Source organism: Brevibacillus dissolubilis, from assembly GCF_006170445.1.
GTDB classification, from domain to species: domain Bacteria; phylum Bacillota; class Bacilli; order Brevibacillales; family Brevibacillaceae; genus Brevibacillus_B; species Brevibacillus_B dissolubilis.
Genome location: NZ_VCNA01000004.1, coordinates 227,216 through 284,886, shown reverse-complemented (window position 1 = coordinate 284,886; position 57,671 = coordinate 227,216). Strand labels below are relative to the sequence as shown.

The 57,671-nt window shown below is 47.5% G+C and carries 49 protein-coding genes and 1 riboswitch (2 of these 50 running past the window's edge); of the genes, 37 read left to right on the top strand and 12 right to left on the bottom strand.

Going from position 1 to position 57,671, the window contains the following annotated elements; translation table 11 throughout:
* The 3 genes from FGI41_RS10435 to FGI41_RS10425 form a co-directional block, all read left to right on the top strand.
* On the top strand, positions 1-4,998 hold the 3' portion of the coding sequence (locus tag FGI41_RS10435; protein WP_139490061.1) for an RHS repeat domain-containing protein. Its footprint begins 288 nt before the window's first position; 4,998 of the gene's 5,286 nt are visible here — the last part of the coding sequence; its start codon lies beyond the left edge, outside the window; the stop codon is at positions 4,996-4,998.
* Between the two features lie 80 nt (positions 4,999-5,078).
* Complete coding sequence (locus tag FGI41_RS10430) at positions 5,079-5,834, top strand: hypothetical protein (RefSeq protein WP_255298417.1); 756 nt, start codon at positions 5,079-5,081, stop codon at positions 5,832-5,834.
* Between the two features lie 26 nt (positions 5,835-5,860).
* Positions 5,861-6,580 (top strand): DUF4261 domain-containing protein, encoded by a 720-nt coding sequence (locus FGI41_RS10425; protein WP_139490060.1) that lies wholly within the window; start codon positions 5,861-5,863, stop codon positions 6,578-6,580.
* Between the two features lie 960 nt (positions 6,581-7,540).
* Here FGI41_RS10425 and FGI41_RS10420 read toward each other — a convergent pair.
* Positions 7,541-8,476 carry a bacteriophage abortive infection AbiH family protein gene (locus FGI41_RS10420; RefSeq protein ID WP_139490059.1) on the bottom strand — a complete coding sequence of 312 codons (936 nt, stop codon included), beginning with the start codon at positions 8,474-8,476 and terminating at the stop codon, positions 7,541-7,543.
* Positions 8,477-9,082: 606 nt separating this feature from the next.
* Between FGI41_RS10420 and FGI41_RS10415 the strand changes: the two genes are divergently transcribed.
* The 18 genes from FGI41_RS10415 (at position 9,083) to FGI41_RS10330 (ending at position 30,974) form a co-directional block, all read left to right on the top strand.
* Positions 9,083-10,369 carry a helix-turn-helix domain-containing protein gene (locus tag FGI41_RS10415; protein WP_139490058.1) on the top strand — a complete coding sequence of 429 codons (1,287 nt, stop codon included), beginning with the start codon at positions 9,083-9,085 and terminating at the stop codon, positions 10,367-10,369.
* Positions 10,369-11,250 carry a helix-turn-helix domain-containing protein gene (locus FGI41_RS10410; RefSeq protein WP_139490057.1) on the top strand — a complete coding sequence of 294 codons (882 nt, stop codon included), beginning with the start codon at positions 10,369-10,371 and terminating at the stop codon, positions 11,248-11,250. The genes FGI41_RS10415 and FGI41_RS10410 overlap by 1 nt, the downstream gene beginning before the upstream one ends.
* A gap of 767 nt (positions 11,251-12,017) precedes the next feature.
* Positions 12,018-12,686 carry a JAB domain-containing protein gene (locus FGI41_RS10405; protein WP_139490056.1) on the top strand — a complete coding sequence of 223 codons (669 nt, stop codon included), beginning with the start codon at positions 12,018-12,020 and terminating at the stop codon, positions 12,684-12,686.
* Positions 12,676-12,927: a hypothetical protein gene (locus FGI41_RS10400; protein ID WP_139490055.1), complete on the top strand. Its 252-nt coding sequence runs from the start codon at positions 12,676-12,678 to the stop codon at positions 12,925-12,927. Before FGI41_RS10405 ends, FGI41_RS10400 begins: the two co-directional genes overlap by 11 nt.
* Positions 12,928-13,060: 133 nt before the next feature.
* Positions 13,061-14,092, top strand: a complete 1,032-nt coding sequence (locus tag FGI41_RS10395; RefSeq protein ID WP_139490054.1) for a DUF6094 domain-containing protein — start codon at positions 13,061-13,063, stop codon at positions 14,090-14,092.
* A 94-nt stretch (positions 14,093-14,186) separates the two neighbouring features.
* Entirely contained in the window at positions 14,187-17,456 is a 3,270-nt protein-coding gene (locus tag FGI41_RS10390) for a helicase-related protein (protein ID WP_176560211.1), read from the top strand.
* Positions 17,457-17,541: 85 nt separating this feature from the next.
* A complete protein-coding gene (locus FGI41_RS10385) occupies positions 17,542-17,925 on the top strand; it encodes a DUF6573 family protein (RefSeq protein WP_139490052.1) in 384 nt (127 codons plus the stop codon).
* A gap of 51 nt (positions 17,926-17,976) precedes the next feature.
* Positions 17,977-19,188: a hypothetical protein gene (locus FGI41_RS10380; RefSeq protein ID WP_139490051.1), complete on the top strand. Its 1,212-nt coding sequence runs from the start codon at positions 17,977-17,979 to the stop codon at positions 19,186-19,188.
* A 92-nt stretch (positions 19,189-19,280) separates the two neighbouring features.
* On the top strand, positions 19,281-19,943 hold the full coding sequence (locus tag FGI41_RS10375; protein WP_139490050.1) for a hypothetical protein: 663 nt from the start codon (positions 19,281-19,283) through the stop codon (positions 19,941-19,943).
* Positions 19,901-20,644, top strand: coding sequence for a PD-(D/E)XK nuclease family protein (locus FGI41_RS10370; protein WP_139490049.1), 744 nt, complete (start codon positions 19,901-19,903; stop codon positions 20,642-20,644). Before FGI41_RS10375 ends, FGI41_RS10370 begins: the two co-directional genes overlap by 43 nt.
* Before the next feature lie 3 nt (positions 20,645-20,647).
* On the top strand, positions 20,648-21,019 hold the full coding sequence (locus FGI41_RS10365) for a hypothetical protein (protein ID WP_139490048.1): 372 nt from the start codon (positions 20,648-20,650) through the stop codon (positions 21,017-21,019).
* 196 nt (positions 21,020-21,215) lie between these two features.
* Entirely contained in the window at positions 21,216-21,518 is a 303-nt protein-coding gene (locus FGI41_RS10360; RefSeq protein ID WP_255298416.1) for a DNA-entry nuclease, read from the top strand.
* A gap of 569 nt (positions 21,519-22,087) precedes the next feature.
* Entirely contained in the window at positions 22,088-22,714 is a 627-nt protein-coding gene (locus FGI41_RS10355) for a hypothetical protein (RefSeq protein ID WP_139490047.1), read from the top strand.
* 405 nt (positions 22,715-23,119) lie between these two features.
* A complete protein-coding gene (locus tag FGI41_RS25785) occupies positions 23,120-23,476 on the top strand; it encodes a DUF6979 family protein (protein ID WP_139490195.1) in 357 nt (118 codons plus the stop codon).
* A 267-nt stretch (positions 23,477-23,743) separates the two neighbouring features.
* A complete protein-coding gene (locus FGI41_RS10345) occupies positions 23,744-25,429 on the top strand; it encodes a methyl-accepting chemotaxis protein (protein WP_139490046.1) in 1,686 nt (561 codons plus the stop codon).
* A gap of 177 nt (positions 25,430-25,606) precedes the next feature.
* Positions 25,607-27,499, top strand: coding sequence for a TerB N-terminal domain-containing protein (locus tag FGI41_RS10340; protein ID WP_176560210.1), 1,893 nt, complete (start codon positions 25,607-25,609; stop codon positions 27,497-27,499).
* Positions 27,496-28,827: an ATP-binding protein gene (locus FGI41_RS10335; protein WP_139490044.1), complete on the top strand. Its 1,332-nt coding sequence runs from the start codon at positions 27,496-27,498 to the stop codon at positions 28,825-28,827. Before FGI41_RS10340 ends, FGI41_RS10335 begins: the two co-directional genes overlap by 4 nt.
* 14 nt (positions 28,828-28,841) lie before the next feature.
* Positions 28,842-30,974 carry a DEAD/DEAH box helicase gene (locus FGI41_RS10330; protein WP_139490043.1) on the top strand — a complete coding sequence of 711 codons (2,133 nt, stop codon included), beginning with the start codon at positions 28,842-28,844 and terminating at the stop codon, positions 30,972-30,974.
* A 52-nt stretch (positions 30,975-31,026) separates the two neighbouring features.
* On the opposite strand, the gene FGI41_RS10325 is transcribed toward FGI41_RS10330, so the two are convergent.
* Together FGI41_RS10325 and FGI41_RS10320 are read right to left on the bottom strand one after the other, a co-directional pair.
* Entirely contained in the window at positions 31,027-31,779 is a 753-nt protein-coding gene (locus FGI41_RS10325; RefSeq protein ID WP_139490042.1) for an ABC transporter permease, read from the bottom strand.
* Positions 31,770-32,528 (bottom strand): phosphate ABC transporter ATP-binding protein, encoded by a 759-nt coding sequence (locus FGI41_RS10320; RefSeq protein ID WP_218015225.1) that lies wholly within the window; start codon positions 32,526-32,528, stop codon positions 31,770-31,772. Before FGI41_RS10320 ends, FGI41_RS10325 begins: the two co-directional genes overlap by 10 nt.
* A 251-nt stretch (positions 32,529-32,779) precedes the next feature.
* On the opposite strand from FGI41_RS10320, the gene FGI41_RS10315 reads away from it, so the two are divergent.
* Positions 32,780-33,712, top strand: a complete 933-nt coding sequence (locus FGI41_RS10315) for a manganese-dependent inorganic pyrophosphatase (RefSeq protein WP_139490041.1) — start codon at positions 32,780-32,782, stop codon at positions 33,710-33,712.
* A gap of 148 nt (positions 33,713-33,860) precedes the next feature.
* Here FGI41_RS10315 and FGI41_RS10310 read toward each other — a convergent pair whose 3' ends face one another.
* The 4 genes from FGI41_RS10310 to FGI41_RS10295 form a co-directional block, all read right to left on the bottom strand.
* A complete protein-coding gene (locus tag FGI41_RS10310) occupies positions 33,861-34,082 on the bottom strand; it encodes a hypothetical protein (RefSeq protein WP_139490040.1) in 222 nt (73 codons plus the stop codon).
* 179 nt (positions 34,083-34,261) lie between these two features.
* Entirely contained in the window at positions 34,262-35,614 is a 1,353-nt protein-coding gene (locus FGI41_RS10305) for a helix-turn-helix domain-containing protein (RefSeq protein ID WP_176560209.1), read from the bottom strand.
* A gap of 341 nt (positions 35,615-35,955) precedes the next feature.
* Positions 35,956-37,257 carry a hypothetical protein gene (locus FGI41_RS10300; RefSeq protein ID WP_139490038.1) on the bottom strand — a complete coding sequence of 434 codons (1,302 nt, stop codon included), beginning with the start codon at positions 37,255-37,257 and terminating at the stop codon, positions 35,956-35,958.
* A gap of 557 nt (positions 37,258-37,814) precedes the next feature.
* Positions 37,815-38,987, bottom strand: coding sequence for a sensor histidine kinase (locus FGI41_RS10295; protein ID WP_176560208.1), 1,173 nt, complete (start codon positions 38,985-38,987; stop codon positions 37,815-37,817).
* 182 nt (positions 38,988-39,169) lie between these two features.
* Here FGI41_RS10295 and FGI41_RS10290 point away from each other — a divergent pair, with 182 nt between their 5' ends.
* The 4 genes from FGI41_RS10290 to FGI41_RS10275 all read left to right on the top strand — a co-directional run bounded on the left by FGI41_RS10290 (position 39,170) and on the right by FGI41_RS10275 (position 42,733).
* The gene (locus FGI41_RS10290; protein WP_139490036.1) at positions 39,170-39,769 is read left to right on the top strand and encodes a hypothetical protein; all 600 of its coding nucleotides are present in this window, start codon (positions 39,170-39,172) and stop codon (positions 39,767-39,769) included.
* A 106-nt stretch (positions 39,770-39,875) separates the two neighbouring features.
* Positions 39,876-40,478 (top strand): hypothetical protein, encoded by a 603-nt coding sequence (locus FGI41_RS10285; protein WP_139490035.1) that lies wholly within the window; start codon positions 39,876-39,878, stop codon positions 40,476-40,478.
* A 143-nt stretch (positions 40,479-40,621) separates the two neighbouring features.
* Positions 40,622-41,722, top strand: coding sequence for an alpha-xenorhabdolysin family binary toxin subunit A (locus FGI41_RS10280; RefSeq protein WP_139490034.1), 1,101 nt, complete (start codon positions 40,622-40,624; stop codon positions 41,720-41,722).
* A gap of 99 nt (positions 41,723-41,821) precedes the next feature.
* Complete coding sequence (locus FGI41_RS10275; RefSeq protein ID WP_139490033.1) at positions 41,822-42,733, top strand: hypothetical protein; 912 nt, start codon at positions 41,822-41,824, stop codon at positions 42,731-42,733.
* A 106-nt stretch (positions 42,734-42,839) separates the two neighbouring features.
* Here FGI41_RS10275 and FGI41_RS10270 read toward each other — a convergent pair whose 3' ends face one another.
* From FGI41_RS10270 to FGI41_RS10260, 3 genes are all read right to left on the bottom strand, one after another.
* A complete protein-coding gene (locus tag FGI41_RS10270) occupies positions 42,840-43,094 on the bottom strand; it encodes an AbrB/MazE/SpoVT family DNA-binding domain-containing protein (RefSeq protein WP_139490032.1) in 255 nt (84 codons plus the stop codon).
* Between the two features lie 192 nt (positions 43,095-43,286).
* Positions 43,287-45,908 carry a PAS domain S-box protein gene (locus FGI41_RS10265; protein WP_176560207.1) on the bottom strand — a complete coding sequence of 874 codons (2,622 nt, stop codon included), beginning with the start codon at positions 45,906-45,908 and terminating at the stop codon, positions 43,287-43,289.
* A gap of 173 nt (positions 45,909-46,081) precedes the next feature.
* On the bottom strand, positions 46,082-46,747 hold the full coding sequence (locus FGI41_RS10260; protein ID WP_139490030.1) for a Crp/Fnr family transcriptional regulator: 666 nt from the start codon (positions 46,745-46,747) through the stop codon (positions 46,082-46,084).
* 179 nt (positions 46,748-46,926) lie between these two features.
* Here FGI41_RS10260 and FGI41_RS10255 point away from each other — a divergent pair, with 179 nt between their 5' ends.
* The 5 genes from FGI41_RS10255 to FGI41_RS10240 all read left to right on the top strand — a co-directional run bounded on the left by FGI41_RS10255 (position 46,927) and on the right by FGI41_RS10240 (position 49,851).
* Positions 46,927-48,015, top strand: coding sequence for a WG repeat-containing protein (locus FGI41_RS10255; RefSeq protein ID WP_139490029.1), 1,089 nt, complete (start codon positions 46,927-46,929; stop codon positions 48,013-48,015).
* Positions 48,016-48,174: 159 nt separating this feature from the next.
* The gene (locus FGI41_RS10250) at positions 48,175-48,840 is read left to right on the top strand and encodes a helix-turn-helix domain-containing protein (protein ID WP_139490028.1); all 666 of its coding nucleotides are present in this window, start codon (positions 48,175-48,177) and stop codon (positions 48,838-48,840) included.
* Between the two features lie 5 nt (positions 48,841-48,845).
* The gene (locus FGI41_RS10245) at positions 48,846-49,238 is read left to right on the top strand and encodes a toxin-antitoxin system TumE family protein (RefSeq protein WP_139490027.1); all 393 of its coding nucleotides are present in this window, start codon (positions 48,846-48,848) and stop codon (positions 49,236-49,238) included.
* A gap of 92 nt (positions 49,239-49,330) precedes the next feature.
* Positions 49,331-49,492 carry a hypothetical protein gene (locus FGI41_RS24880; RefSeq protein WP_176560206.1) on the top strand — a complete coding sequence of 54 codons (162 nt, stop codon included), beginning with the start codon at positions 49,331-49,333 and terminating at the stop codon, positions 49,490-49,492.
* Between the two features lie 95 nt (positions 49,493-49,587).
* Complete coding sequence (locus FGI41_RS10240; protein WP_139490026.1) at positions 49,588-49,851, top strand: hypothetical protein; 264 nt, start codon at positions 49,588-49,590, stop codon at positions 49,849-49,851.
* A gap of 85 nt (positions 49,852-49,936) precedes the next feature.
* On the opposite strand, the gene FGI41_RS10235 is transcribed toward FGI41_RS10240, so the two are convergent.
* Entirely contained in the window at positions 49,937-51,136 is a 1,200-nt protein-coding gene (locus FGI41_RS10235; protein WP_139490025.1) for an ornithine--oxo-acid transaminase, read from the bottom strand.
* Positions 51,137-51,397: 261 nt separating this feature from the next.
* On the opposite strand from FGI41_RS10235, the gene FGI41_RS10230 reads away from it, so the two are divergent.
* The 6 genes from FGI41_RS10230 (at position 51,398) to FGI41_RS10205 (ending at position 57,257) form a co-directional block, all read left to right on the top strand.
* Entirely contained in the window at positions 51,398-51,886 is a 489-nt protein-coding gene (locus tag FGI41_RS10230) for a cysteine hydrolase family protein (RefSeq protein WP_139490024.1), read from the top strand.
* A gap of 505 nt (positions 51,887-52,391) precedes the next feature.
* Positions 52,392-52,573: riboswitch (Lysine riboswitch) on the top strand.
* A 130-nt stretch (positions 52,574-52,703) separates the two neighbouring features.
* Positions 52,704-53,414, top strand: coding sequence for a 2,3,4,5-tetrahydropyridine-2,6-dicarboxylate N-acetyltransferase (dapD, locus tag FGI41_RS10225; protein WP_139490023.1), 711 nt, complete (start codon positions 52,704-52,706; stop codon positions 53,412-53,414).
* 53 nt (positions 53,415-53,467) lie between these two features.
* On the top strand, positions 53,468-54,652 hold the full coding sequence (locus FGI41_RS10220; RefSeq protein WP_139490193.1) for an aspartate aminotransferase family protein: 1,185 nt from the start codon (positions 53,468-53,470) through the stop codon (positions 54,650-54,652).
* Positions 54,653-54,655: 3 nt separating this feature from the next.
* Complete coding sequence (locus FGI41_RS10215; protein WP_139490022.1) at positions 54,656-55,813, top strand: N-acetyldiaminopimelate deacetylase; 1,158 nt, start codon at positions 54,656-54,658, stop codon at positions 55,811-55,813.
* 379 nt (positions 55,814-56,192) lie between these two features.
* The gene (locus FGI41_RS10210; protein WP_139490021.1) at positions 56,193-56,780 is read left to right on the top strand and encodes a hypothetical protein; all 588 of its coding nucleotides are present in this window, start codon (positions 56,193-56,195) and stop codon (positions 56,778-56,780) included.
* A 114-nt stretch (positions 56,781-56,894) separates the two neighbouring features.
* Complete coding sequence (locus tag FGI41_RS10205) at positions 56,895-57,257, top strand: DUF4912 domain-containing protein (RefSeq protein ID WP_139490020.1); 363 nt, start codon at positions 56,895-56,897, stop codon at positions 57,255-57,257.
* 88 nt (positions 57,258-57,345) lie between these two features.
* On the opposite strand, the gene FGI41_RS10200 is transcribed toward FGI41_RS10205, so the two are convergent.
* On the bottom strand, positions 57,346-57,671 hold the 3' portion of the coding sequence (locus tag FGI41_RS10200) for a DUF1885 family protein (RefSeq protein ID WP_139490019.1). Its footprint extends 103 nt past the window's final position; only the last 326 of its 429 coding nucleotides appear in the window; its start codon lies beyond the right edge, outside the window; the stop codon is at positions 57,346-57,348.

The window sequence follows — 57,671 nt, the reverse complement described above, 5'->3', positions numbered from 1 at the left end:
AGCTTACAGATTGCCTCTTATTTTTACAGCAATCTGAACAAATTACTTACAGAAGATGAATTCAACGAGATGCTTCAGTGGGATGATGAAGATGTCCTTCAGCAGATGGAAGCACTGAAACCGTCCCAGATCCAGCTTCTAACCAAACACATCCCGTTAATCCCAAACACCCATAAGAAATGGAAAAAGGAGAAAGAAGAGCGGGACAAAAAGAAAAAGGAAACCAGTCCAACCCTGGCTCCAAAAGAAGCACAAAGCATCACCACGAATGCGGTTACCGCAGACAACCCCTCAACCACGACAACCAAAAATCTGGATGGCAACCTCCGCTACAAAGAGATTGACCGTCCCTACCTGTACGCCAGACAGAACACGACCGATCCGGTAAGCGATCAATTCCGGGATGCGAATATCGTGGAAAATGATCTGGTGTTAGAGGGGCCGCGTGATATGGACCTCGTGATCACGCGCCGTTATAACTCATCCCAAGCGAAACCGAAAGAATTGGGATATTATGAGTCGAAAACCAGTCCAGGAACCTTCTACAATGACACCCGCAAAAGGCGCTTTGCCAACGAATGGATTCCATTCTCAGTCGGCTGGACGCTCAACCTGCCATATTTTGAGTATACGGATAATGTAATCAGTATCGATCCGAATGGCTCCTCCTTCCGCCAATACCCTACTCATCACGAGCGCTGGGTCATTACTCTCGATGACGGAACAAGCCTGACCTACGAGAATGGCAGCTTCAAAGACTATCCATATCCAGGCGAACTTTCTTTCCAACTCGTGGATTATAACAAATACCATTTCCGAGTGGGAAAGGGTGGCTATGTCTACGAGTTCAGAACCTACAATGATGGTCTGTCGCTCGAAGTAACCAAAACCAATCCTTATGGTGACCGCATCCAGTACAATATGCATAAAGACGGGTCGGATATTACGATAAAAGATGCACTGAACCGCTATATTGTGCTCGATAACAGCACCAGTTACGGAATTGAGAGTCTCGCGGTTTACGAGAATTCATCCTCCACCTATTCGCCGTCCAAAATGGTACGCTATGTGACCGAAAATGTAGGCGGCACCCTGTATGCTCCTGATTACCTGAAATTGACCAGCGTCAGAGATGGAGTCAGCGGGAAAAACCTTTCCGAATACAGCTACAGTATATTTGAACGTCTGGCCGAGTTTAACTATAAGGTTACGTATAACAAGACGGCGGTCACTGATTTTGAAGACAGCATGTACACGTATGAAGACCAGCGGGATATGTACACGACAGACTTTGTCTTGCTGAGTAATGTAAAGTATCCACAAGAAGGCTATACCATGAAGTATTACTATACCTTCTACGATAACAGCAAGAGAATGGACCAACGCGGCCTGGTTCGTCTCTATCAGGACGATCACGCCCTATCTTACATGAGTTATCATCCAGTTACAGACGTATATATCACCTACACCCCTTATGGGGAAGAATCTGAAACGAATATCATTAGAAGATACCTGTTGTCCGATGAAACGGGCAGACGATTCTGGGAAGTATGGAAAAAGCCAAAATCAGTAAATGCACGGCTTTCATACACGACGCAACGGTTTGGTGACGAGATTTTTTCTTATGAGACCGTGCCGTCCATTTATGCCAACACTCCAGATGTTACAACTCATCTCAAAAAGTTCCGTGTCAATACGCAGGGGAACAACCGACTTCAGTATGTACGTTCACAAAACAAAAAAAACGGTACGTTAACGGCAAGCAACGGGACAGAAAACTTTACCTACAACCCGATTTCCTATGTCAGCTATGCTTACGACGGCAACAACACCGAACCAACCTATGAGTTTTCATTCTTAGAGTTGCCAGCCACCGCCGCAGCTACGTTCAACTATCTGAAAAACCCAACCGTAGTAGATTACACGGACGCTGTGAAGAACTACGCTGTCGTAACCAAATCTACGTATAATTCACTTGGAGATATCATCGAAGAGATCGATGCCAAAGGAAACACCACCCAATATCTCTATAAAAAATGGTCTGATTCTCTGACAGAGTTTCGCAAAGTGTCCTCTATAACGAAGACAAGCAAAGACACCACCCGTAAACATATCGAGACCTTTGTTTACGATGATATCAGCAAGCTGTTGTTATCAGAAACAACCACTGACACGTATCCGAACCAAATCGGCTATGACAAGGTCGAAAAAACTTACGTGTATCCAGCAGACCGCAGAGTACCTACTCAGGTCACAGAGACGTTCTACGGCAATACCAACAAAACCTTAGTCAAAAATTTCACCTACGATTCGAAGGATATGTATGTGACTTCGGAGGCCTTCACAACCGATCTGGGGGATGGTCTGGGAACCACTCTTCGTGTAAACTATCAGTACGATATGCTGGGACGCCTGCTGTCTCAGTCCTATCCAGACGGCAGCAACATCACTTACAAGTACGACAGTCTCAACCGAGTCACGGACGAGACCTTCAGCAGCCAAGGTTTGACACGTCTGGTCCGCTATACTTATGACGAGACCACCCGCAAAGTAACCAAGCACTTCCCGGATAACAGCCGGATCGAGACTTATTACAATCCATTTGGCAAAATTGAGCTTAAGCAAGAGATTGCCAATAACCAGACACGCACATTAGAAAAAAACACCTACACCATTGACGGAACTAACTTAGAAACAAGTATTCCGTTTGGGATGGACAATCTTAAGACACAGTATTTTTATAACCCGGATGGTTCCCTTTCTTCAGAGGTCAATGGTGTAGGCCACTGGACGAACTATACGTATGCGAATGCGGCGGAGAAGATGAGTGGCGGGACTTATCTCCCGAAATCAGCAACTCGTGTTCAAAACCCAAGAGGTCTTGATACTCTGGAGATCAAAGACCAAACAGGACTGGTCACTGATCTTGTAGAAAAAACAGGGGACACGACTCAGCAGAGGACAACCCTCTTCACCTATAACGATTTTGGCCACCAGACAGGAAAAACCGTCTCCAACAAAGCCAATATCGCCAGAAGCTGGACGTACAACTACGACAATGAAGGGAATCTTCTCTCAATTAGAGACCCGGAGTTGAATCAATATCAGTTTGAATACGACTCCGACGGCAATCTTGAGGCCGTGGTGGAGAACTCCAAACGTACGACAGAATACACCTACAACAACCTTTCCTGGAAATTGACCGAGACGAACCCGTTGACAAGAACGGTTGAGAGTTTTGTCTACACGCCAACAGGGGAAGTCCGCCAGTACAAGGACAAAAGTCAAAACACCTACGAGTATACGTACACCCCGCTCTATGAAGAAGATGTAACCAGCATCAAAGATACAAGTGGCGTGACGGTCTACACAGAGGACAAAGACTATGACCCTCTCAGCCGAGATCTTATAAGCGAACGGAACAACAATCACACGATCACCTATGAATATGACCCGTTTAACCGCCGAACCGCCCAGACCGTATTTTCACGCAAATACCAGATCGGATACACCGACGCGGATGACCGGATTGACACGTTTACCTATCCAAATGGGCCGACTGTCTCCTACAGATACGACAACCTCGGTCGTATGACTCAACTGTCCAGTACAGCGCTTGGCACCACACCTGTTGAATATACGTATACCACAACGCCACAGGATGAGACGGTCGCCATCAAATACCCGAATAACACTGGTATTACTAAGCTGTACAATTCGTTTGGCGAAATGAAGGAGTTGTCTCACACCCAAGGAACAACCTCCGTTTGGAAAGAAACGAACACCTACGACGGCTTCGGCAACCTCAGCCAACAAACATGCAATGCGGAAACCAGAACATACCGCTACGACAAGATCGACCGGATCATCGACGAGAAAACTCCGAAAGAAACCCGTACCTACACCTACGACACCCGGGGCAACCGTCAGGGAATGACCACCAATGCGGTATTGGATGAGTCAGCAGCGACATACACCTACGACAAACTGAACCGCCTGGCCACCTCCACGATGGAAGGGATCACCAGCAGTTACACCTATTATCCAGGCGAACTCCGAGCCACCAAAACAACCGGAACCAACACCACCAAGTACGTCTATCTCGACGACAAAGTGATCGAGGAACTGGATGCCTCCAATCAGGTGAAAGCCCGCAACTTCTGGGGCGAAGAGCTGGTGTTCCGACAAGACATGAGCGGAACCGTAACGAAGGAAGGCTTCTACTACCCAAACAGCCACGGTGATATCGTGTATGTCAAGGACAAGAGCGGCGTCACTCTCAATGAGTACCAGTATGATGTCTGGGGCAATATCACTAGCCAAAGGGAAAGCATGTCCAATCCGTTCAAATACAGCGGTGAGTTCTATGATCCTGAGACGAAGCTATACTATCTGAAGGCTAGATACTACGACCCAAACGTGGGACGGTTTATCACGGAGGATACGTACAAGGGGCAGGTTAGTAATCCGCATAGCTTGAACTTGTATACGTATGGATGGAATAATCCGCTGAAGTATAATGATCCAGATGGGCATAATCCCGCTTTGATTTTCCTTATTGGGGTCATTGTACGTGTAGCAGCCCCGGTAGTAGTAAAACAAGTAACTAAAAATGCTGGCAAGATAACAAAAATGTTAGCTAATAATAGTAGTAAGAGTGGCACCAAGAAAACGATAAACGGCGGAAAATTTGGTGATGTTGACAAAGTTAAAGGTCCAAACGAAGTTGGACACCATATCCCACAGAATGCCTATAATAAAACTCAAGGTGTTTCTAGAAACAATGGACCAGCCGTGAAAATGACAAAAGTTGATCATGCTCAAACCAGAACATTTGCAGGTAAAGGTAAGAAAACAATGAAAGAAGATGCTGGTTTGAATGCAAGGCAAAGGCTGGCGAAAGATGTTTGGGATGTTAAAGATTTATATGGGAAGAAATATAATGAGGGTTTAAAAGAAGCCGTCCAATATGGAAAAAAGCTTTATCCGAAGAAGTAGTAAAGTAGCGTAAATACATATACCCTACGTATGCTTAAACGGCTACGTAGGGTATGTTTATATTCAAGGAAATTTTTGCTATGATGAATACGACGTTATCAAGGAGGATGATTGATATTTCATTATTAGGACCATTTACAGGTGATTTTACCAAGCCTTACAGTTTTCAAGTAGGGCCACACTGGAAGGACTTTATTGGGTTTAGAGTAGTGGAGGGAACAGATCACTCTAGACATTTTTTCGGTGGACAAACGTGGGAGTTACCGATTTGTCCGAATTGTAAAGAGAGTTTACATCAGATTTTTACTTTTGATTTATCCGATCCGAGATTGGCGATAGTGAGAATAGATAATCTGAAAGAACTTCCGTTAATTTCTTGTTTGAATTGTTCTTATTATTGGGAACCACAAACATTCAAACTTGATCCGATAAAGAATCAGATAACTATTCTCCATCAAAACAATACTCAAAACTGGGAAATGGATGCTGAAGATAAAATTCCTTCACCATTGCCAAGAATGGATATGAAATTAATGAATATGTTTAAAGGTGATATACCAGTGGATGATGAAAGCTATGAATCAGCATTTGAATCTTTTGGTGATGAGTATATATGTCGATTGCTTGGTGCACCATTGTATGCGAGTGGTCCAATAGACCGTGAATGCCCATGTTGCTCGAAAGAAATGATATATGTGTCTACGATCACAGGGGAAACTTACGGGAATGAGAGAAATGCAATATCTACAGTGGATTTTGTAATCGGGGAATCATTAATTTACTTCTTATTTTGTAAAGATTGTTTATTACTAAAAACTGAAGTTCAAAGTACATGAAATATTAAGTAAGAGGGTGGAGAGAGTTGCATTCTGTAATCGAAACGATTGTTGGGGTACCAGGTCGATGGAAAAACAAGAGTGAGATCGTTACAGCGGTAGCATCAAAAAGTGATGGGTATATACTTGCTGGAGAACATTTGATTAACAGTAAAACAAAAGATACATATACTGTTGAAATATATGAACGTGACGAAAATCTATCTCAAAGTTTTATGCATGCAGGCAACTTTACAGATGAGCAACTGAAGGAAATAGATGACCATAATTTAACGATCTATTTAATAGGTGAATCGGGTGACTTACGCTCGCTTACCAATATAAATTATGCAGTAAGTGGTCTGCTTAAAGCAGGGGGATTAGCTGTTAAAATAGAGTCATCAGGCGTAGCTCATACTTCTGAAAGATGGTTAGAGTTTACAAAGTCTGAAGATATCGTAGAAATATTCCATGGATATGTGACCCTTTTAGCGGATGATCATACGTATTATTCCTGTGGGATGCATAATTTAGGATACCCAGATGCTATTATTACAACGGACATGTCTGCAGAAGATGCAGGTTATCTATTGACAACATTTCTCATTTATTTATTAACAGAGAATAATATTCTCCAACAGGGTGATACATTTCAATTAAGTCCGAGTTCGTCTGTTTATTCATTAAAACATGAAGAATGCGGAATGTACTCACAAGACGATTTGTTTTATAACCCATTTGGTTATTGGCGATTAAATTTAACTTAAAAATTTTGTTTTAAAATTATTTTGGAGTGTAAGATTGAATCAGAATTAGTAGTGTATGTTGTTAGACCTGCCAATAATGGCGGGTTTTTATTTTTGACGTTATTTATTAGATTTCCTTTCTCCAGAGTGGCGGATTAGATTTAATAATGCATACACATACATTTGGCTACATTGATAAAGGAAACTGATGAGTCATCAAAGCAAAAGTCGTAACAGAACTTACTTTCTGTTACGGGTTTTTGCTTTGATGAAAAATACACCCCGCGTCAGATCAACCTTTTGAAAACTGGTGCATCCAAAATGAGAGCCAAAAACTCATAACAGAAAATTTTGAGGGTAAGTGGAGCAGAAGATATGAGTGAGGTTCCTTTTAGAAGCTGGGTTCTTCGGCAGTTTTAATGCTAGAGCACTCGCACTTTGGAGAATGGCTTGCCTAACGAGCTTCAGGCGAGAGCTTCTAACCGGAGTAAATGACGAGAACCGGCGTTGGAGGTTTATTATGAAGGAACTTGTGGACACGAAGTACAGCATCAGTCACGGAACCAGTTAAAATCTGTGGTGACAAGTTATCCGAATAGCTGATTGAGAAAGAATAGATGGGCAAAAATCTGGTAAGCGGAGTGGAAATACCGCACAACCGCTGACAGGGCAATTAACTCGTGAAGCAGTTCCTGGAGCATAACAAATAACGCCACTAGCAACAATAGCGGCGTTATTTGTTATTATGGTACGATTTTAGATTTTTTAATTTTAGGACTTATTACAAAGGAGACTACTGCCAATCCACCAATATTCTATCGTTAGAATTTAACAAGGGAGATCATTTGTATGATCGTTTGGCAGGGTGACGTTAAATACTTAGAGTATCTTAATCAAATAAAAACAAAAGCAAAAGCATGGTAATAGTGCTTCCTTACAAAATTCATAATATAAAGATGAAACAATTTACAAAGGCAACTTTCACGAAATATGATATGTACTAAAATGACCTTTAAACCCGCATGACCGTATTACGTCTTTGTACTGCTCACGTTGATCAATATTATCAAAATCATTTAAATACCAAATCACATCAGTGGTTTTCAGTCTCTTGCAAATCTCAATAATGTATATTTGATCGACCTTGGAAAAGGAAAATCCGTATGAGTATATTTTGTCAACATCAGATGAAAGATTGTCAAAAAAGTCCTGATGTTTTTTAATTGCTCCAGCAGTATTTTTTCTTAATGAATCTTGAATTTCTTGGAGTGCGTTTTCTGATCCGGTATACCTGCCCATGTTTTCCTCAGAGTTGTCGGTATCATTACCATGCCCAAGCAATAGGCTGCCGCCCTGTTTACCGTGTATATGGCAAACATTTTTCGCTCCATACAGTATTTCTAATGTATTTGTATAATTAAAGGTCAAAAATAGGTCGCTTTCTTTATTAATTAAGGATGCAAAATCATCTTTCCGAGTTGCTTCATTAATCTCAATTGTATTAATCCAATCCGAAAAAAAACCTGTAATCCTTTGTGTAGGTATAACGAGATTCGATGCCACATCTTCGGTATTGTACATGTTTTTCCAAAAATCTAGGTCTCCGTCTTCATCCAGAATATCTGGAATACTATCAAAGTATTCATCAAAGTTTAAATAACCTAATGAATTCTCAAGATCACTCCATTTATCTCCATTTGGTTCTGCATTAGAGATTAGACGCAATAGAAAGGATACAACCACATCATCATCATATATTACATCGCCATCTGGCATCATTATGGGTTCGGGCATTGTGAATTCATCGCCGCTGGCATCAGGGTATTCCGTTTGAAGATATTGATGGAAATCTTCATAAGTTGTTCTGAGCCTGTGCGACAAGTCAAATCCATTTCCAATAATAAATAAACTTTTCAATATGATAACCTCTTTTCACTATATAATTAATTTTTTGTGCTAAGAGAGCTAATTATGAAATCTGATGTTTTGTATGTTTTTTTATTTATATAAAATATTTATATTATTGTGAAAAAATACTAGTCTACATCTTAAAGGCCATGTATCCTTGTGTTACCATAATTGTTTATATAATACTTAATGTTTTATTTTTTGTATAGGAAAATCTGACCTATCCAATGGAAGCGCCAAGATTTCTCGTGTTATCCTCAGAAATTTAAAAACAAGAGAAGATTCAGTTTTACGAGGGTTTAGCTAGACCTTTGGAAAAGGGGTAATAAAATCCGTGAGGCAAACGAGTTACTAACATACTGGATACTGGTACAGCATGTTTATTAATCCCAAAACCCACCATATAATATACATTATGGAGAGTTTGTATATCTCATTTGACAAGGAACGTTCTTTGGATCGTTCCTTATTTGTGATCTTCCTTGGTATCTTTCTTTTTTGTGACCGTTCCACACTACTTTTTTGAGAGAAATTTGGTAAACAAATTTTACAATAATAAGTAGTAAAGAGAAAATCCAAAAAAGAATATCTTTTATACCAAGGAGGGTCATTTCTATGATTGCCACGTTCGATCCACAGATGATCCGAATGGAGCTGCGTCAAGAACTCCAACAACGCATCAAACAAAAAAACTGGAAGCGAAAAGAGCTAGCCGAAGCGGTCGGTCTTGAACCGGTGACGATCAGCAATCTTCTTAACAACAAGCAGCTTTTCATGTTGTATCAATTGGATGCTGTCACGAAGGCACTGGATCTACCAGAAGGATATTACTATTCCTACTTCAAAGCAGAGTGCTGCAACAATGATGGTCGGCTTCGCCCCTCTAAGTGCGGCAGCTTCATCCTCAGATGCATTGAACTTGGATTAAAAGACAAAGAAACGGAATTCATGGAACTTGTCATGGAAGAAAGGGACAACTATAAACGTAACGATATCCTAATGGAGATCGCGGAGATGGTCTTCCATTCACCGTTACGAGCACAGTCGCTCCAATACTACCAGCAACTGATTGAATCAGAGCAACGGCTGACTGAACGCCTTGCTATTGCTTATTATCGGCGTTTCCTCATTCTGCGCGAAAAAGGGTACGGTAAAAAGGGAATGGAGGCTCTCCACCAATTGGTCGGATACCTCCACCGTCTGCCAGATTCTTACCCCGATTATGGAAGTGCTGATACAGCGGCGAGAGTCAATCTGAAAGCAGAAGCATACTGTCAAGTTCTTCATTCCTGCAGCTTGAGGGAAGAGTGGGACGAACTCTTACAATATGCAACAGAACTGGAACAACTAGCTTCCGAAACGTCCGATGAAGCCAATCTTGGGGAAGCCTTACGGTACCAGGCTGTTGCATTGCAAGGAAAAGGGAGTCCAGCGGAAGCGATGAAGATCACGGAGCGGCTCTCGACGATCAATGAGCATTATTCTAAGATTGCGGTCCAAATCGAGGCGGGGCTAAACATTGAAATGGGGAAGACAGAACAGATCTTAGATTCATTGAGCCAAGCTACCACAAGAGAGGAATTGTATTCGCTGCTTCCACTATCAGTCGAAGCTTATCTGAATAAAGGGATGGTAAAAGAAGCAGGAGACACGCTTGATCGTTACAAGGAAGAAGTGGCCGATATGTGCAAACTCCCCGCCCACGATCCACTTATCCGTTTCGCCATTCAACTGCGAAGTGTGAGGGCAAACTACTTCCAGCAGACAGGAGAGAGCGGACAGATGAATCTCGAAGTAGCGGCCCTCTTCAACCTGGCAGAGCAGACTGGAAGCTTGAATCTCTATAAAAGATGCCATCTTCGCTACTGGAACCTCCCTAACGTAAGAGGTGCATCCGCTTGATGAAAGATCCTGATCCCAATTTAATCCGATTGCATTTAAGACAGGAACTAAAGAGACTCATACTAGAGAAATTTGAAGGACAGAGTCATTTTGCTGAAGTCTGTCAGTTGCCCGAACCCAAACTGTCCAAAATATTGAACGGGAAGCAATTCATCAGCCTTGATGAATTGGATACCATGACAGAGGCACTTGGTTTACCAAAAGGATACTTCTACCAACTTTTTATAGGAGAGTGTTTCCGGCAAACGGATGGAAGGCTGTACCCGGAAAAATGTGCTCAGTTCATTCGGAAGTGTTTGGAGCAGGGAAAAGATGGTCTTGCCCATGAGCTTTTTGCACTTACACTGGAAAGTAAATCAAAGTCGGGATATTCTTTGTTTATCCAGGCCGAAGAGTTTTACCATTCGTTTTCAGAGGCGGATTTGCTTCCTTACTATGAGGAGATTATTGAGGTGGAGGGGCGGATTACTGACTTGATGGTGATCGCTTACTACAGGCGTTTCCTGCTTCAGTTTCAAAAGGGGATTGGATGGAGAGTGGCAGGAGCTTTGTATAACTTGCTTCCCTACATCAATTTATTGCCGGAGCAATATACAGAGATCACTGGTAAGACCGTAAATCTTAAGCTGGATGCCTATCGGCAGGTGCTGCACTACTTTCAACAGGTGGAAGAGTGGGATGAGTTGCTTCACTATGCGAAGGAAATGGAAAGATGGTCCATTCAAGCAGAGAATGACCAAGCTTATTGTGAGGCAATGCATTATCAATTCCAAGCGAAAAATAAGCTTGAGAACATGGAACAGGAAGCAATACGATCTGGGCAAAGTGAGCGTGGGAACACTGGAACTCCACGGATGACCCCGCAGGATGTAGCTGTATGAACCAAGCATTCCAACTAAAACATGATCTGTTACGAAGAATTGTCCAAAGAATGAATAGATCTGACACTGCTTTCCAACATCAAAAAATGCTCCCCAGCAACTGTCAAGTTGATCAGGGAGCATTTTTTGATATTCCGGCACGCTGATTCGCAACGTGTATAGTAAAAGAAAGACTGCCCTGGTCTGGAAAAGAGCAGGTTATTGCACAAGTAAAGAATAAGAATTTTTTAGGAGACGTAAGTTAAAAAGCTCTTGAAATATTCTCAAATCCTATCCTATAATGTCAGTAAAATGATAAGTCCTTGTATTCAAGGCTACGAACCTTGCCAGATCGGCGGCAAGACGTAAGGATATGAACCGAACAGATTCCCGCATCCCCGATAGTGATGTGAGCAGAATTTGTTCCAGCTCATGGATATGCAAATCAGTATTCCCCGCAACAACTTCCATCTGCAATAAGCAGATGAGCCAAGTACATGAGGGGTGACCGTATCGGAAACGGCGGCAGATACCGCAAAGCTACTGCTAGGTAGCGGTTTGGCTTGTGGCGACATTTCTATTTCAAATTAAAGCCTTTTTATGCCCATTTCGGGTGTAGAAGGGCTTTTTTGCATCTTTAGAATCTTTCGCGATTCAGTCGGCGCAAGTCTCATGGATCAGCGGAAGTTCAACATAAAAATACCAAAATCCGCCTTCCACAAGGCGTAAAACATGTGGCTCGAACGTTTGAGCCACATGGCTTTGCGTTCGTGTGCAAGGAGGTACATATGAATTTTTATCAGAAAGTGAGAAGAGAGTTGAGCTATCATGGAGTAGCTGAACTCGACACACAAAGGCTGTTCGCGCTCCTCTTGGGGGCGCAGGCCACGCCGGAGACGTGCGGCAAGCTGGCCAGTTTCGAATATCAACAGTTGGCTAACTTGCGGCCAGAGGAAATCGCTCAAGAGACGGGCATCAACCTGTCTGCCTCGGAGCGGGTGATAGCAGCTATTACACTTGTGATCCGACTGCTGTCCCAGCCAATGAAGCCTGCTCCCTCCCTTATGAATCCAGGTAGGGTTATGGAGATCATGAAACCAGAAATGGCACATCTGCAGCAAGAACACTTTGTCTGCCTATACCTCAATACCAAAAACCGGTTAATTGGCAAAAAGACGTTGTTTGTAGGATGTTTGGATGCTACAGTGGTTCACGTACGAGAGGTGTTCGGAGAAGCAATGAAGCGCGGCGCTTACTCCGTTGTTTGCGTACATAATCATCCGAGCGGGGACCCGTCACCGAGTAAAGAAGATATCGAAGTCACTCGACTCCTGTACATGACAGGTGAGATCATGGGAATCCCATTACTGGATCATGTAATCATCTGCCAAGATTCTTTCTACAGCATGAAAAAAGCTGGCTATCTGGACGAGGAAGGGAAGAAGGATGATGCGTGATAGTTGGTCTCTGCAGGAGAGTAAGGAGATTAAGGCGAGGTTACGGAGCATACTGAAGGCCGGACAGCTCAAAGACGAACAAGCTCAGGCGTTCCGCCAACTGATCAGGCATGGACGTTGCTTCGTTGAGGACGAACGGGAGAAAGCTGGTGCAGTGATCCGTAAGCTGGCACAAGCAAAAATCCCGTTTTTTATGAGAAAGCAATACGCTAGTAAAATGCAGATCGAGATTGCGGTGTGAAACTAAGTCTGTTTGGCACCATCTCAAGGAATAGTTTCATGTGACAACATCCATATAGGAAAGGGAGGGAAGCCTTCCGCACGAACATGCGGAGGGGTTTCTCTCCCACGGTTCTTAGCGGATAGGCGTATAAATGGCTCGTATATCTTCGGAAAGCAAGGGCAGCTATTATGCCACCCCGGAAAAGGAGATTCGACTCATCGCAAAGAGATTGCGGGTCGAAGGAGAAGGATTTGTTTCGATCCTCGATCCGTGCTGCGGGAAAGGAATCGCACTCAAGCATATCGCGGATGAACTGAACAGCCAGCAGACAAGCTGTTTTAGCTATGGGGTGGAACTGGAAAGCGAACGGGCGAATGCGGCTCGGATGCTGCTGGATCATGTCATCCATGACGGCTATGAGAATATGCGGACGGAAGCGAAGTTCTCGCTCCTGTGGCTCAATCCACCCTACACAGACGGATTTGGAGAACGAACCGAGAGTATTTTTCTGCGGCGGTTAACCAATGCATCCACGAACGTGCTGATCAGAGACGGATTGCTTGCTTTCTGCATTCCACAGTACGTGTTGGCAGATAGCGCTGCGTTGCTCGCAAGCCGTTTTTCCAACATCGAAGTCTATCGTTTTACGGATGACCACTACCCTCAGTTCAAGCAGGTTGTTGTCTTTGGTACCTTCGGAAAAATGAAGGGGGAGGAACAAAAGGCGACTGCCAAGTATTTAAAAGAACTTGCAGCGGGTGGACCTGAACTCTTGCCGCCATTGGATGAACCGGATGATGTCAGGTTTCATGTTCCGGTTTGTACTGAACCTGTACAGATCTTTCGGGCAGGCAGGCTCCACGTGGAAGAGGTAGCAAGGGACTTGCTGGAGTCACCATTGTTTACTCAGGCGGAAGGGATGTTCGAACCGGATCAATCCCGCAAGCTGGAACTAAAAAACCCCATGTTGCCACTAAAACCTACACATTTTGCAACAGCGATTGCAGCTGGAGTAGTCGGTGGGAATTTGGGAACGCATTTGTTGGTGGGAATCACCAAACAGATTATAGAAACATCCAGTCAATTTGATGAGCAAGGCAAGCAAACCGGAGAGATCGTTACGAAACACTACAAGTCGATGGTGCGTGTGTTTACGCCAGGTGGTGTGTTTGATCTCTCTTGATTGAGACCACATAAACTGCATGAGAAAGGGGGAGCGCCCCGAAGGTATATTCTTCGGGGTGAGTACCCCGTTGATGTCCTTCGGGGCCATTACTATGAAGATTTATTTGGCCGCTAGTGACAGGTACTTTGAAGCGACATTGCATTTTGCTGTGGTAGAGACGGACGACCACAATAGGAAGCAACTAGTTGGAGCGTCTTATGTCGGCTTGGATACAAGCGTGAAGGCGATCAGCGCAGCTTTTCTTGAAGGTCGTGAACTGCATGTAGAAGGCCATGGACGATACCAGCGTTCGTTGCTTGATAAATATCGCCGCTTAGAAAAGCCGATTGGGTTAGGCGATGTGACGCATGGAATGATAGTCAACACCCGAGCTACCATAAACGGACTTTTGGAAGTTAAGAATGACAAAGACGCCTACATCTTTGCTATCGACGGGGATATGCGTAGAGCAATTGGTAAGCACGTGGCCCATCGTTTCGGGCTTCCGTCTGAATGGAGCTGGCGTTATGCCGATCTTTTACGTGGTTGTATGAAAAGGCTCCAGGTGATACGTAACCCAAGCTTTTCTATGTGGGAGCACCTTGAGGTTGTCAAGTTGACAGTCAACGAGAACGAGATGCTAGATATCGTGGAAACAGCAATCCGAAAAGGCGGACTTCCCATACCAGCATCCAAGGTCGAGGGTATGTATGTGCAAGGCATGAGCATGAACGAGTACCTTCGCACCAATGCAACCATTCTGGCCCAGAAGCTCAACGAAAAGCAACCACGCCATAGTCCAGACCAGCCGCTTGATCCGTCTATTGCAACGATGAAGCGTGTTCCTTTTCCCGCGCAGGCGCACATGATTCAAGGATTGGTCAATACGCTGACCTATGAATCCAGCGTGATCTGCTCAGGGGATATGGGAACAGGTAAAAGTATGATTGCCATCGGTGTCAGCAAGGTGATCCATGACCAGCGCCAACGGAACGGAGCGAAGCGGGGAACCGCTGTCTTGTTGTCTGCGCCAAGCATTACATTGCAGAAGTGGCGGAACAAGGAAATCCGCGGAACGGTGGACGCAGAAGTGGAGATTATTCGTACAACGGAAGACGCATTGGCTCTGCTACGTAGGGTACGGGCAGGTTATAAACCAGAGAGCCTTTCTTTTTGGCTCGTTGGAATTGATCGGGCCAAGCTGGAATCCGAACCGTACTTCGGGGGCAACTGGAAGCGGATCGCTGGCACTACCACATACGCTTGGCATTGCCCAGATTGTGGACGAGTACTGATGCGTTATGATAAAGACGCCGAGGAACATGTTCCCTTGGAATGGTCGGACTGTGCGGAAGGAATGCCGCCAAGTATGGAAGAGATCTGGCAGGCGTGCCGTGACCATCAGCTTTTGCCAAACGGACTACCCAAAGGGTTTGCAGTGAAGTGGAAACGAAGCAACCGGATTATGGTCTGCACGAATAACAAGCAGGTTATACCAACTATTGCAGAAAATGATCAGTGCTACAGTCAACTCTGGCGTCCAGCGCTCCGTTCCCGCAATGAGACCCGTAACAGACCGCGTGCCAACATCGCACGGATTTTTAAAAAGATGAAAAAGTTTTTCGACCTTGCCATCGTAGATGAGGTACATCAATGCAAAGCAGAAGGCTCTGGCCGGGGAGATGCGTTTCACCAGATTGTCCGCTCCGCTAAGAAAAACCTCCTGCTGACTGGAACACTGGTCAATGGCAAGTCCACCAGCGTCAAAGAAATCCTCTGGCGTACCGACCCCAAAGCATTGCTGGAACAAGGATTTAACCACACATCCGGTATGGTGTCCTGGGCCGAACGCTTCGGAAAGCTCAAACAAGTGATCACCTTCCGAGAAGAGGTAAACGACGTAGGGTGGGTTACCCGCCAAAGACGTGTTCCCCAACAACCTCGTGAACAGGCAGGAATCGCCCCGCAATTAACCGCCCAATTTTTACTCCACAAGGCAGGTTTCCTCGAATTGCCCGACTTAGGGCTTCCCCTTGTCTCCTTAAAAGAAATCCCTGTATTTATCGACTTTGACCCCGAACACGGCCTGAAATACGCCGGTTTTCATGAAGAATTAAAACAAGAGTGTAAAAGACGTTCCGTGCTTGGCAGTCAAGGAGCATGGTCACGCTTTATTCCAGCCACGACCAATTATGCGGATCGTCCCGATTTAGGTGCGAAGGTAGTGTTTGGAGCACCGAATGCGCCAGAAAAGGATGGTGTCGTGATCTCAGCTCCAGCTTTTCCTGCTGAACGGTTTCACGCAAAGGAACGGCAGCTTGTTCAGATCGTTAAAAAGGAATTGGCAGAAGGCAGAGGGGTTGTCATTTACAATTCCTACACTGATTGCTATGGGATGAATGAGCGAACCCGTGATGTACTACAGGCACATGGCATAGAAGCGACGATCTTGGATGAGCCGTCTCCAGAAAAACGGCAACAGCGTCTTGAAACGATGGCAGAACAGGGTGTAAAGGTGATCGTATGCAACATGAAACTGGTAGAGGTCGGATTGGACTTATTACCATGGCCGACGACCATCTACAATCAGCTGTCGTATGAAGTATCCACTGTTCGTCAAGCTGCCCGCCGCGCATGGCGCATTGGCCAGGAACGGGAATGCCGGGTCTATTATCTGGTCTATAACGGCAGCCAACAGATGGCTCAGTTCCTCACCATCATGTCCGCCCGTGGCCATGCCTTACTGGTTGAGGGAAGGCTGGATCGCAGCGAACTTGCCAAGTACGCCCGCGATTCTCAATCCGCTCTCGCGTCCGATCTGGCCGAATGTTTTGCTGACTCTGAAGTGGCTGACGCTTGGACGAAGTTGGCCGAAAAAGAGTTGGAAGATGTGGAGACGGTGGAAGAGGCTGACTTTAAGCAGGTGCTTCATACCAGGATCAAAGCTCTTGCCAATGAAACACGGAGACTATGTGGCTTGCCGCCGATGGTAGAGACGGAGGAGACGAGATCGGCTGTAACGGAAACATTCGCGGAAACAGCTTCGGAGCAGGTAATCGGGCTCGCAACCGTCAAGCCGTCTGGAGAAACGTCTTTGGAACGAACCGCAGTATCTCACAATGCCGTCAAAGCTGTTGGTGTTGGCACTCTTGGAAATGTGGAAACTGGCAAAGTCGTATACTTGCCGCAGCCTACCCGTACAGGAAAGGAAATGGAACGAGACCATCCTCATCGTGGAGCCGTCCACACAGCTTCCGGTAGCTCAACTTCCGAGAAACCAAAAACATACACCATCGACGTGTGGAAGGCAGAGGGGCAATCGAAGCGCAGAAAACAACGACAATTAGCCGAAGGTCAGCTTTCCTTCAATTTCGGCCTTTAGAAATCACAAGAGAGTTTCCAGAATTACAAGGAAGCTCTCTTTCTCATTTCTCTTAAAAACAACAAAAAGAAAGGCGGAATCCACAATGGATATCATTTTCCAATACACGCGTAAACAAGCAATTGAAGACGGAGTTCTGGTTGACGTAACCGAAATGGCAAAAGAGGCAGGTATCTCAGTTCCAACAGCCGTTACCAGCACGGTTTGGCACGATATCATCGTTCCAAGCCACAGCGACCGAGAGAATGGTCAGTCCGAAGATGGACGACTGTGGGATGTTCTCTGGATGCTTCATGTTGCCATTGCAATGGGAATCAATCGGGAGGCAGGTTGCACGTCATCTACGATCTATTATTCTCTCCTCGTACATCGCAACGGGGTAGAAGGTAAGGTTATCTTAAAAGCCCAATGCCATCCGGGAGATAACTTGGAACCAGTGATTACGATCATGATGCCAAATGAAGACTAAACCACCCGTAAAAAAATCCCTTTAAAACATAAGCAGAGAGGAGCGATCCTTATGAACACCCTTATGACCCGAGATCAAGCTGTTCTCATGGAAAAAGTAATCGTCACAGGTGATCTGTCAGGACTCTCAGCCGAAGAGCGAATCCGCTACTACAAAGCCGTATGTGACGGCATCGGCCTTAATCCGCTGACCAAACCTTTTGACTACATCCGCCTTGATGGTAAGTTGGTACTCTATGCGAAACGGGATGCGACCGACCAGTTGCGCCGTCTGCATGGAATCAGCATCACGATCATTGGACGGGAGCGCTTGGGCGACATCTACGCCGTTACGGCCCGGGCCATCAGCAAAGACGGACGAACCGACGAAGCCGTTGGAGCCGTGGCGATCAGCACACTCAAAGGAAAAGATCTCGCCAACGCCCTCATGAAAGCCGAAACCAAAGCCAAGCGCCGTGTCACACTATCCATCGCCGGACTTGGATTGCTGGATGAAACCGAGATTGAAGACATAGACGACAGACGAAAAGTCATGGGAGAAGCAACCGTATCCCGCCCAGATAACGTCGTCCCGCTTCATCTCGTTCCACAAACTCCGCAGGAAGCCACGTATAAAACCCCACCGAAATCGGACAAGTCGGTACATCAAACCGACCAAGCTCCGCTTCAAACTTCCCTCAATTGTATCCAAAACCATTCACACCCATCCAACCCCCAATCACTAACGACAACTGTAGAGCAACCATCCCAATCCTATAGCGAACATTGGATTGAAGGAACTGTCATTCACGTAGAAGGAGCGCCGTTTATGGTCAACAACCAAGCCTGCTTCGTTATGATGCTCGATTCAGGCGAAAGAGTATTGTTTCCCGACACGCATCCTGTTATTGAATACCTGGACCGTATGGAAGGGAAAGCCTTTCAGTTTTTGGTTCGGGATTATAACGAATACAAAGCACTCTGCGGCTCGATCAGCGCGGTACGCAGCGTAAAAGTGTCACCGGAAAAAGAAGACGTATCCAGTGATCATAAAGCTGAAACGGAAAAACCATATCTCCTTCAATCCTATGAGGAAGGAGAACGCCCGAACGGTGAACCTTGGGCCAAGATCACTGTGCTAAACCGAAGTACTCAGCAAACTTCCGTGGTTTTAGCAGTGGGTGACATTCAAATGAGAGAGGCAAGAAAAATCAAAAAGGGTGTTCCATTCCAGATGGAGACGGAAGAGGAGAACTTCTTTACCTTCCTGACATCCGTATCCTGATCTCGTCTAAGCCTAATCTAACACATTCAAACAGCCGTCTGCTCCTGCATGGGGCAGGCGGTTTTCATTAAACAAATAAGGGAGGGTGTTCTATGCTTCCTGATATTATCCAACTCGCTGAGAAGAATCAGCTTGTGTTCGCCCCACGTCAAACTGGAAAAGAAGTCCGATGCAAATGCCCATTTTGCCGAAGCGACGAAGGGAGAAAGGATAAGTATTTTCTCTCCATCAACCCGCAGAAGCAGGTCTTTAAATGCTGGTTTTGCCATGAATCGGGCGGTGTTTGTCGTCTGGAAGCGTTACTTACAGGAGTACCAGAGTCACAAGTGATAGATAAATACAAAACTCGAAGCATAACCGAACGTCGTCTCTATCATCCCGCTGAAAAGTTGACAGCAAGACAACTGGCTCAGATTGGTTTTGTCTCTAAGACTCCGCTTTTCCTCTTGAAACAAAGAGACCGTGGCTACTATCAACGTACATGTCAATGGATTTGGCAGGAATGGCAGGAGTACATTGAGTCACAGCGATATCAAGCCTTTCGCACATACCTGGTGGGGGTGTACAGCGGGAAGCTACAAAAGGCGGTGGCACACATTAGGGAACAAGAACGCAAGGTCGGTGTGGAACTCTTGAGAAATGTGCTACGCATCTACGCTTCCCCGACATGGCCAGCTTGGGCAAAAGAAGCGCAGCACTTCGCTCTTGAACTATGTCGCTCCACCATCACGCCACCATTGCCGATGAACGCATGATCCACTCCTACACCAGCCTGAGCATCTATGCGTCTTGCCCGTACCGCTACTATCTGAGGTACTACCTGCGTAAAAAGGAGCCGATCACGCAACCACTTGCCCTGGGCAAAGCTGTGCATAAGGCAATTCAAACGATGATTGAAACAGACAGCACATTAGAAGAAGCGATCCACGCTGGATTGATCGAAGCAGATTTTTACCCGCTAAACCGTATGGAGATAGAGTGGCTGGTGCTCAACGCTTCTGCTCAGCCAGGCATGGGCGAGACGGAAGTTTATTTCTGCCTGCTGCTAAGTGATAAACCAGACAGCCCGCAGTTACAGGGGTACATCGACCTTGTTGGAGACGGCTGGTTGATTGATTGGAAAACAAACCGCGATCCGTCTACCGCAATCAACACGATGCAAATGCCATTGTACGCATGGGCTCTGTTACAGATGAAGCCGCTGATCGCAATCCAAGCCACACTGTACTTTCTCCGCTACAAGTATGCTGCCTCCAAGACCTACACCAAGGCTTCGGTAGAACCAGCACGCATATGGGCATACAACACCGCACTGACCATAGAAAAGAAATTCTGCTTACTGGATAAACAGATCGAAAAGTCACACATTCTCTTCCCGGCGAAACCCTCCGCTACCTGCAAGCACTGTGGATTCGCCTGGGAATGTTATCGAAACCATCAGATGAAGGGGGCATAACCAATGGCTGTTGCGATTCAAGAATTGAAAAAGAAACAAGCCGAACAACTAGCCAAAGAAATCTGGCGAGCCGAAGCGGCACTCAAACAAATGAAGGAACAGATGAAAGCCTATGTCCGGGAACTAGGTCCCATTGAGGTAGACAGCCATGTGTGGGATTTTTACCCGCGAACGGAGTGGCAGTTCACCCCGGACAACCTGCATCAATTGGCGATGGATGCTTTTTTAGAAGTAGGGGTAACGCCCTGGGCGATCCTCAAACCATCTACATCGGATTTGAAAAAGCTCACCAACTGGAGTGAAGATAAGCTGGCTCTTTACGGGGAGAAAGTGGAGACGAGCAAAGTCTTCGATGGGAGAAAGAAGAAGGCATGAAAAGGAGGCTGAGAAGATGAACGGAAAGCAGCGTTTTTTAATCAGGCTCGTGAAGAAGGGGGGTTATTGCACCCTTGTTGGTATTTTGCTGTTGGGAGCGGAGAGATTTGGAAAGCTGGAACTTCTCAAGCTGTACACACATGATCATCTTCGTAGACTAATCGCGGTAGCAGGGGCGTTAGGGAGGTGATTCCATATGGAGATGAATCCAAATGAAATCGTTCATGGGGAAGAAGCTTTTGTGGAGATCGAACATGACGAGGGAATTGAGTATGATGAACAGGGGAGAATGAAATACCATCCTGAGTTTCACCCCAACCACGGTAAGCGTTTCTCCATAGAAGAGTTGGAATATATGTGTAAGTTTTATGAGTATGATTCCGTTCGGACGATGGCTCTTGCTCTGGGAAGGACCGAGGCTACCATTGCATCAAAAGTTCGGGAGTTACGTCAGGCAGGTAAGTTTGAGTATTATAAGAATTTGAATATGTTTTGGTGAGATTTAGGATCGGGGCATGGCGCGTTTTGCGTCATGCTTTTTTTGTGCCTGATTGCCTGACTTGCTTCTGCCCACAAACTGACCACATCTTGACCACATTTTGACCACGGAATAGGGAAAAACATAAAAATTAGACGGAACCAAACAACATATGAAAGTGGCAAAAACCGCGCTACAAAGCCTTTTTCACCACTAAGCGAAACCAGTGGAAACATACCGCATCAAATTGACAGGGTGGGGGTCGCTGGTTCGAACCCAGTCCGGATCACCATACATAAGACGATGATGCGCGATTTACACGAATGTGTAGGTCGCGCTTTTTGATTTGGAGAGGAATTACAAAAGAATTGTTAACGGATTACGAGTCTCCCTGCCATTATTTTAATATACCAATAGGTGAATTGTGTTTGATATATTAACGTAGCTAATAAATCGTAGGGAGGTTCACCTTGAGAAAGCTCATTTCTATTATGACAGCATTTATCCTGTGTGTATCCTTGTCATTTGGTATGAATATCTCCTCCACTTATGCGGCCGACAAAGTCATCCCTGATTCTCAGTAGCAAGGTATGAATTGGGAGCAAGTTGTTAAAATAAAGAAAAACAGGTACATCGTCGATCAGAAGAAGGCCCAGTATATAGGGTTGTCTCAAGATGAAATCTACCGCATTTCAAGTGAAGTGGCCCAACATAATCAACTGATACAAGAAATTGAATGGTTGTCGCCGCATATGAAATTTGAAAATGGAAACCTGAACTTTGATGCAAAGAAGGCTCGACAAAGTGGATTACCGGAAAAACTAATTAATCAGACAGTCAGCGATTTACAAAAAATAAAAGGGCATATCCAATCTTCCGATAGCTTTTCCATTATGGTGGTGAAACCAAGCTGTAGTGGTTCTAATAAGACGATTTCCAGATGGTATGGAAAAGATGTTTATATGGATTCATGTAAAGCTAATAAACTTTCCGCCTTAATCGGCGGAGGTGCAACTGCTGCGAGCGTAGGGGCAGCAATTACTGCATTTGCGATTCCGGGATTGCAAGTACCTGCTACGATTACAAGTTTTGTTTTTGCTATCATGGCTATTGGTTCAAATGCGATTTCTTACGCAAATGCAGAAGGGTGTGGGGTAATATTCCGTTACACGTACGGAGGTTCATTGCCTTTTTGGGTTAGTTCACAATGCGGTTAGGTATATACTGAGAAGGGAACGTGTTAACGATGGATGTGTTCGATTGGACAAAATGGTTCCCCGTAGTCGTATTTCTTTTTATTTTGGTGCCGTTTCTCTTTCCGATAGGGTCTCTGCAGAACATGTCAGCACAAAGACGGCGTTATCTATTCGGTTCGCTTCTGATCGGTAGTGTTTATCCACTTGTATCGGCATGGGGCGGGGGTCCAACCACGCTAATGGCGTTTGTTTTGAGTATAGTGGGCATTATTCTGATGTTTCTTACTTTCATGTTTACGGTTAGAGGTAGAATGATACCTGCTCTCATGGGGGGATCTTTGATTATATTGACAGCATATGTAATGATATTGTTGGTATAAAACAGATCAGACACAGCGCAATCAGCGTTGTGTCTTTTTTGCACTTATCAACAACGCCAAGACCCCCACAGAAGCATGGTCCATAGCAGCCACCGACATATTCGGCCACGGAACCAGCTCCCAAAAGAAAGGCTGCCCCAAAAACGCATTCCTGGGACTTTGTGAAGAAGGACTAGTAACTAACATTCATCCAGGCAGCTACTGCAAGTCTCAAAAAAATAAAGCCTACGCGTTACGCATCATCGAAGCGATCCAAAACCATCCCGATCTTCTACTCGATAAAAAAGACTTATGGCAATATGCCACGAACGGCAGTGGAATCGTACATAACCACCAGATCGATGTCGTACTCTCCCTCTGGAACCATAACCTACTGACATTGCCACAGAAACAATCTTCCTGAATCCCCGTTGTTGATATTCTTGTTCAACCTCCCAGACCCAATCGATTACTTACACAGTCTAGATCCCCAACTAGCGGCGGACGGGTGAGTAACACGTAGGCAACCTGTCCGTAAGATCGGTTCTAATCTCAAAACGGGGCTTTTCTCCAACCTACTAAGTATCTTTACCTTAAATGTTTCGTCCAACTTAATTCCGGTAACTTATATAGAAATAACGCAACACCACCACACCAACACCACAGCCACGACGAGAGGACGAATCCCTGGATGAAGATTAGAGGAAAAGTGATCCTGACCATTGGAATTATGCTAGCCATCATTCTCGGTCTTACGTCTAACAATCTGTTTTTTACCAACAAAATAAGGGCGACATACCAAGAGATCATCAAGGGTCAAGAAATCGCCTACCTGATGAAAGCCATTCAGTTCCGGATCACTGGTATTTCCAACGATGAGCGGGCCTATCTGCTACAAGGGGACAGCCAGTTTACGGACGAGATAAAAGAGAAAGCGAATGAGGTCAACGGTTATTTTGCTGAATTAACGGCCATGATCGAGGATCCCACACAGAAAGACCGCATTGCAGCGATGAAAGAGGAATTCGACACCTTCCTAAAAGCTAGTGAGCATGCCCGCCAATCCTATCAAGCGGGGAAGCGGGAAGAGGCGGTCTCTTTGCATTTTGGCGAAGAACGGTCGGCCCGAAAAGCTTTGGATGAAGATGTGAAAGGATATATAGAAGAGCTAGAACAGAAACATGTAAGCGATTTAACGGCACAGGCTTCTGCTGAGAGTATGATGACCGCACTTGAATGGGTGATTACCGGTGTAGCCGTTGTCTTAGGCGTATGCATCGGTGTGTGGCTCTACCGTTCGATTGCAAGACCGATCCAACAGGTGAATCTCCAGATGAAAGAGATTGCCGAAGGGGAAGGAGACCTGACAAAAGAGCTGCAGGTGAAGACGCAAGACGAGGTGGGGGAGCTGAGCCAGTCGTTCAACCAGATGCTTGCCAACCTGCGTAACTTGATCCTGCAGGTACGATCCAATGCTGAGCAGGTAGCGGCTTCCGCAGAAGAGCTGACAGCGAGCGCCGAACAGACCTCCAAGGCGACAGAGCAGATCGCGGACCGTATCCAGGATATGGCCCAGGGAACCGAGCAGCAGGTGGACAGTGTGGAGAGAGGGTCTAGGACGATAAGTGAGCTTTTCTCCACTGTTGAGCGGATGGCCGACCATGCCGAGACGACTTCGGCAACCGCCCTGCAAGCGGCACAGATGGCACATACGGGCAATGAAGGAATGCAGACAGCTGTGGTACAGGTCGGAACGGTGAATCAGACGATGAACCATCTGACAGACGTGGTCAAAGGGCTGGGGGTGCGCTCACAAGAGATTGGACAGATTGTCGATGTCATCTCTGGGATCGCGGCGCAGACCAATCTGCTGGCGCTTAATGCAGCGATTGAGGCGGCACGGGCAGGCGAACAAGGCCGCGGCTTCTCAGTCGTAGCCGATGAGGTGCGCAAGCTGGCCGAACAGTCTTCCCAATCCGCAAGCCAGATCGCTAGGCAGATTGCGGCGATCCAGCAAGAGACCGCGGATGCGGTGACGACGATGGAGTCCGGAAAGCAGGAAGTTACCGAGAGTATTGAGCTCGTTACATCTACCGGTGAGATTTTTGCCAAGATTGAGCGTTCTGTGCAAGCCGTGGCTGAGCAGATTCGGGAGGTATCCACAGGTTCCCGCCACATGGCAGAAGGCATGGCACAAGTCGTTGGAGCGATTGACCAGATTGCTGCGACAACCAGCTCGACCGCATCTGGCTCCGGTGAGGTAACGGCCGCCACTGAAGAGCAATTGGCAACGATGGAGGAAGTCACGGCATCTGCTGTGGCATTGTCCGATATGGCAGATGAACTGCAACAGATGATCGGCAGATTCAAAGTATAAATCCAACCACCGAAATCTTCCGCTGGAACGTCTTTGGCGAACCTGGCGGAAGCTTTTTATTTTCTAACTGTCATATTGTGAATTACATGAAAACATTGGATAATAATAGCAGTCAAAAATTATTTTATTAGGCTAGGGTGGTTTGATATGTCATTTATTGAAAAATGGATGAATTCCATGAAAAAGGATCCAAGCAGCTCCGATCAAGCCTCGTCATTCCATACATATGAACAAACCCATGATACAGCCAAACCAGAAAGCACCACGAAGCAGATCGCGCAAGATACGGGTCCGTCTCACGCGGTCTCCAGCCTGTTTGCCGCTTACACATCCAGTGGGACAGCCTCAGCAGAAGCAGCCCCTGCAACAGAGCCGAAACCAGCTTCCTCCTCCAGGGGATTATTCGATGGTTTTCTGTCACAAGAGGATGGATCGGGTCGTAATGATGATACCCTGACAGATTCTATCTTTTACGATGAAGCCGCCATTATCCTCCCGAAATATGCCCACATGAAAACTCCATTTGCCATTTTGGATGATATAGAGGAGATCGTCCGTCCGAAAAAGCGCAAATCGAGCGAATACGGATCACCCATCATCGTCAGCTCCAACTACCCCAAGTTTGTCAAAGACTCGGTCCGTTTTTCCCAAGAAAAAGGGGAGAAGCCAAGTGCTCCAATCCCTCTGCAAGCTTACTGGACGACTTTTGACCGTCTGGATACCAGACAGAAGAGCTGGTACTTTTATTGGCGGGGTCAGGCACTGCGTGGTAACTACCTTGAGACTGACCTAAGCTACCTGATTCTCTTTACATACGAACTGCTCAATTTTTCTTTTAACAGCAGTGCTGCCTTCAATGTCAGCATGCTGGTCAGACTGCATGACTACTACAAGGATCGGCTGCGCGGAGCAGGCGGCTATCTGAAGGATTGGATCTATGACCTGCTGCTGGAGCTGGATGAAGAAGCGCTCGCTCATGAATGGATGTCAGGCGGGGGCAGTGAGGTCAACAGCTTCTACCAGACCTTTTTGGAAAAAGAAGAGCAGCTCAACTCCATCTCCATCACACTCTGGAAACCGTATCTGCGCAAAACGAGAGAGACGGAATTTTTCTGGGGCAATAAAACGAAGATTTATAAGGTATTCAAGGAGAGTCTGCCCTTGTTGAAGCAGGAGCTTGAGCAGTCAGGAATCCGGCTTGCTGACAGATGGTTTATCGAAGTGAAGCGCCAGGAGCACAGAGCATTGTTCCGCGGTGCCGTGATGGGCAGAACGGCTCGAAAAAAGGAAATCTTTTGGAATACGATTGTCTACCAGCCTACGGAAGCGATGCAGGACGATCTGACCAACCTGCTCCGTCTGGCGGAAAATGTGACACGTCTCATGATCGGGGAGAAACGCCAGATCAAGGTGGACTATGACCAACTCCCAGAAGGGTTCAAGGAGAAGCTGATCGACCACTTCAATCCGATTAAAGAGGGAAAGACCCCGGTGTCGGCATCGAGGGGCCGTTTTGTCAACGTACAGAAAAAATCTCCTGTGATGGCGGGCAGCCCGATTCCACCAAGAGACGATGAAGAACCCGCAGAGGCGAAGAACCACCCAAACTTTTCGCTTGATATGGAACGGGTAGAGAGATTGCAAAAAGAAAGCGGAGAATTGCAGTCCTTGTTCGAACAAAGAGAGCAAATGGAACAAATCGATCAAATCGAAAGCGTTCACACACACGAGCCAAAGACTCCCGAAGCAGGTTTAGCCGCCTACGATTTCTCAGCCTTTTTCGCCCCGACACGTAACGACAAGCAGGATACCGATCGCTTCTTGCAGGCATTAGCTCCACTTGAGATCAAGTTCCTATTGGGTTTCACAGACTATGAGCGGCCGCTCACTGAAGCCAATCAATGGCTCAAGAGCCAGGGTGCCTTGCCTGGTATGTTTATCAACAGTTTAAATGAAAAGGCCATGGAAGCACTCGGGGATAATCTGATTGATACATCGGCAGAGCTATACGAGATTTACGAAGAGCACGAAGTCATCCTAGACAAAATCAAAGCAGGTGCAGACCGATGAACATCAAACGGAAAGATTCAACGGCAATTCTACAGTCGCTCGCAGGCGGAGTCGTTCCGAGCAGAGGGCTGGAATATATCATGGTGGGCAGAGCCGAAGAAGCCAGGCAGATTCTCACCGATCTCGAACATGTCAAAAAAGGCGCTTCCATCATCAAGCTGTTCATCGGCCCATTTGGCAGCGGCAAAAGCTTCATCCAAGCGTTGATCCAACAGATTGCGTTTAAAGAAAAGTTCGTGGTGACCAAGGCAGACTTTACTCCCGAGCGCCGTCTGTACGGTACGGACGGCAAGGCGGTGGCTATTTATACCGAGCTGATGAAAAACATGTCCATCTCCACGATGCCAGAGGGCAATGCACTGCCTACCATTCTCGATAAGTGGATCAGTGAGGTACAGGCCAAGGTGGTAGAGGAGCATGACTACGGCTCTGTTGCCTTTGACGATCCGAATTTTATCCGGGATGTGGAAAAAGAGATTACCAAGACCGTCTCCCGCATGGATGAGCTGACAGGGGGCTATGATTTTGCCAGAGTCCTGACCCAGTACTTCCATGGCTTCGTCCATGATCAGACGCAGCTGCAACGTGCTGCCTTGCGCTGGCTTCGCGGGGAGTATACCTCTAAGACAGAAGCGAGAGCAGATCTGGGCGTACGGGAGATCATCCACGACAGCAACTACTATGAATACATCAAAGTCATGTCCCAGTTCGTCAAACAGGTGGGCTATGCGGGGCTGGTGGTCAATTTTGACGAGGCGATCAACCTGTATAAGATCACACATGCCCTCACCCGTGAAAAGAATTACGAGACCATCCTCAAAATCTTTAATGATACGCTTCAGGGCAATCTGGATGGACTGTACATCACGCTTGGCGGCACACCGGAGTTTTTGGAGGATGAACGAAGAGGACTGTTCAGCTATGGGGCGTTAAAAAGGCGCCTGGAGTCCAATCCCTATGAGACCAAACAGTTCCGTGACCTCACCCAGCCGGTGATCAAGCTGACACCGCTCAAGAACGAAGAGACCTTTGTCCTGCTCCAAAAAATCCAAGACGTACACGCCGCCCACCACGATTATCCAAAAACCATATCTAATGAAGAGATCATCCGTTTTATCCAAACGATGCAGGCTCGTCCCGGTGCCGAAGATCATCTTACGGTTGGAGATATCGTCCGCCGTTTTATTGATGTGCTAAATGTCTTGTATCAACATCCAGACTATGACCGTACCGGGATTTTCGGCTCATCCTCGTCCCACACGTCTAACGAACAGGCTCCGCCTGCGGCGAATCCGCTTGCCTCCCGTTTTCAAAGGGCCAGTCTGTAGGAGGGAGATGACCGATGAACCCCTTTTCCTTACTCTCCAAGCCTATGCAAAAGAAAATATGGGACATGAAGTGGGAGCAGTTCACGCCGATCCAAGAACAGGCGATTCCCGCGATCATCCAAACCAAAAAGCATATGGTCATCTCATCCGCGACTGCTTCTGGTAAAACAGAAGCAGCTTTTTTACCCCTGTTGACCCTGATTGAGAACACGGGTGAGACGGCGCTCAAGGTCTTATATATCTCCCCGCTGAAAGCTCTGATCAACAATCAATTCGAACGAATCGAGAAGCTATGCGAGCATATCCGAGTGCCGCTTCACCGTTGGCATGGGGACGTGGGCCAGCATCAAAAGAAGAAGTTCATCCAAGCTCCGACAGGCATCCTACAGATTACTCCAGAGTCGATCGAGAGCCTGTTCATTAACCGAACCGAGTTTTTACGTGCGGTATTTACCGAGGTAGAGTTTATCGTGATTGATGAGATTCATACGTTTTTGGATACAGAACGCGGCGTTCAGTTGCGCTCGTTGATCTCTCGTCTAGCTGCCTATAGCAAGGTGCCCCCAAGAATCATTGGTCTGTCCGCCACGGTGGACAACTTCGCCTTCGTCAAGTCGTGGATCGATCCATTTGATCAGGAGAATGTCGAGATTATCGAAGCGGCCGGCAGTGGGAAAGACCTGCATTTTCACCTGATGCATCTCGGAGCAGACGAGACGGGGAAGAAGCCAATCGAGCTGTTCACCGATATCCGTGAGCTGACTCGCAACAGCTCGTCTATTATCTTTTGCAACAGCAGAGGAGAGGTAGAGGAGATGACGGTCATGCTCAACCGCTTGGCGATGCGGGAACATGTCGGGGAAACCTACTACGCCCACCACTCCTCCATCGACAAAAAAGAGCGGGAATATGTGGAGAAGACACTGGCTAGTGCCACTACGCCCAAAAGTGTAGCAGCGACAAGTTCGCTGGAGTTGGGCATTGATATCGGCGAGATTGAACTGGTGATCCAAGTAGACAGCACCTTCACGGTCTCATCCCTCAAGCAGCGGCTCGGACGCTCTGGGCGAAAGCAGGAGACCGATCAATACCTGCAGCTCTATACCACCACGAACGATCAGCTGCTACAGGCGCTGGCTGTCATGGAGCTGTTATTGGAGAAGTGGATCGAACCAGCGAGAGGCTATCCGGTCCCCTACGATGTGCTTTTTCACCAGATTATCTCCATCTGCCAAGAGACCAATGGCATCGATCGGGAGAGCCTGCTTGATCGGTTGGGCAAACATCCTATATTCCATAGCCTACGCCTCTATGACATGCACACACTCATCATGCACATGGTAGAAAAGGAGATACTCGAAGTCGTCCGAGGCAGCCAAGAGCTGATCGTCGGCCTTGAGGGAGAGCGAATCCTGCGCAGCAAGGAATTCTATTCTGTCTTCATGACCAATGATGAATATGAGGTCTACGATGGCATCAAGAAAATCGGGCAGCTGGATAAAGAGGCGATGCTGTCCGAGGGAGATAACATCATCCTCGCCGGGAAGCTCTGGACGATCCAATCCATCGACGTGAAGAAAAGCAAGATCTTCGTCAGCCAAGCGGTCAACGCCAAACCTCCGCGCTATATGGGGGGAGCCGGCAAATTACATAAGCGCATCCCGGAAAAGATCATGGAAATACTCTGTTCATCCGAGCCCATCGCGTATGCCAACGAAGAAGCGCAAGATGTCCTGCGTGTCTTGCGTAAGCCCTATCAGCTCTATGAGATTAGCGCCCTTCAGCGGGTCATCTGGAAAAACAGGAACACATACAGGTTCGATACGTTCACGGGTACTACTATCGCAAGGACACTAGTATGGATGCTGCGTGCGATGGGGCTATCGGTCGCGAAGCCGGACGCATTTGGCCGCATCGAGATCGAAGGGGATGTGGATCTGCTGGGAATCCTGCGTGCCATGAAGGAGCGGGAGTGGGACGAAGCCGAGCTGCTGGAGCATACGCTAGAGGAGGAGTGGTTTCTGTCCAAGTACGCTGATGATCTGCCGAATGATCTGTGGGTGAGTATGCATATTCATCACGAGGTGGATGTGGCGGGGGTCAAAGAGTTTCTGGGGCAGTATGAGGTGATATTGATTTCGATTTAATATGAGTAAAAATAGTAAGAGCCGCCCAAATCAAGGCGGCTTTCTTGCATTACTATTCCCGCAACTGCAATTCTTTGGTAAAAAACTCCCGATAACTCAAAAATGCCGAGCAAAAGATCGAAATCGCTGCCGACCCAATAATCACATACTCGATCAACATCTGATACTTCACCGCGGCAAGCGGATTAATCCCGGCAAAAATCATCCCAGACATCGAGCCGGGCAGAGTCACAATCCCCACCGTCAGCGCCCGGTTAAGGGTCGGGATGAACGACGCACGAATCGCCGTCCGAACCAGCTCCTCTGTGGCTTCCTTGGCTGACGCCCCCAGGCAGAGTGCCGCTTCAATCTGCTGCTTTTGCGAACGAATCTCGCCTTTTAACCGGTCCATCATCACGTTGACCCCGTTCATACTGTTGCTGATGATCATACTGACCACCGGAATGATCGTATAAGCCTTCAGTTCAATCACCTGACCAAGCAGAATGATCCCAAGCGTCAGAAAAATCCCGGCCGAAATACTGATAAACGTAATCCAAAAAGCACGCCGAACCATACTCTCCCGTCTGCTGACCGTATAGGCCCCGTACACAACCATCCCTACCAGTATGAAAAAAATCACCAGCGGATGCTCCGCATTCAATACATACGTCAAGACATATCCCATCAAGAGAAGCTGGAAAAACACCCGAACCGACACATTGGCCAGCTCCAGCGTGATCCCCAGCCGCAGATAGCGGGCGATGGCGATGACTGCGACCACGACGAGAGAAGACAACCCCACACCCCAATAGCTTACTTCCATTCCGCACCCTCCTCCGCCATAAAAGCAGCCAAAAACTGTTTCGTTTCCTCCTGCTCGGGATGAGAGAAAAACCGCTCCGTCTCCACATATTCCACCAACCTGCCATTCATCAGCAGGGCGATCCGGTCGGCGACCCGCTTGGCGGTGTGCATACTGTGCGTCACCAGAATGATGGTTTTCCCCAGTTGATCGCGGATCAGCAGGATCAAATCCTCGATAATCCGAGCCGACTGCGGGTCCAGAGCGGAGGTGATCTCATCGAGCAATAGTACCTCCGGGTCATTCGCGAGCGTCCGCGCGATGGATACACGCTGCTGCTGTCCGATCGAGAGAGACAGTGCCTCGCGTGTCAATAACTGCTCATCTAAGCCGACCAGCCGGATCAGTTCCCGTGCTCTTTTCTGCTGATCTGCCGGCGAAGCCCCTTTTAATCGGAGGCCATAAGAGATATTTTCCCAGACGGTCAGGTCAAACAGAGAAGGGGTCTGCAGCACCATCCCGACCCTTCTGCGCAGCTCCTGTGGAGGCAGGTCAAAAATCGAGCGGTCATCTATCCACACATGTCCCGAGCTAAGCTCTCCCAACCGATTGATGCAGCGAAGCAGGGTAGATTTCCCCGAGCCAGACGGACCCAGCAGGCAGACAATCTCTTGTTTTTGTATTTCCAGAGTGATTTCCGCAAAGATCGAAGCGGTCGAATCCCCGCTTTTTCTTTGGAATGACGCTTTTTCCAGCCGAATCTTGGACAATGTTCTTCCTCCCTGAAGGCACAACCAACCCTTATGTATTTCTTATATGGTATAAAGTCATAAATTCATTATATACAAAAATTTCATCCGATGATGTCTAAACAACCAATCATTGGAACCACTCCAGTAAAATGCAACACCTAAAAACTGCTAGATTTCACTGGATTTTTCTCCGTGTTTTTTGGTTGGGATTATCTCTGATTGTATGGTATAATTTTCACGCTAATACTTAACAAAAAGGAGTCATAACCATGGCAAAAGCATTTATCTTCGGACACAAAAACCCTGACACCGATTCCATTTGTTCTGCACTTGTATATGCTGACCTCAAAACCAAATTGGGTCAAGACGTAGAGCCAATCCGCCTCGGCGAAGTAAGCAACGAAACCCAATTCGTGCTCGACTACTTCCAAGTGAGTGCACCACGCCTCGTGGAGAAAGTGGCTGCTGAAGTGAAAGAAGTCATCCTCGTTGACCACAACGAGCGCCAACAAAGCGCAGATGACATCGACCAAGTCACTGTAACGGAAGTAATCGACCACCACCGTATTGCCAATTTTGAGACAAGTGGCCCTCTGTACTACCGTGCTGAGCCTGTAGGCTGCACCACCACCATCCTCAACAAAATGTACAAAGAAAAAGGCGTGGAAGTGACCAAAGAAATCGCAGGTCTCATGCTGTCTGCGATCATCTCTGACACTCTCCTGCTCAAATCCCCAACCTGCACCGATGAAGACGTAGCAGCAGCGCGTGAACTGGCTGAAATCGCTGGTGTGGAACTCGAAGTATATGGTCTGAATATGCTCAAAGCAGGTGCAGACCTGAGCGACAAAACCATCCCACAACTGATCTCCCTTGACTCCAAAGAATTCCAAATGGGTAACTCCAAAGTAGAAATCGCGCAAGTCAACGCAGTTGATGTCAATGACGTTCTTTCCCGCCAAGCAGAGCTAGAAGATGCGCTCACCAACATCATCAACGAGAAGGGTCTCGACCTCTTCCTCTTCGTGGTAACCGACATCATCAACAATGATTCTGTGGGGATCGCGCTTGGTAGTGCAGCACATGCTGTGGAAAAAGCGTACAACGTATCCTTGGTGGATAACAAAGCAGTACTCGCAGGCGTTGTTTCCCGTAAGAAACAAATCGTTCCTGTGTTGACCGATACCTTCAACAGCCTGTAAGAGAATCACCTCTTTTGGGCCAACTATAAAAAATGAGCTTCCGGCCATGATGCTGGAGGCTCATTTTTTCATGTTCAAGCCAAAAAGCCACAACCCTGTTATCACTTCACAGGTTGCAGCTCATATCTATTACCTATTTGCTATTTTTCTATGAAACAATTTGGTAGGCGCAACCAACTGAATGCAACAGCATCTGGAGCTTGCCTCCGTGTTCCTGTCTGACTAACAGATAGATTTCATCTTTGCGCTCTGTCCCAAGAAGCTTATAGGGAAACGTGAGCTGAATTCCGCGTAGCTTTTCCGTCGAGCTCAAAGCGAAGGTGACATGATCGGGTGGAGCGACTGGCCGGATGGAATGTGACATATTCATTTGTTCAAACCCCCAAGGTCGAATCTTTCGTATCTCTATATAGACTGATTGTAACAAATGTTTCGCGAATTCTTCAACTTAAGGAGCAGGAGAAACTTTTTATGTATCATACTAGACGAATGTACTAGTACCTTTTCATCATTGCCCTTCGACCTTCCTATTTTGTAAAATGTTCCTGTTCAGTTTGAGTAGCGTGTCCCTTTTTCTTGGAGGACAGAGGGGCACGCACTGATTGTTTCAGGGATGCATTCTGATGTTTGGGAGACTTGTGAGAGCATCCGAAGCATATATTCACTGTGTTTGGTCAGTACTTCCACATCACCGAGACGTTTGGCGAAGTGGAGGAGGGAAGCAGTGTCCTGCATGGCTAAGTCCAGCTCCCTCGTACGGAAGTAGTATGTCGCTCTGGCTTGTAGGAAGCGGATGCAGTCTCTGCTCCAGGCAAAGGTTTCCGATTGGCACATCGTCTCCGCTTTTTTATCAAATTCGGTCAGGAGCAGCTTCGCCTGATCCAGCATATCTAAATGCAAATAGGCCCAAATCCCCAGTGGCAGCATCGTGAAGAGCTCTTCATCTGTCTGACACCATTCCCGGTACTGGTCCACATACTCGATCTGTCCGTTACGGACCAGGGTGGCTAAGGTACCGCCTTCTGCCAGTCGGGCATAGGCAGGAGAGATTTCCGCGCATCTCGTGAGGGAGGTGAGGGCTTCCTCTTTTTGCCCCATCTCCCGTTCTGCTGTCGCTTTATTCAAAAGAGCTTCCCCCAGGTACTCATCTTTCCCCTTTTCCAATCCAAGTGCTTCCAATTCCTCAGCATACCGCTTCAGCTTCGGCCAATTTCCCCGCAGTTGATAATAGGCCAGCACTTCCTGGTAGGCTTCCAAGCGCAAGTTGGACTCAACGATCCGGCCACGGTCATCTTCTGCCTGATAGTGTTCTGGCAACAGGTGCAGATACTCGACCAGCCGGTGCAGTGCCTCTACGCCCAATCTGCGGAAATTCTGCTCACGCACGATCAGGAAACGGTGAAAATAACAGATGGCAAGCCGTTCGCCCCGCTTCGTCTCCAAGTCGATCACCCTGTCATAGTAGGGGAGAGCGAGTGGGCGCAGCGAGGAATGATAGATCGTCTCGGCGATGTCGAGCAGGATGTTCATAATACGCTGAACATCCTCATCTTCAAGCAGAATTTGCAGCAGATGGCTGATGACGACGTGCTTGTCCAGCTTCAGACAACGAAGCACGAACCGTCCAATTTTACCGGGCCGCAGGCGACCAGCTTCATTGCAGCATTCCGCCACATAATATTTGTACCAAAAACCCTTTGGCAGCTCAAAGGCACTAGTGATCGCGTCCAGCTGATAGAGCTGTAGTGCCTGTTTGTTGTTTAGCAGGTTACTGATCGTCACAGGCTCAAGACCAGTCGCAGCGGCCAGGTGTTTCCGTTTCCAACCTCGTTCAGCAAGCATATCTTGCAATCGTTGCCGAAGCTCGATCCGGATGGGGTGGGGGTCATACGTTTGCAGCACTCCCATTCACCTCTTCTTTTTAAGCATGTAATTTTCATGTAAATGATTAACTACTTTACTAAATTACTTGCATTTTCTCGGAATTGACCCCTATGAAAAAATAGAAAATAGTATAAATTCTCCGATTGTCGCGGAAATGTTAAAAAAAGAAAGCACTCAACATTGTTGAGTGCTTGTGGAATATCCACATTAGTTATATAATTGATGTGAAAACAAGTGAAGCGTAACAGAAAGGGAACAACAAGGGCTTCATCCGTCAGCGCCAACTGACGGACTGGGATGAGCAATCGGCTGAGATCGACACATCCCATTTGATCAAGCCCCTGTGTTTTGGTTACAGACTAGTAACCGATGCCGAAATCTTCCCATCTGATTGTGCCTACAGTAACAACCAGAGCAGCAACAAATGTAAATACTTTTGCTTTCATATCCATATCACCTCCTTCTAATAGTCTGTCTATGAATCTCTTCGATTGTTCCGAGGTGGCACAATCAGAATATTTGAGGTAGAGGGCATTTACTTGTTTCATCATCAGAAAATCTTGCACCTCATCGGCCAGCTGCAGGGCGGTCAGAATAGATTCCATCGCTTCTGCCTGTTGGTTCACCTCAAAATGATAGAGAGATTTAAAATAGTAAAAATACAGGTAATACTTTTGCTGCAGAGGACTCGTCAGATTCTTGACCGGCTGCAGGATGGGGGCAACCGTGGATATGTATCTGCCCAATTCTTCCGTCTTATTATGTTTCCATAAGTAAAGCATGATCGGCTTAAACGAGCCCTCAATTTCTTTACTGCGGATGGCATAGCTGATTAAGTCATTAATATACTCTTGTTTGCCCATATTAACCAGGTAGATGAGCTTGTTGCCGCGGGCAAACTCTCTGAATTCATCGTTGATCTCGGCGTATTGGTCACAGATCACGACCGCTTCCTCAAAGCGGGCCTGTTCGTTGAGCGCACCGCCTTTGAGCACGAGGGCATACCCGTACATACTGTCATCGTGTCCGTATGCGGTTTCACGGAGCAGGTCTGCATACAGCTCCATCTTGATCCAGTCACTCATCACGTGATAGTGTCGGGCGAGAGTCAGATAGGCGACCATTCTGGTTTCGCGGGTAGGCAGATGGGGAAGGAACCGCTCCAAATCAATGGCAGGTTCAATCGCTCTATGGAATTCGCGGCGTACGATCTGAAAATAGCGAAGATAGCTGACCGATAAGTGATCCGCCAACAGGTTGGTCTCAATCAAGCGGATCCGCTCATACAGCGAAAGTGCAACTTCATAGTGCTGGGTTGCGAATAACTCTTCTGCAATCTCAAAGACGACTTTGAGGTGTTTTTTGCTTTCTTCCAGCAGTGCGTCCAGAAGCGACTGAGCCAACTCCAACACCCCCGCCTGATAGCAATGGAGGATGAATTCCTTGCACCGTTCAATCCGGAAACGCTGGGTCTCCTCATTGTAGCATTCTCCAACATAACTCTCGTAAAGACAAGCATGAGGTAAACCAAGTGCCTCGGTAATACAATCTAGCTGCGCCAGCTTAATGGATTGTTTGTTATGCAAGAACTTGCTCATCGCAGATGGCTTCATCTCAACCCGCTCAGCAAGTGTCTTTGCGATGAGGCCGGCTTGTCCCATTGCCTCCAAGACTTGCGAGCGCAGATCTATCCTCATTTTGTGATAATCATACACTCCTGTTTCCTCACCTTGTTCAAATTGCGTTCGGTTTACATTTTATCACATCCTTTTATTTTCGTGAATAAAAGAGTAACGAATAAGATCAGAAAATGAAGAATTTTGTCTAAAAGGCATCCGAAACGGGTGCTTTTTTTTCTTTTTTTATCCTAAATAGGTGTGGTATAACTTCTTTAACGGTTATTGCATACTGATTTCGAAGCTGGCAGAGTGCTGGGGCAGGTACAAGTGGGACACAGACGGGGAGACCGGTGATTTATCGGGGAGAGAAGAAATACGAAGCGAAGGAGCAGACGATAAGCCCAATTCCGGACACACAAAACAGCAGGGCGCCATAGAAGACGACGCCTTGCTGGTGAAGCGGCTAGGTGAATGCTTGGGATATTTGCCCGCGATTGGTGTGGAGACGATTGCTTGATCCCGAACTGGTCAGTGTACCGCATCCGCATCGTAAACCGGGCGTACTGGAGCGATTGCACACTGTTCGGGCAGGCTCGGCTTTAGGCCTTGTCCTGACCGACGGCTTCTAGCTGGAGCTTGACTTCCACACAGGTGCCGATGTTCTCTGTCGATACCAGTTCGATTGTGCCGCCCATCTCGTCGACCAGCTTTTTGCAGACGGATAAACCGATGCCAGTACCTTTTTCCTTCGTTGTGTAAAAGGGCTCAAAGAGATGCAGCATGCGCTTAGGGGAGATCCCGCAGCCGTTATCGATAATCTGGATGGTTACGGATTTTCCGGTAGGATCTTGGCAGGTGTTGACCATCACCTGACCGCCGATCGGGACGGCATCCACCGCATTTTTGATCAGATTCAGTGCGATTTGCTCGATGTAGGAGGGGACTCCGCGGATCCAGTAGCTGTCTGCATCGAAGTGAAACTGCAGCAGGACATCTTTTTCAATGACAAAATGTTTGGTCAATTCATGGATGCGGTTGAGAACTGTTCGAAGCTCCAGAGGATGAAGCTGGTTCTCCACATCCTCGTTTTTGCGGGCGAGGATGAGAAAGTTGGAGACGACACCTTCGACGGTTTTGACCTCATCCAGACAGATATTCAGGTAGCGCAGAAAGGCCTCGGGGTCTGTCTGGCCGCGTTCGATGTTTTGTTTCATCAGCTGCAGGAAACCTTGAAAAGATGTAAGCGGGTTGCGGATCTCATGAGCCATTCCGGCAGCCATCTGACCCATCACTTGAATCTTTTGCTGATGGAGATGGTTCATCTGCTCATTTTTTTCCGTGAGATAGCCGACCACATAGCTTTTTTGCCGGATGCTGAGCAGTTCATTGAGACGCTTGATGATCAGCCCGTTCACCTGATGGTCCGGCTCATGGGCGAGACATTCGAGCACATAATGCAGGAGCTTCAACCTTGAGTGGTGGTTGATCTCGAGGATCGTATGCAAGGTAGACCAGGTCTTGCGGCCAAAGTATTTGCCGCGCTGGTAGGTATCCTCCTCTGTCTCTGCTTTAGCCAGAGCGAAGCCGGCTTCATCGAGGAAGACCGCGTTAAACAGAAAAACCAGATTATTCCGAAAACGATTGGAAACATCCTCGATATCAGGCTTTGTCCCGTCAAATTTTCGTAAAAGCGTTATATGGTGTTCCAGTAGGACGGGAATAATGGACAGCAGGTGGGGGAGAAGCTTTTTCTTGGATTGAGTCAGGTTCATGTGCCGATACTCCTCCATATCGTGTATAATCTTCCATTATTATAGCAGAGTTATAAACGTGTTAACAAAAAGCTTACAAATTACATGCAAAAAAAGTTTGCATTTAATTAACAAATCAGTTACTTTTAAAAAGTGTAAAAAATTACATCAATCAATTTTTTTTGTAAGGAGAGTTTGGAATTATGAATTTCATCAAGAAATCTTTTTCAGCCCTCGTAGCAGCGGCATCACTCTTCACTGTTCTTGTACCTAGCGCACAAGTTTCTGCTGCGCCGCAAAGCACGGTTGCAACTGATGCGACCTACAGCTGGAATCTCTACAGCAGCTACATGGACTATATTCCAACAGGTGCCCGCTATACTTACAAAACCTGCTCCTCTGTTAACACCGCTGTCACCAACTACTATGGTGTAGCCAACAGCTCCGCTAATCTTCTTCGCAACTTCCCTGTAAGCGGCAAAAACGTACGTCTTGAGTACGGCTATTGCACTGGTTACGGTATGACTCATATCCTCGCGCGCCACGTGCCAGAATACTTCAACGGCAGCATCACCAGCACCCAGTCCCTCTATAATCCAGGCACGAGCTTCGCTACTCTTGAAAACGCGATGTCTAACACGATCAGCTCCAACGCTACCACTGTGTCTTCTTCCGGCTTCACAAGCACGGGTACTGCCGTATACGGTTATGTGAGCGGCGGTTCTGTTAAGCTGATCATCAAAGGCGGTAAAGTCATCACCATGTATCCGAACGGTTGGGGCCTGGGCTACGACCTGCGCTAATCAATCGATTGACCTTGTATATCTCATGGGTAAAGCAGGAAAGCTTCGCTGTGTGCAGGCTTTCCTGTTTTTTTGTTTTGTGAAAAACGGGGAGAGGTGTGAAGGGATGAATTCTGTGGTACGGGTACAATCTTATTTTCTCAAGCCGGATGCGGTGATGCATGATCAAGGTGATGTCGTGCAGCATCCAGAACGGTATGTGATTGGATTGCACGAGCGTGAAGCGATTGGTGCAAAAATCGATAAAACCCATCCGGTCTACCCCGGCACCATTGTGATTACAGACGGGTACGGCCAATCGGCACTAGGTTACCGGTACTGGGACAGTCTTGATATGTACTGGGCGAATCTGGTAGGGATAATGGAGACACTGTGCGGGGTCGGTCATACTCCTGTCGAAGCCACTTTCACCTATCAACCGGCAGGGTTTGGCCTGAAGGTGTGGGGGACGGAGAGCGAGAGTGAAAGTGAAAATACCAGTGCCAATGCAAAAGAACAGTTGGTTCTCTATGTAAAGGGTGGAGATGGTCAGATTCAGGCAGAGTGGAGCTTCCCCAAGCGTGAGTGCCTGCTCGCGCTGACAGAGGGTGCAAGTGCGTTTTTTCATCTGATGAAAGAGCTGGGTTTTGGATTATTTGAGGGGGAATATGAGGAATGGGAGAGAAGAATAGAGCGGATTAGGGAGGCTGTCTTGCAGGAGGGATGCTGACAATGAAAAGAGTAAGCCCACGTCAATGACTTCCCGCTAAAAACTCCTTACTTCGGTAAATGGTCATATGACTATTCTGTCAGATATAGTGATGGTACATGAATTCCACCTAAAAAATAAACGAGAACAGGAAGTGTTATATCATGAATCCATCCGTATCTGCAAAAATCCAAAGCTTGTTAAATGCTGAGGCAAAAGCCGACTTTGGTCCAGGTGAGTTAGTTGATAGCAGTACGCAAAAAATCATTCTGAAGGCAGCTGACTGGGTAACGCTGCAACGATACACGGGTAATGGAATTGAATTGCCGACCAATGAAGCGCAAATACGTGAAAAGCTGGTGCTGGATCAATCCATTCCATTCCCGCCTGCTTTTGCCGAGATCTATCCAGTGTATTCTTCTATTCAAAATCACACCTATAACTGGCAAAAAAACACGTACCCGAAGATGCTGAATGTCGCCACCTCCATCAAAACCTACTCCATCGAAGCCCCTGAGTACTATGAAGCGATGGCACCATTGATTGATGAGATCAGAAAAGGGAATACCGATGCGATGGACGATTTCCGCTCAGGAGCCGCTGATTTGGCTAAACAGGCGCAAGGATACGCGGACGAAGCCAAGGAGCTATACACCGAGGTTCATCAATTTTATGTCGACACACAGGGAGATTCCACCAAGTTGACTACATTGAAAAAGCAGCTGGATGATGCATACGGTGCCAATAGCCAAGAAGTAACAAACGTGCAAAACGAGATTGACAGTCTCAACGACCAACTGAAAAAGCTGGAAAAAGCTTATTCTGAATATGAGACCATTACGAAATTGCTTTATCTGTTCGGCCCGTTGTTTGGTTTTATTTCCAACAAAGTGGCAGATGCCATCAAAGGAACTGCGTTGGAAAAACAAATTGAAGGGGTTAAACAGCAAATCCAACAAGACGAGGATACCCTCAAACGAGACAAAAGCTTTAGCGGTCTCTTGCAAGCGGCTGATCAGTACAGCGACCAATTGAGCCAAGAAATGGCCGCAGCGATCCCTGTCATCCAAAAAATTCAAGGCCTGTGGGATGGTTTAAGCAAGGACCTTGCCCAAATCGCGAACTACGATAATACCACCCTGCAACAAAACGTAGATAGTGCTTTTCTTGATAAAGTACATCTGAACACGGCTGCTGACATGTGGAAGAGCATTACCGACCAAATCACGATGTTCCGTATCGATGCGGATGTATCCGTGATCTAAGAAGCAGCGTCTGCGATCTGCTCACGTACAGAGGTACAGCTCAGACCCCCCTGTCTTACGGCAGGGGGGTCTCCATTCCACAAAAGGCAGGAGATCATCATGGCAGAATACTCTTTTTTTCCATCTGAATTAGGGGGGAAGAACAGCCCCTTTGTATTATCCACCCAAGAATGGACTGTTTTTTACGAATACGTGCAAATCTTTATCTCATCACCGTCCAGCTTAGATGAACTACAACAACAAATTACAAATAAGTTTGGTCCATTCGCGGGAACCGTCTGGTACACCTTTGTTCATATGGGTACGTTTTCAGGTGATGTTCAAGCATGTGTTTCTTATTTGGCGAAGTATAAAAATGATTGTCAAGTCTGGCGGGACAGTAACCATGATAATATCATTTTGCTGGGTCAAAGCATTGCCGATTATGCCAAGGTAATCGATCAGCAATATCGAAACGATATCAATGAAATCATCAAAGAAGCTCGCCAAGGAAAGATTTCTCCCGAAACGAAAGAAAAATTTATTCAGATATGTAATAGCTTAAAAGCCCAATCTGAGAGCTATTACGCTCAGGTTCAGCCTGTTATTTCATCCTTGCATGACTTTTATGTCGATCTGCAAAGCTCTCATGATACATTAACCAACCTGTATAACACATTAGAGCAGGACTTCGCTGAATATACGCTCGTGGCAGGGATGTTCGCCTTAGGTCCACTCGCCATCTATCTGGCACAATACATGGCACAACTCTTTCAACTATCCGATATCCCGCCTTTTATCGACACGATCCAGAGCACGTTACTTCCGATCGTGCAAAAGGTACATGGTATTTGGGATGGCATATCAGGGGACTTAGGTGCCATCACTGATCAGATGGAGAAGCTTACTGACGAGGACCTGTCTCCTTTTATTCTCCGGATTAGGCTGGACAGTGCGTTAGATGACTGGGCGGCCGTCAGTGATGAGGCTCAACAATTTGTGGAGAGCTATAAAAAAATTCATGGAAACTAATTAAAAAAAGAAAGGCAAGACGCTCCTCCTCATCTCTCTTCTCAAGAAGTCGAGATGATTGGACAGCAGTCTTGCCTTTCTTTTTTGGGTGCAGTGATTGTTCTTCCTAGAGTACTTTTACCTGTTGGCTTGCATCTTCGAGGCAGGTTGAGCATACAAGTTTGCCTTTGAAGTGAGTCACGTTGTCTGCTTGTTGGCAGAATACGCAGGATGGCTGATATTTTTTGAGGATGATTTTTTCACCGTCAACATAAATCTCGATTGGATCTTTGATATCAATATTAAAGGTTCTTCTGAGTTCGATTGGAAGGACGACACGACCCAGCTCATCTACTTTTCTTACGATTCCGGTTGCTTTCATAGGTTTCTAATCTCCTTTTTAATCTGAGTTGTATTTGTAAGCAATCAGATTTGTGTATTGATAAACAATAGGCTTGTTACAACAATAGTTACCCGAATTGTAACATGGTTAAACACGTATTTGCATATTGCATATTAATTTCTTAGAAAACGAGAAAAAGGAACTACGAGAATGTAGTTCCTTTGTCTAGGATTATCTGTTAATCCAAACAGCATCAGTAAGCGGCAGACAGATCTCTACTGTGGTACCAACGCCCTCTGTACTGGTGATGTGCAGGGCGCCGTGATGATCCTTGATGATTTTCTTGCTGATCATCAGTCCGAGACCTGTGCCTTTTTCCTTGGTGGTGTAGAACGGCTGTCCCAATTTGACCAGCAGCGATTCAGGGATTCCGCAGCCTTGGTCGATGATGCGGAGCATGACGTGGTTGTTCTCTGTCTTTTCGGTCTGGATGATCAGTTGACCGCCCTCTGTCATCGCTTCCATTGCATTTTTGATGAGGTTGATCAGCACCTGTTTGATCTGATTGGCTTCACAGGTAATCATGTAATGCGGGGAATCCATGATGGTGGAGATCTGGATGTTATTCATGATCGCCTGTGTGTCGACGAGCATGATCACATTGTGGATGAGCTGGCCCAGATCGTTGTCTCTGAAGTTGGAGGCCTGTGGTTTGGCGAGCACAAGAAGTTCACTCACAATAAAATTAATCCGATCAAGCTCAGACAGCATGATGGAGAAATAAAAGTCATTTTCGGTATACATCGATTTGAGCAGTTGAATAAATCCACGGATGGAGGTCAGAGGATTGCGGATTTCATGGGCGATGCCGGCAGCCAGTTCGCCGATCACATAGAGCTTGTCGGAGTTGCGCAAGACCTCTTCCGTCTTTTGCCGTTCGGTGATATCACGGGCGACGACGACCAGATTCTCCACCTTGCCGAGTTTGTTGGTGATCGGCATGATGCGGGACTCGATAACTACTTCTGTGCCATTTTTATGGGGCGCACGGTATTGCACTTCAAACGGCTTTTTGGTGATGAGCGACTCCTGCCACTTTTCCAAGACGGATGGCTGGTCATCGGGGCATATGCTGTCAAAGGCACGTTTGCCCTCATACCCTTTCACCGGATAACCAAAAATCATCTCAAAGGAAGGGGAGGCATACAGCACCCGCGTATCGGCATCGAGCAGGAAGATCATGTCCGAGGTGTTTTCGGCAATCAGACGGTATTTGGCCTCACTTTCGCGCAGGTCGCGCTCGGCTTTTTTCCGTTCGGTGATATCGCGCAGGATGTTGGCGAAGGCGATTACATTGCCGTCGGCGTCCTTGATCGGGGAATAAGTGATGCTAACCTCAATTAAGGTACCGTCCTTCTTTTGCCGGATCGTCTCGTAGCCTCTGACGCTCAGGCCCTCGCGTGCGATGTTTTGCAGGTAATTGACTTCCTGCATATAGCTATCGTCGGGGATGGTGCGGACTTTGCGGCCGATGATATCCTGATCCGTCCAACCGAAGATTTCCTCAGAAGCTTTGTTGACCCGAACCAGATTGCCCTCCAGATCGAATACCCCGATCGCATCTGCCGTATGGTTGATAAATGATTCGAGGTACGCATTATTCATACGGATCTGCTCTTCGTGCCGTTTTCTCTCGGTGATGTCACGGGAAATCGCGGCTAGAGCGATTACCTTCCCCTCCATGTCACGGATGGGGGAGACGGTCAGGCTGATCATGCACAGACTGCCGTCTTTTCGGATGCGCTCGGTCTCGAAGTGGCTGACAGAATGGCCGTCTGCCACCTGTCTGCGCAAGTCATACAGCTCATCTCGCTTGTTCTCTGGTACCAACAACTCGGTACGCCGCCCCAGAATCTCATCGGAGCGGTAACCAAACATCCGTTCAAAGCTGTCGTTGACCCGCAACACATGGCCGGACAGATCTGTGACATGAATCGCTTCGGTTGTATGCTGGATAAAAGACTCCAGCAGCTCGTTGGTTTCGCGTAATTCTTCCTCTTTGAGCTTTAACTCACTGATATCGACGAGCGAGCAGAGGACCTCGATCACTTTGCCTTCCCAAAAGACTGGCTGCAGGGAGGCTGTGTAAGGAAACCCGGCGAGCACTCCTTCATAATTGACGACCTCACCAGACCAGGCCCGTTGATAAAAACCGCGTTTATATTCCACCAGACTCTCTGGCAAAAGCTCTTCCATCGCAATTCCTAGAACTTGCCGTTTGGGGTCGATGCCAATCTTTTGGAACAGTTGGCCTTCTGCAAAGGTATAGATAAAACGGTCATTCACTTTTTTGAACTTGACCGTCATGCCTTGCTGTTCTTTTAAGGTGTTTTTTAACTCCTCATTGGCACGCAGCAATTGCTGCTCACGCTTGGTCTGGTTCTCTCTGCATTTGGTCATGTCGATCGCCGTTCCGGCAAAACCGACGATTACACCCTCGACGATGAGCGGGGTATGCGTTACGCACAGATCCAGGACGTTTCCGCTTCTGTGCTGGATTTGTATGAAATGGGGCTGATCATTGCTGTATTTCTGCATGCGCAGAAAACCGCGCATCCGCTTTGTTTTCTCTTTATCTGCGATTAAGTCTAGGAATGGTTGACCGAGCAGTTCGTCCCGCGAATAGCCGGTTAACTCGGCACAGGCAGGGTTGACCCGGGTGAACCTTCCTTCCGTATCTAACGAATAGACGGCATGAGGATTGGCAGCGAACAACGCGGCTAAAAACGCGTTCTCTTCGGTTGTTGTCTGCGCTGTATCGCTATGCGTATGATGAGATCTTGTCTGCGCCATGTTGATCACCTGCTTTATCAGTGCTGTGTTTATACATATTTCTACATAAATAGTGAAAATCCTAGTCTTCCCATAAGTTACATGTTTGATCTTAAACATAAAAAAACTGCTTCCGGTCGGGAACCGAAGCAGGCACGTCATTAAACCATATGCTTATGTAGATGATGATTCTTTTACTTATTTAATAAGGCGGCCGTATTTAGATAATAAAAATTATGGCGGCGAATTAATACTTGGCGGTGCAACAATTCCCGGATGACTTCTTCTGCCATGTCTTGGGGGATTCCAGCCAAGCTGGCGATTTCGGCGGGGGTGACGGGGACATTCAGCTTGACCGTGCCCTCTTCGCGTTGTCCGTGTTCGTTGGCAAGCGTAATCAGGGTCTTGATCGTCTGTGTCCGTGCATCCAAAAAGACGAGGTCCATCACCTGCTCATTGGTGCGGCGAAGCCGTTTGACCAGCAGCTCAATTAATTTTTGCGAGAGAGAAAAATTCTTTTTCAAGAGTCTGAAAAATGTCTCGCGGGTAATAATGATGAATACCGAGTCCTCCATGGTGGTGGCACTGGCTGAACGGGGCTCTCCGTCAATCAGGGCAAATTCTCCAAAGCTTTGCCCGGAGCGGAAGATGGCAATGATTTTCTCCTGTCCGTCTTTGGTGATATTGAACACCTTGACAGAACCGCTGATCACCACATAGAAGGTATCGCCGGAGTCACCTTGCTTAAACAGCTCCGTCCCTGCAGGATAGCTGCGCTGGATAGCGATATCGGCTATATTGGTGAGTTCGGAGTCATTCAAGTTTTCAAAAAGCGATGTGTTCTTCAACAGTTCTTTCACATGTGTTCATCTCCGTCAGTCGAAAATAGGAATCATATCCTATTATATCATAAACAGGATGTGTGAAGGTCATCCTATAAAAAAGACCGAGCACATTGAAGCATTTGGCCAAAAGTCACGTCTTATGAAATAAGAATAAGGTAAACGTCGCGAAATAAGGAAAAGGGGGCGGGCTTTTCATGAACAAAGCATCCATCAGCACATTATTCCTCGCAGTCACATTGTCACTCCCATTTACAGTCTCTCTGACGGAGCTTCCCAGCCAACAGACAGCAGCGCATGCCAAGCAAGAGGAGCAGGCAGAGCTTAAGTTGTATGCCATCCAGGAAAAAGACAAGCACGGCTTTATCGATCAGAATGGCACTGTCGTCATCCCGCCTTCCTACGATGTCGTGGGGGAATTCCATAATGGCCTGGCCATGTTTGGGCAAGGCGGCAAATACGGTTTCCTGAATGAAAAAGGCGAAGTGGTCATTCCGGCGGTATACGAGGACGCCGATCATTTTTCCGTGGAGGGACTGGCCGCTGTCAAACAGGGCGAGACCTTCGGATTCATCAATAAACAAAACCAGATGGTGATTCCCGCGACCTTTGAGCATGCCAGAAGCTTCGTCGAGGGCCGGGCCGCGGTGAAGAAGGACGGCAAATACGGCTTCATCGACGCAAGCGGACAGATGGTGATTCCACCTGCGTATGAGACGGTCTGGGGCTTTCACGAGGGTCTGTGTGTGGTCTATCAGAGTGGCAAGGCCGGCTTTATCGACAAACAGGGGGCTACTGTGATTCCGTTTAAATACGACATCGCTAACCCGTTCCGCGATGGATTGGCTGTTGTATTTGAAAACGAACAGCAAGGCTTTGGGATGATCAATACCAGTGGTCAATATGTGATCGGACCAAAAGTCTGGGAACCGGGTGCTTTTTCGGAAGGCTTGGCAGATGTGTACGTAGAAGTGGATGGCAGCTACAAAGCCACCTACATCAATAAAGACGGCTCCTTTGTCATTCCGCCGAAGTACGAACGCGCCCTGCCATTCTCCGAAGGTCTGGCCGCCGTGAAGGTAGACGGCAAATACGGCTACATCGACAAGACTGGAAAAATGGTGATTCAGCCGCAGTTTGCCAGCGGTGGCGTATTTGAGCGTGGCCTGGCCTATGAAGTGATCCGTGAAGAGGACGGGGGTTATTCGTTCTGTTATATCAACAAGCAGGGCGAGATTGTCTGGAAGAGCACGAAGATGAAAGAGTTTCCCGGTGATGTGGAATAAAGGCGGAGAGTGAAGGGGGGATGAGCCGGAAGGGCTGTCCCTTTTTTGTGTTTATGTATTTTATTTTGGTTTAAGTTTAGATTATGTTCGGTTTGAGAAAATAACTTGTATCAGGTATTATCAATTTATAGAATCAAAATCGTAGGGGGTTGTGATTGTATGAATACCATCCATCGAGTTACAGTCACTGAAAGCGATCAGGCGAAAGCAATGGAACAGTTGTTAGCAGAGGAAGTGAACAGCCAGATCTTGTATGACTTTTTTTCTAGACTGTTGTCCCGAATTGACTCTGAGCAAAAATTCCTGCCAAAAGCCCAAGAAATCCTGAGGTTTGGGGCGGGGAATCCTCGGCTGGCATTGGAATACTTGTTCATCACCCTGCAGCAGGAGACACATGCGGTTCCACAAGGGTTCAGTCACAGTGTTCGCACTTATACAACAGGTGAACTCGCTCAATTTTTCGGAGTATCCATCACGACGATACACAAATGGCTGAAGAATGATCGGATTCAATATGAAAAACCGGTAGACAAAGCCAAGCATCAACACACCCGTATACCAGAACAAGCGATCTGGATTTCCCCCACTGGAGAGCGGTTTACCATTCGGAGGATTGCCGAGATGTACGTGGAGGAACAGCAAAAAGGCCAAGAAACACAGTCCTTGTCCATTGAAAACGAAATTGAGAACCTTAAAATCAAATTTCAGGCAGACTCCTATGAAGTACTGGCCACGAGACCTAATCTGACAAGCGAAGAGCGCCACGGGCTATTGGCGTGGAAGTATCTGATGGGGAGGTTACAGGATCGATCAATGAAGGAGTGAGTGAATTGTCTAGGAATGGTTCGAACTTCCGTCTTATAAAAGAAGTATTTCGTGACCTGATTCTTGAGACGGAAGATGTTTTGGAGCAATCTGGATTTGTCCAAAAGGTTTTTATTTTTTCTGATTTCTCCAGACTTTATGTGACAGAAGAATGGAGAAGCAGGGAGGGGCGTCTCTTATTCTGGTATGACTGGGAAGACCGTAATAAGCAGGTCATCTATAAGTTTCACAGTGAATCACATGACCTGCCCCACCTTCAGACAGATACGGAGCCGTTTCACATTCATACACCGGATGGAATTCGCCTTCCCAACTATGCTTTCCGTGATCTATTCAGTGTCTTAAACTTCATTCAGCTGGTTCTTCGTCAACAGGAGCGGGATAAGATGCTGAAATGATGCTGACACATTTATTACAATTTTGTGAATATTACACCCCTTCTGTCATACATATAAAACATAAGACCCAAATAAGGGAAGGGGTAGGGATTATGCTTGTCATGTCAGTGCTTGCGTCACTTGTTTTTCTGGTCTTTTCGGGTGGGATAGCCTATGCGGTCTACCGCGGGATTGAGGCAGATACTCTGGATCACGATAAAAAGTATGTCTGGGTAGATGCTGATCTGAGTTTTCTGAATGATAAGAAAAAATAACGGACAGGGGCACTCTAACCAGTGCTTTTTTCTTTTGTCAGGTCTCTGTAGTATAATAGTGGGACTGATTTGACAAAGGAGAGAACATACGGAAGATGCGAAGACCATTTTTGATCGGGTTTGTGGTGTTGATCCTCTGGGTGATTTGGGTCATCTATGGGGCAACCAACTACGTAGGAGACAGGTTTATGTCATTGGTACTGCTCACAGCGGGCGGTTCGATGTCCTTAACCCTTTATTTTGCCATTACATATCTGCTGATCGGGAATCCTGCGAAGAAATGGATGGCCTGGGTAGGAATTGCGCTGACACCATTCGTGGTCGCGATTAGCTTGTTGATTCTCGGCTACTTTTATTAATACATAAGCGGATAAGAAAAACAGACCGTTCACACCCTGCGTGGCAGGAGATGTCGACGGTCTGTCTGTTTTTTAGACCAGACGTCTAGCTCGTATGAAGCACGGCCTTGATCCGTTCGATTGCCCAATCCAGTTCTTCTTGGGAGATGATGAGCGGTGGTGCAAAACGGATGGTGGTCTCATGGGTTTCTTTGCAGAGGAGTCCGACATCCTTGAGTTTTTCACAGTAGGGACGGGCTGGCCCATGCAGCTCTATGCCGATGAACAGGCCGCGGCCACGCAGTTCTTTGATATCCGGGTTGTTGATTTGTTTGAGCTGTTCCATAAAATATTGCCCAAGCTCATAGGAGCGTTTGACCAGCTGCTCTTCTTCGATGACATCCAAGGCAGCGATTGCTACTGCGGCTGCCAATGGATTGCCGCCGAATGTGGAACCGTGGGAGCCTGGTTCGAATACACCGAGTACATCACGGTTGGCTGCGACCGCAGAGACAGGGAGTACGCCGCCGCCGAGTGCTTTGCCCATGATATATACATCTGGTGTGACATCTTCCCAGTCGGAGGCGAATTTTTTACCTGTACGCCCAAACCCGGTCTGAATTTCATCTGCAACGAACAAGACATGGTTGTCCCGGCAGACTTGCAGTGCTTCACGGAGGAAGCCATCACGTGGGATGATGATCCCGGCTTCGCCTTGGATCGGTTCGACCATGAAAGCAGCCGTATTTTCCGTAATCGCCGCCTTCAGTGCGTCGATGTCACCATATGGGATGATCTTGAAGCCCGGAGTGAACGGTCCGAAGCCACGGCGGTAGGATTCGTCTGAGGAGAAGGACGTGATGGTGATCGTGCGGCCGTGAAAGTTGCCTTCGCAAACGATGATTTCAGCCTGATTGTTCTGTACCTTTTTCACGTGATATGCCCAGCGGCGAACTGCCTTGATGGCTGTCTCGACGGCTTCTGCACCGGAGTTCATCGGCAGGATCATTTCTTTGCCGGTAAAAGCAGCTAATTTTTCATAGAAAACGCCCAGCTTGTCATTATGAAACGCACGGGAGGTCAGGGTGACTTGATCTGCTTGGTCTTTGAGCGCTTGAATGATCTTCGGATGGCAGTGCCCTTGATTGAGGGCGGAATAAGCACTGAGCAAGTCCATATACTTGTTGCCTTCCGGGTCCTCCACCCATACCCCACGGGCTTTGGAGATCACGATTGGAAGTGGATGGTAGTTACTTGCCCCGTAGTTTTCAGTCTGACTGATGATAGAGTGAGTTTTTGTCGTCATACATACCCTCCCATTGCATTAGTTGATCGATCAATTGAAAACAGCAGCTTCCATACCATTTTCATTGTCACAAATTACCAACAATTCGTCAAATGATCTGGGTCATCCGATGGGAATAGGGTTTCTCCAATCCCCGTTGTTCCGTCAAAAGAACGTTGTAGATTGGTAAATAAAGCTATAAACTGTAGGATATAGGATTCGACCGAGCTTCCGGGAAAAGAAATGATTTGAATACGATGAATTCATCTAAGGTGGGAAATCATGAAAATTGGACTTTTAGTCATTGACATGCAACAGATCTTTTTAGACGGTCAAAAGGAAGCGCTCCATGTCGCAGAAGCGTGCGAATACATCAACTATGTGGCCGACCTGCTTCGGAGCAAGGATCATCTGGTCATACACATTCAAGACACCGAGGGAGCCGATGAAACGAACGCTGATTTACTCGCGTTTATTCCAGAAATCAAGGTAGCTCCACAAGATATCTGCATGACCAAAGAATACTCGAACGCATTCTGGAAGACGGAACTGGAACAAATCCTGACAAGCAATGGTGTTGGGTTGGTCATGATCGCCGGCTTTGCGGCAGAGCATTGTGTTCTGTTCACGTACAATGGTGCGATCGAGAGAGGCTTTACAACAGTCATTTTGCAGAATGGAATTCTAAGTACCAAAAGTGATGCGATCACCCAGACCTATCGTGATCGAAACCTGATTTCACATCCAGTGATTAAGTATCTCGTAACATAACCAGTGATACATCCTATACACTGTCCACCGTACAAGGTACGTTGTCCTCATCTAATATCAACATTACTCTAGGAAGTGAAATGAAAGCAGGGACAGCAGAAGGGGCCGGAAGAGAGAATAGAGGCGGTTCTAGAAGGTAGGCAAACACAAACGCTCGGCAAGAGGCGAGGCGGCTGACCACCTGCAAGCCTCTTGCAATCCCCAACCCCAGCTGTGGAACCAGCAAGGGCGTAACATACTTCCCTGAACCACCCAGGGGCAACCCCTTCGCTTGAACCAGCTTCCTCGAACCTTTTGCCCCGACCAAGCCCTTGCTGGTTCCACAGCGGCCAGTCTCAACTTCCTCGCAGGGTTTTGCACAAGGTGCGCAGATGGTCAGCCGCCACGCCTCTTCCACCAAAGCAGGCATACCTCCTCCCGATACCAGATTTTTCCCCTTTCAGATGGTCATTTCTGGCTTGTCACTTTCTCATCCATCTGCTAAAGTAAAGAGCAATTCCATAAGCTATGAAATAGAGGCGCGCAACGGATGAGTATCCCCCACCAACAGACAGATGGGAGAGGAGGGGAGAGAAAGGCCTATGCGCCGAAGTCGGCAGTAAGCTCCCATCGCTTAAGCCGGCTGGGGTGTACGTGAATAACGGGCATCCTGTCACGTAGAATAATACGTGGAGCGCTATTTTTGTAAATTACTTAGTAAAAAGTGACGTGCAATGAGTATGCGTATCCGACGTATTTAACTCATTGCATTTTTTTTGCTGGTCACGTAACGTTGTAGCTAGGTAAAATACCCCAATCAACAGGAGGAAAAAACAAAATGACTATGATGGATGCACACGAAATTATTAACTTTATCGCAAAAAGTGAAAAGAAAACCCCTGTGAAAGTACATATCAAAGGCCAACTCGAAGGCATCGACTTCGGTGCGAATACCAAAACCTTCATCACCGGCAATGTCGGCGTACTTTTCGGTGAGTGGAAAGAAATCGAGCCAGTGCTCGAAGCGAACAAAGCTCAAATCGAAGACTATGTGGTTGAGAGCGACCGCCGCAACTCTGCAATCCCACTTCTCGATACCAAAGGAATCCAAGCCCGCATCGAACCAGGCGTAACCATCCGTGACCAAGTTCACATCGGTAACAACGCTGTCATCATGATGGGTGCAGTGATCAACATCGGCGCTTCCATCGGCGAAGGCACCATGATCGACATGGGTGTTGTCATCGGCGGACGCGGTACCATCGGGAAAAACTGCCACATCGGTGCTGGCTCTGTCATCGCAGGTGTCATCGAGCCACCAAGCGCAACCCCTGTTATCATCGAAGACGACGTACTGATCGGTGCCAACGCAGTGGTACTCGAAGGTGTGCGCGTAGGGAAAGGTTCTGTAGTCGCTGCAGGTGCTGTCGTAACCAAAGACGTACCAGCTAACGTAGTAGTAGCAGGTACACCTGCCCGCATCATCAAAGAAATCGACGAAAAAACCAAATCCAAAACCGAAATCATGCAGGCACTTCGCGAGCTCTAAGTTAAAGGAGGCGACCTCCCTTGGAGGATTGGCGTTCATTAGATGAAAGATATATGATGTCCACATACAGCCGTTTGCCTATTGCCATCGCGAAGGGGGAGGGCAATTACCTCTACGATGTCGAGGGCAAATCGTATCTGGACCTGTTCACCGGGCTTGCGGTAAGCGTACTTGGACATTCCCACCCGGCGATTGTCCGCGCGTTGCATGAGCAGGGTGAGAAGTTTTTGCACATCTCCAACATCTTTCTCAACACGCCGGCCATTACGCTGGCGCAGCGTCTCGTTGAACAATCCCTCGGTACGGCAAGAGTCTTCTTCACCAACTCCGGAGCGGAGGCGACAGAGGCGGCAATCAAGCTGATCCACAAATGGACAGCACAGCATGGCGGGGGCCGCCGCGGCATCGTCGTACTGAAAAACAGCTTTCACGGACGTACCCTCGGTGCTCTGCGCCTGACCCGTCAAGCACATGTGTATCAAGACTTCCCACAGCCTGATTTCCCTGTCTACGAGATCGAAGTGGGCAACATTGATGAACTCCGCGCGGTATGTAAGGACAAGCAGCCTGCTGCCGTCCTGATGGAGCCTGTGCTTGGTTCCGGTGGTGTGATTCCGCTGGAGGAGTCTTATCTACAGGCCGTTGAGCAGATTGCCCGTGAACATGGCACGCTCGTGGTCATCGACGAGATTCAGACTGGGATGGGGCGTACCGGACGCTTTTTTGCCTATCAGCATGCAGGGATCACACCGGACTTGATCCTGTTTGCCAAAGGTGTCGGCGGGGGTCTGCCACTCGGCGGAATCATCGCCAATGAAAAGCTGATGAATCTGTTCAAACCAGGTGATCATGGCACAACCTTTGCTCCGGCACCACTCAGTGCGGCCCTCGGCAATGCGGTGCTTGATGTCGTGCTGGATGAGGCGTTCGTCCAACAGTCCCAAGACAATGCCAACTACCTCTGGACCCGTATCCAGACCTTGGTGGATCAGCACCCAGAGCTGTTCAGCGAGATACGCGGCAAAGGCATGATGCTCGGCATCCAGACCAAGCTCTCTCCAGAGCAGGCACGCCATCTTCAGCAAGACCTGCTGGATCAAGGCATCTTAGTCGACATCACGCAAAAAACAATCGTCCGTCTGCTACCGCCGCTCACCTTGACCCAAGCAGACATCGACCGCTTCCTTGAGGTGTTCGGACAATCCCTGTCCAAGCTGGTACAGGAAAAGGGGGCGTAACCGATGAAGGTAAGCCCTTTTGTCCAGATCAGACGCGACCTGCATCAGATTCCAGAGCCTGGCTTTCAGGAATTCAAGACACAGCAGTATCTGATCGAATACCTCACCAAGCTGTTCTACAACCGTCAGTTCGGCATGCGGATCGAGATGCAGACTTGGAAGACAGGTCTCTTGGTCAAAATCAAGGGCAATGATCCGAAGCGCCTGATCGCATGGCGTGCCGACATGGACGGACTGCCGATTCCCGAAGAGACCAGCTATCCGTTCCGTTCGATGCACGAAGGCTTCATGCATGCCTGCGGACACGATTTTCATATGGCGATTGGACTTGGTATCCTGACACACTTCGTCCAGAATCCAATCGATGATGATCTCCTGTTTATTTTCCAACCGGCTGAGGAAGGCCCGGGTGGAGCGCTGCCGATGATGGAGAGTGAGGAGTTCCAGCGCTGGAAGCCTGACTATATCTTCGGCTTGCATATCGCACCGGAGTATCCGGTCGGCACGATTGCCACGCGCGAAGGCATCCTGTTCGCCAACACATCCGAGCTGTTCATTGACCTGACCGGAAAAGGGGGCCACGCCGCCTACCCGCACAAAGCCAATGACATGGTGGTAGCAGCCGCCCATCTCGTCACCCAGTTACAGACGATTGTCGCGCGCAACATCAACCCGCTCGACTCTGGTGTCGTCACCATCGGCAAAATCGAAGGTGGCACCAAACAGAACATCATCGCCGAAAAAGCCCGCATCGAAGGCACGATCCGCACGCTCTCCATGGACTCGATGCAAAAGATCAAGTCCCGCATCGAGGCATTGGTGCAAGGGATCGAGACTGGCTTCGAATGTCAGGCCCAGATCGATTATGGTGCCAACTACTGTCAGGTCTACAATCATCACGAGATCACCCGCCATTTCATGAACTGGCTTGGTACGCAGCAGAGTGATGTGACCCTGATCGAATGCACCGAAGCGATGACAGGGGAGGACTTCGGGTATTTCCTCGCCAACATCCCAGGCTTCATGTTCTGGCTCGGTGTCGATACACCATACGGCCTGCATCATGCCAAGCTGGAGCCCAATGAGGGAGCCATCGAGCTTGCCATCCGTACGGTGAGCGACTATATCCGATACCTCTCAGACGGACAAGTGCAAGCCTAAACCTAGATATATAGCATCACCCCCATCAAAAAAACAGGCTGTCCCAAACAAACGAAGTACAACTCGTTACGGGACGGACCTGTTTTTTTCTTATACATAAATGTACATAAATACAACAGATCCCGCATATGTATGATCTCCCCAGACCTGCGACTGCACTTATCCACAGCTTAACGCTGTACACCCAGAAAATGGAACATATGCTCCTGTGGATACTGTGAATTCTGTTGAAAAAAATTTGGGTTTCGGCACAACTATTCCCTCTCTCACGCGTATAACATTATGCAGAAAGTCAAAAAGGTTTTATCTCTACACATGCATACATGTTAAAGCTTCGGCTTGCACATACAAAAAATCTGTCCATGGAGGAATCGTGCTTATGAAAAGAAAATCGATCATCGCACTTACATCCCTCATGCTGCTCGGAGCTGCTCCAGCTGTTATGGGTGATGGCGCATTAAAAATCACAGTAGACGGCGCGCGTGTTGCTGCTGACCTTGGCACCAGCTCTGCCCGTTCTGTATCCGAAGTCGTAGAAAGCCTCGGTGGTTTCCCAAGCTACGCTTCAGGCCGCCTCGCGATCGAAAAGCCTGAAGTCAACGTTCTCGTACTCGAAGGAATCCAGCAGACCCGTACCAAAGACATCGTATTCAGCAATCCAATCACCGGCTGGCTGGAAAAAGACATCCCGCGCACCTTTGGCGTATTCGTTGAAGTAGACGACGCTCCTACGGCCAAAGACCTCTACGTGCGTGTCAAAGTAATTGCACCAAACGGCAAAGTCGTTGACAACGGCAAAGACCGCGTCATCTCCGCCAAAACCAATGACCACTTCTACTTCTCCCAACCGTTCGTTTCCATGAAATTCGACCAATTCGGCACCTACAAGGTCCAAGTCGTGATGAAAAAAGAAAAGAACGGCCAAGAGGTCATCGTAGGGGAAAACAGCTTCAAAATTGGGAAGTAAGCCAACAGTAAAAAGCTTGTCTTTGATTTCAAAAAAAACGGTGCTGTGGTATAATCAAGGGTAAGATAGTCCACTATCTAAGTACGTTAACTTGGAAAGGAAAGATGGTAGCGAATGAAGACAAAGCCAAAACGGTCATCTACAGACGATGGACCGAGTATACGCATCGCCTGGAAGGACCAACAATCCCTTTTAGCTGAATGGGACATCAAGGAAGATTTCCGACAGGAGCTTGAACAGGAGTACGCCATCCCGTTTGGCGAGCTGCCGGTGGTGCTTCGTCTCTACGACGTGACCTACCGCGACGAAGTGCTCAATGACGGCATGGACCTCTACACCGACTTTGATATTAATCATCGTTCATCTCAGTGGATTCTTTATGGTGTGACAGAAGGCTTTAAGTATTGTGTCGATCTGGGCATACGTATGGTTGACGGAAGATTCGATTCGCTTACAAGATCTGAGATTATTGCTTGATACGGTCACCATATATGAAAAGCAGACTCCCGATGACGGTGAGCCTGCTTTTTTTTCGCTTATTTGTGATTGTCGGTCTGTGCTGGGGCTATGGCTTGCGCGGCTGGAAGTACTGAACCCGGCCGTTGAACAGGTGAAGCTCTGCCTTCAGCTCGCGTGCGAGGTAGCGGCAGTATTCATTCGCTTTAGACTTGTCACCATGGGTGGAAGCTTCCGGCAGTGTGATCTGAATGAAGGGGAGTTCTTTTTCGTTCTTTTGTGTGCTTCCGACGCCGATCACCACGTTTTTATATTCGTCTGGATTGCGGCCACGCAGGAGGAACCAAGCGTCTTTCCCTTCCGGACGCTCATCGAACACGTAAGGGAAGGCAGCATCGCCATAGGCCCAGCCAAGCTGTTCACCGAGCTTTTTCA

Coding starts and splice junctions, on each gene's coding strand:
- FGI41_RS10295 (WP_176560208.1), bottom strand. CDS start 38,987: ATGAACCTGACTCAATCCAAGAAAAAGCTTCTCCCCCACCTGCTGTCC.
- FGI41_RS10395 (WP_139490054.1), top strand. CDS start 13,061: ATGGCTCGTATATCTTCGGAAAGCAAGGGCAGCTATTATGCCACCCCG.
- FGI41_RS10275 (WP_139490033.1), top strand. CDS start 41,822: ATGGCAGAATACTCTTTTTTTCCATCTGAATTAGGGGGGAAGAACAGC.
- FGI41_RS10335 (WP_139490044.1), top strand. CDS start 27,496: ATGAACATCAAACGGAAAGATTCAACGGCAATTCTACAGTCGCTCGCA.
- FGI41_RS10330 (WP_139490043.1), top strand. CDS start 28,842: ATGAACCCCTTTTCCTTACTCTCCAAGCCTATGCAAAAGAAAATATGG.
- FGI41_RS10365 (WP_139490048.1), top strand. CDS start 20,648: ATGGCTGTTGCGATTCAAGAATTGAAAAAGAAACAAGCCGAACAACTA.
- FGI41_RS10270 (WP_139490032.1), bottom strand. CDS start 43,094: ATGAAAGCAACCGGAATCGTAAGAAAAGTAGATGAGCTGGGTCGTGTC.
- FGI41_RS10370 (WP_139490049.1), top strand. CDS start 19,901: ATGTCGCTCCACCATCACGCCACCATTGCCGATGAACGCATGATCCAC.
- FGI41_RS10430 (WP_255298417.1), top strand. CDS start 5,079: ATGATGAATACGACGTTATCAAGGAGGATGATTGATATTTCATTATTA.
- FGI41_RS10375 (WP_139490050.1), top strand. CDS start 19,281: ATGCTTCCTGATATTATCCAACTCGCTGAGAAGAATCAGCTTGTGTTC.
- dapD (WP_139490023.1), top strand. CDS start 52,704: ATGACTATGATGGATGCACACGAAATTATTAACTTTATCGCAAAAAGT.
- FGI41_RS10410 (WP_139490057.1), top strand. CDS start 10,369: ATGAAAGATCCTGATCCCAATTTAATCCGATTGCATTTAAGACAGGAA.
- FGI41_RS10360 (WP_255298416.1), top strand. CDS start 21,216: ATGGAGATGAATCCAAATGAAATCGTTCATGGGGAAGAAGCTTTTGTG.
- FGI41_RS10300 (WP_139490038.1), bottom strand. CDS start 37,257: ATGGGACAAGCCGGCCTCATCGCAAAGACACTTGCTGAGCGGGTTGAG.
- FGI41_RS10250 (WP_139490028.1), top strand. CDS start 48,175: ATGAATACCATCCATCGAGTTACAGTCACTGAAAGCGATCAGGCGAAA.
- FGI41_RS10385 (WP_139490052.1), top strand. CDS start 17,542: ATGGATATCATTTTCCAATACACGCGTAAACAAGCAATTGAAGACGGA.
- FGI41_RS10215 (WP_139490022.1), top strand. CDS start 54,656: ATGAAGGTAAGCCCTTTTGTCCAGATCAGACGCGACCTGCATCAGATT.
- FGI41_RS10400 (WP_139490055.1), top strand. CDS start 12,676: ATGATGCGTGATAGTTGGTCTCTGCAGGAGAGTAAGGAGATTAAGGCG.
- FGI41_RS10390 (WP_176560211.1), top strand. CDS start 14,187: ATGAAGATTTATTTGGCCGCTAGTGACAGGTACTTTGAAGCGACATTG.
- FGI41_RS10315 (WP_139490041.1), top strand. CDS start 32,780: ATGGCAAAAGCATTTATCTTCGGACACAAAAACCCTGACACCGATTCC.
- FGI41_RS10205 (WP_139490020.1), top strand. CDS start 56,895: ATGAAGACAAAGCCAAAACGGTCATCTACAGACGATGGACCGAGTATA.
- FGI41_RS10280 (WP_139490034.1), top strand. CDS start 40,622: ATGAATCCATCCGTATCTGCAAAAATCCAAAGCTTGTTAAATGCTGAG.
- FGI41_RS10380 (WP_139490051.1), top strand. CDS start 17,977: ATGAACACCCTTATGACCCGAGATCAAGCTGTTCTCATGGAAAAAGTA.
- FGI41_RS10405 (WP_139490056.1), top strand. CDS start 12,018: ATGAATTTTTATCAGAAAGTGAGAAGAGAGTTGAGCTATCATGGAGTA.
- FGI41_RS10230 (WP_139490024.1), top strand. CDS start 51,398: ATGAAAATTGGACTTTTAGTCATTGACATGCAACAGATCTTTTTAGAC.
- FGI41_RS10415 (WP_139490058.1), top strand. CDS start 9,083: ATGATTGCCACGTTCGATCCACAGATGATCCGAATGGAGCTGCGTCAA.
- FGI41_RS10310 (WP_139490040.1), bottom strand. CDS start 34,082: ATGAATATGTCACATTCCATCCGGCCAGTCGCTCCACCCGATCATGTC.
- FGI41_RS10290 (WP_139490036.1), top strand. CDS start 39,170: ATGAATTTCATCAAGAAATCTTTTTCAGCCCTCGTAGCAGCGGCATCA.
- FGI41_RS10235 (WP_139490025.1), bottom strand. CDS start 51,136: ATGACGACAAAAACTCACTCTATCATCAGTCAGACTGAAAACTACGGG.
- FGI41_RS10355 (WP_139490047.1), top strand. CDS start 22,088: ATGAATTGGGAGCAAGTTGTTAAAATAAAGAAAAACAGGTACATCGTC.
- FGI41_RS10240 (WP_139490026.1), top strand. CDS start 49,588: ATGCGAAGACCATTTTTGATCGGGTTTGTGGTGTTGATCCTCTGGGTG.
- FGI41_RS10265 (WP_176560207.1), bottom strand. CDS start 45,908: ATGGCGCAGACAAGATCTCATCATACGCATAGCGATACAGCGCAGACA.
- FGI41_RS24880 (WP_176560206.1), top strand. CDS start 49,331: ATGCTTGTCATGTCAGTGCTTGCGTCACTTGTTTTTCTGGTCTTTTCG.
- FGI41_RS10210 (WP_139490021.1), top strand. CDS start 56,193: ATGAAAAGAAAATCGATCATCGCACTTACATCCCTCATGCTGCTCGGA.
- FGI41_RS10285 (WP_139490035.1), top strand. CDS start 39,876: ATGAATTCTGTGGTACGGGTACAATCTTATTTTCTCAAGCCGGATGCG.
- FGI41_RS10220 (WP_139490193.1), top strand. CDS start 53,468: ATGATGTCCACATACAGCCGTTTGCCTATTGCCATCGCGAAGGGGGAG.
- FGI41_RS10325 (WP_139490042.1), bottom strand. CDS start 31,779: ATGGAAGTAAGCTATTGGGGTGTGGGGTTGTCTTCTCTCGTCGTGGTC.
- FGI41_RS10340 (WP_176560210.1), top strand. CDS start 25,607: ATGAAAAAGGATCCAAGCAGCTCCGATCAAGCCTCGTCATTCCATACA.
- FGI41_RS10255 (WP_139490029.1), top strand. CDS start 46,927: ATGAACAAAGCATCCATCAGCACATTATTCCTCGCAGTCACATTGTCA.
- FGI41_RS10345 (WP_139490046.1), top strand. CDS start 23,744: ATGAAGATTAGAGGAAAAGTGATCCTGACCATTGGAATTATGCTAGCC.